This is a genomic window from Streptomyces sp. NPDC087901, from assembly GCF_044742205.1.
GTDB lineage: Bacteria > Actinomycetota > Actinomycetes > Streptomycetales > Streptomycetaceae > Streptomyces.
In genome coordinates this window covers 170,407-223,472 of sequence record NZ_JBIUUC010000010.1, presented here as the reverse complement: position 1 = coordinate 223,472, position 53,066 = coordinate 170,407, and the positions used below count along the sequence as shown (strand labels likewise).

Annotated in this window: 63 protein-coding genes and 3 pseudogenes (2 of these 66 only partly in view); 45 read left to right on the top strand and 21 right to left on the bottom strand. The window is 70.9% G+C overall.

Translation table 11 applies throughout. The features are described 5' to 3' along the window. Positions 1–155, bottom strand: the 5' end (the start) of a protein-coding gene (locus ACIOEW_RS28275) for an enoyl-CoA hydratase family protein (RefSeq protein ID WP_362547685.1). The gene continues 601 nt to the left of window position 1, outside the view; only the first 155 of its 756 coding nucleotides appear in the window; the start codon lies at positions 153–155; its stop codon lies beyond the left edge, outside the window. 199 nt (positions 156–354) lie between these two features. Between ACIOEW_RS28275 and ACIOEW_RS28270 the strand changes: the two genes are divergently transcribed. The 10 genes and pseudogenes from ACIOEW_RS28270 to ACIOEW_RS28225 all read left to right on the top strand — a co-directional run bounded on the left by ACIOEW_RS28270 (position 355) and on the right by ACIOEW_RS28225 (position 7,969). Beyond that, the gene (locus ACIOEW_RS28270; RefSeq protein ID WP_401966939.1) at positions 355–1,275 is read left to right on the top strand and encodes an SDR family oxidoreductase; all 921 of its coding nucleotides are present in this window, start codon (positions 355–357) and stop codon (positions 1,273–1,275) included. 19 nt (positions 1,276–1,294) lie between these two features. Beyond that, positions 1,295–1,435, top strand: a complete 141-nt coding sequence (locus tag ACIOEW_RS28265) for a hypothetical protein (protein ID WP_401966936.1) — start codon at positions 1,295–1,297, stop codon at positions 1,433–1,435. 6 nt (positions 1,436–1,441) lie between these two features. Further along, positions 1,442–1,674 (top strand): annotated as a pseudogene (locus tag ACIOEW_RS28260) (alcohol dehydrogenase catalytic domain-containing protein); the annotation flags it as partial. Between the two features lie 153 nt (positions 1,675–1,827). After that, complete coding sequence (locus ACIOEW_RS28255) at positions 1,828–2,679, top strand: HipA family kinase (protein WP_401966934.1); 852 nt, start codon at positions 1,828–1,830, stop codon at positions 2,677–2,679. Then, positions 2,676–3,059, top strand: a complete 384-nt coding sequence (locus ACIOEW_RS28250; RefSeq protein WP_362547699.1) for a DUF3037 domain-containing protein — start codon at positions 2,676–2,678, stop codon at positions 3,057–3,059. Before ACIOEW_RS28255 ends, ACIOEW_RS28250 begins: the two co-directional genes overlap by 4 nt. Before the next feature lie 216 nt (positions 3,060–3,275). Beyond that, the gene (gene fabG, locus ACIOEW_RS28245; RefSeq protein WP_266776196.1) at positions 3,276–4,037 is read left to right on the top strand and encodes a 3-oxoacyl-ACP reductase FabG; all 762 of its coding nucleotides are present in this window, start codon (positions 3,276–3,278) and stop codon (positions 4,035–4,037) included. 20 nt (positions 4,038–4,057) lie between these two features. Continuing rightward, positions 4,058–4,813, top strand: coding sequence for an SDR family oxidoreductase (locus tag ACIOEW_RS28240; RefSeq protein ID WP_266776194.1), 756 nt, complete (start codon positions 4,058–4,060; stop codon positions 4,811–4,813). Positions 4,814–4,931: 118 nt separating this feature from the next. Next, positions 4,932–6,512 carry an ABC transporter substrate-binding protein gene (locus ACIOEW_RS28235; RefSeq protein ID WP_362547702.1) on the top strand — a complete coding sequence of 527 codons (1,581 nt, stop codon included), beginning with the start codon at positions 4,932–4,934 and terminating at the stop codon, positions 6,510–6,512. Between the two features lie 123 nt (positions 6,513–6,635). Beyond that, positions 6,636–7,319, top strand: a complete 684-nt coding sequence (locus ACIOEW_RS28230; protein ID WP_385276954.1) for a uracil-DNA glycosylase — start codon at positions 6,636–6,638, stop codon at positions 7,317–7,319. Positions 7,320–7,483: 164 nt separating this feature from the next. Next, positions 7,484–7,969, top strand: a complete 486-nt coding sequence (locus ACIOEW_RS28225) for a hypothetical protein (protein WP_401966931.1) — start codon at positions 7,484–7,486, stop codon at positions 7,967–7,969. Between the two features lie 98 nt (positions 7,970–8,067). On the opposite strand, the gene ACIOEW_RS28220 is transcribed toward ACIOEW_RS28225, so the two are convergent. Both ACIOEW_RS28220 and ACIOEW_RS28215 read right to left on the bottom strand, forming a co-directional pair. Beyond that, positions 8,068–8,511, bottom strand: coding sequence for a hypothetical protein (locus ACIOEW_RS28220; protein WP_401966928.1), 444 nt, complete (start codon positions 8,509–8,511; stop codon positions 8,068–8,070). A 129-nt stretch (positions 8,512–8,640) separates the two neighbouring features. Further along, entirely contained in the window at positions 8,641–9,324 is a 684-nt protein-coding gene (locus tag ACIOEW_RS28215; RefSeq protein WP_362547710.1) for a TetR family transcriptional regulator, read from the bottom strand. A 106-nt stretch (positions 9,325–9,430) separates the two neighbouring features. Between ACIOEW_RS28215 and ACIOEW_RS28210 the strand changes: the two genes are divergently transcribed. The 3 genes from ACIOEW_RS28210 to ACIOEW_RS28200 all read left to right on the top strand — a co-directional run bounded on the left by ACIOEW_RS28210 (position 9,431) and on the right by ACIOEW_RS28200 (position 12,046). Next, complete coding sequence (locus ACIOEW_RS28210; protein WP_401966925.1) at positions 9,431–10,675, top strand: FAD-dependent monooxygenase; 1,245 nt, start codon at positions 9,431–9,433, stop codon at positions 10,673–10,675. A 19-nt stretch (positions 10,676–10,694) separates the two neighbouring features. Next, the gene (locus ACIOEW_RS28205) at positions 10,695–11,594 is read left to right on the top strand and encodes a Gfo/Idh/MocA family oxidoreductase (protein WP_362547716.1); all 900 of its coding nucleotides are present in this window, start codon (positions 10,695–10,697) and stop codon (positions 11,592–11,594) included. A 95-nt stretch (positions 11,595–11,689) separates the two neighbouring features. Further along, positions 11,690–12,046 (top strand): hypothetical protein, encoded by a 357-nt coding sequence (locus ACIOEW_RS28200; protein WP_401966922.1) that lies wholly within the window; start codon positions 11,690–11,692, stop codon positions 12,044–12,046. Positions 12,047–12,133: 87 nt separating this feature from the next. On the opposite strand, the gene lnt is transcribed toward ACIOEW_RS28200, so the two are convergent. From lnt to ACIOEW_RS28185, 3 genes are all read right to left on the bottom strand, one after another. Continuing rightward, a complete protein-coding gene (gene lnt, locus ACIOEW_RS28195; RefSeq protein ID WP_401966921.1) occupies positions 12,134–13,786 on the bottom strand; it encodes an apolipoprotein N-acyltransferase in 1,653 nt (550 codons plus the stop codon). 97 nt (positions 13,787–13,883) lie between these two features. Continuing rightward, positions 13,884–14,381: a nuclear transport factor 2 family protein gene (locus tag ACIOEW_RS28190; protein ID WP_401966919.1), complete on the bottom strand. Its 498-nt coding sequence runs from the start codon at positions 14,379–14,381 to the stop codon at positions 13,884–13,886. Between the two features lie 123 nt (positions 14,382–14,504). Then, positions 14,505–15,371 (bottom strand): universal stress protein, encoded by an 867-nt coding sequence (locus tag ACIOEW_RS28185; RefSeq protein ID WP_401966916.1) that lies wholly within the window; start codon positions 15,369–15,371, stop codon positions 14,505–14,507. A 220-nt stretch (positions 15,372–15,591) separates the two neighbouring features. On the opposite strand from ACIOEW_RS28185, the gene ACIOEW_RS28180 reads away from it, so the two are divergent. From ACIOEW_RS28180 to ACIOEW_RS28170, 3 genes are all read left to right on the top strand, one after another. Continuing rightward, on the top strand, positions 15,592–15,978 hold the full coding sequence (locus ACIOEW_RS28180) for a hypothetical protein (protein ID WP_362547731.1): 387 nt from the start codon (positions 15,592–15,594) through the stop codon (positions 15,976–15,978). Positions 15,979–16,012: 34 nt separating this feature from the next. Continuing rightward, entirely contained in the window at positions 16,013–16,633 is a 621-nt protein-coding gene (locus tag ACIOEW_RS28175; protein ID WP_362547734.1) for a flavin reductase family protein, read from the top strand. A 212-nt stretch (positions 16,634–16,845) separates the two neighbouring features. Beyond that, entirely contained in the window at positions 16,846–17,004 is a 159-nt protein-coding gene (locus ACIOEW_RS28170) for a hypothetical protein (protein ID WP_362547737.1), read from the top strand. Between the two features lie 257 nt (positions 17,005–17,261). Here the strand turns inward: ACIOEW_RS28170 and ACIOEW_RS28165 are convergent, their stop codons facing one another. Further along, positions 17,262–17,486: a hypothetical protein gene (locus ACIOEW_RS28165; RefSeq protein ID WP_326734886.1), complete on the bottom strand. Its 225-nt coding sequence runs from the start codon at positions 17,484–17,486 to the stop codon at positions 17,262–17,264. Between the two features lie 421 nt (positions 17,487–17,907). Here ACIOEW_RS28165 and ACIOEW_RS28160 point away from each other — a divergent pair, with 421 nt between their 5' ends. Next, positions 17,908–18,249, top strand: coding sequence for an immunity 53 family protein (locus tag ACIOEW_RS28160; RefSeq protein ID WP_362547740.1), 342 nt, complete (start codon positions 17,908–17,910; stop codon positions 18,247–18,249). A 55-nt stretch (positions 18,250–18,304) separates the two neighbouring features. Here ACIOEW_RS28160 and ACIOEW_RS28155 read toward each other — a convergent pair. Further along, positions 18,305–18,436: pseudogene (locus ACIOEW_RS28155) on the bottom strand (undecaprenyl-diphosphatase); the annotation flags it as partial. 17 nt (positions 18,437–18,453) lie between these two features. On the opposite strand from ACIOEW_RS28155, the gene ACIOEW_RS28150 reads away from it, so the two are divergent. The 8 genes from ACIOEW_RS28150 (at position 18,454) to ACIOEW_RS28115 (ending at position 22,327) form a co-directional block, all read left to right on the top strand. Beyond that, the gene (locus ACIOEW_RS28150) at positions 18,454–18,951 is read left to right on the top strand and encodes a hypothetical protein (RefSeq protein WP_401966913.1); all 498 of its coding nucleotides are present in this window, start codon (positions 18,454–18,456) and stop codon (positions 18,949–18,951) included. A gap of 33 nt (positions 18,952–18,984) precedes the next feature. Then, positions 18,985–19,329: a hypothetical protein gene (locus ACIOEW_RS28145; protein WP_401966911.1), complete on the top strand. Its 345-nt coding sequence runs from the start codon at positions 18,985–18,987 to the stop codon at positions 19,327–19,329. A 199-nt stretch (positions 19,330–19,528) separates the two neighbouring features. Continuing rightward, the gene (locus ACIOEW_RS28140; protein ID WP_401966909.1) at positions 19,529–20,011 is read left to right on the top strand and encodes a hypothetical protein; all 483 of its coding nucleotides are present in this window, start codon (positions 19,529–19,531) and stop codon (positions 20,009–20,011) included. A 7-nt stretch (positions 20,012–20,018) separates the two neighbouring features. Further along, a complete protein-coding gene (locus tag ACIOEW_RS28135; RefSeq protein WP_401966907.1) occupies positions 20,019–20,492 on the top strand; it encodes a hypothetical protein in 474 nt (157 codons plus the stop codon). Continuing rightward, entirely contained in the window at positions 20,474–20,719 is a 246-nt protein-coding gene (locus ACIOEW_RS28130) for a peptidoglycan-binding domain-containing protein (protein WP_401966905.1), read from the top strand. The genes ACIOEW_RS28135 and ACIOEW_RS28130 overlap by 19 nt, the downstream gene beginning before the upstream one ends. A 14-nt stretch (positions 20,720–20,733) precedes the next feature. Further along, positions 20,734–20,982, top strand: a complete 249-nt coding sequence (locus ACIOEW_RS28125) for a holin (protein WP_401966902.1) — start codon at positions 20,734–20,736, stop codon at positions 20,980–20,982. A 2-nt stretch (positions 20,983–20,984) separates the two neighbouring features. Continuing rightward, a complete protein-coding gene (locus ACIOEW_RS28120) occupies positions 20,985–21,365 on the top strand; it encodes a hypothetical protein (RefSeq protein WP_401966901.1) in 381 nt (126 codons plus the stop codon). A gap of 605 nt (positions 21,366–21,970) precedes the next feature. After that, positions 21,971–22,327, top strand: coding sequence for a hypothetical protein (locus ACIOEW_RS28115; protein ID WP_401966898.1), 357 nt, complete (start codon positions 21,971–21,973; stop codon positions 22,325–22,327). A 5-nt stretch (positions 22,328–22,332) separates the two neighbouring features. On the opposite strand, the gene ACIOEW_RS28110 is transcribed toward ACIOEW_RS28115, so the two are convergent. Together ACIOEW_RS28110 and ACIOEW_RS28105 are read right to left on the bottom strand one after the other, a co-directional pair. Then, positions 22,333–22,539, bottom strand: a complete 207-nt coding sequence (locus tag ACIOEW_RS28110) for a hypothetical protein (protein ID WP_401966897.1) — start codon at positions 22,537–22,539, stop codon at positions 22,333–22,335. Between the two features lie 41 nt (positions 22,540–22,580). After that, positions 22,581–23,114: a flavoprotein gene (locus ACIOEW_RS28105; RefSeq protein ID WP_401966894.1), complete on the bottom strand. Its 534-nt coding sequence runs from the start codon at positions 23,112–23,114 to the stop codon at positions 22,581–22,583. Between the two features lie 123 nt (positions 23,115–23,237). Between ACIOEW_RS28105 and ACIOEW_RS28100 the strand changes: the two genes are divergently transcribed. The 6 genes and pseudogenes from ACIOEW_RS28100 (at position 23,238) to ACIOEW_RS28075 (ending at position 27,709) form a co-directional block, all read left to right on the top strand. Continuing rightward, positions 23,238–24,419: a helix-turn-helix domain-containing protein gene (locus ACIOEW_RS28100; protein WP_401966892.1), complete on the top strand. Its 1,182-nt coding sequence runs from the start codon at positions 23,238–23,240 to the stop codon at positions 24,417–24,419. A 308-nt stretch (positions 24,420–24,727) separates the two neighbouring features. Further along, positions 24,728–24,991 carry a hypothetical protein gene (locus tag ACIOEW_RS28095; protein ID WP_401966890.1) on the top strand — a complete coding sequence of 88 codons (264 nt, stop codon included), beginning with the start codon at positions 24,728–24,730 and terminating at the stop codon, positions 24,989–24,991. Next, positions 24,988–25,161, top strand: coding sequence for a hypothetical protein (locus ACIOEW_RS28090; protein WP_401966888.1), 174 nt, complete (start codon positions 24,988–24,990; stop codon positions 25,159–25,161). The genes ACIOEW_RS28095 and ACIOEW_RS28090 overlap by 4 nt, the downstream gene beginning before the upstream one ends. A 127-nt stretch (positions 25,162–25,288) precedes the next feature. Beyond that, positions 25,289–25,498, top strand: a complete 210-nt coding sequence (locus ACIOEW_RS28085) for a hypothetical protein (RefSeq protein ID WP_401966886.1) — start codon at positions 25,289–25,291, stop codon at positions 25,496–25,498. 149 nt (positions 25,499–25,647) lie between these two features. Continuing rightward, positions 25,648–26,562: a radical SAM protein gene (locus ACIOEW_RS28080; protein WP_401966883.1), complete on the top strand. Its 915-nt coding sequence runs from the start codon at positions 25,648–25,650 to the stop codon at positions 26,560–26,562. A gap of 12 nt (positions 26,563–26,574) precedes the next feature. After that, positions 26,575–27,709, top strand: a pseudogene (locus ACIOEW_RS28075) (protein-L-isoaspartate(D-aspartate) O-methyltransferase). A 686-nt stretch (positions 27,710–28,395) separates the two neighbouring features. On the opposite strand, the gene ACIOEW_RS28070 reads toward ACIOEW_RS28075, so the two are convergent. Both ACIOEW_RS28070 and ACIOEW_RS28065 read right to left on the bottom strand, forming a co-directional pair. After that, complete coding sequence (locus tag ACIOEW_RS28070) at positions 28,396–29,268, bottom strand: undecaprenyl-diphosphate phosphatase (protein ID WP_401966882.1); 873 nt, start codon at positions 29,266–29,268, stop codon at positions 28,396–28,398. A gap of 181 nt (positions 29,269–29,449) precedes the next feature. After that, positions 29,450–30,163 (bottom strand): VTT domain-containing protein, encoded by a 714-nt coding sequence (locus tag ACIOEW_RS28065; protein WP_362547811.1) that lies wholly within the window; start codon positions 30,161–30,163, stop codon positions 29,450–29,452. Between the two features lie 49 nt (positions 30,164–30,212). Here ACIOEW_RS28065 and ACIOEW_RS28060 point away from each other — a divergent pair, with 49 nt between their 5' ends. The 4 genes from ACIOEW_RS28060 (at position 30,213) to ACIOEW_RS28045 (ending at position 34,212) form a co-directional block, all read left to right on the top strand. Further along, a complete protein-coding gene (locus ACIOEW_RS28060) occupies positions 30,213–30,950 on the top strand; it encodes a DNA alkylation repair protein (protein WP_401966880.1) in 738 nt (245 codons plus the stop codon). A gap of 303 nt (positions 30,951–31,253) precedes the next feature. Further along, entirely contained in the window at positions 31,254–32,423 is a 1,170-nt protein-coding gene (gene tuf / locus ACIOEW_RS28055) for an elongation factor Tu (protein ID WP_401966877.1), read from the top strand. Positions 32,424–32,498: 75 nt separating this feature from the next. Continuing rightward, positions 32,499–33,344, top strand: a complete 846-nt coding sequence (locus ACIOEW_RS28050; protein WP_362547820.1) for a patatin-like phospholipase family protein — start codon at positions 32,499–32,501, stop codon at positions 33,342–33,344. Positions 33,345–33,366: 22 nt separating this feature from the next. Continuing rightward, the gene (locus ACIOEW_RS28045) at positions 33,367–34,212 is read left to right on the top strand and encodes a spermidine synthase (protein ID WP_401966875.1); all 846 of its coding nucleotides are present in this window, start codon (positions 33,367–33,369) and stop codon (positions 34,210–34,212) included. On the opposite strand, the gene ACIOEW_RS28040 is transcribed toward ACIOEW_RS28045, so the two are convergent. Together ACIOEW_RS28040 and ACIOEW_RS28035 are read right to left on the bottom strand one after the other, a co-directional pair. Next, complete coding sequence (locus ACIOEW_RS28040) at positions 34,174–35,481, bottom strand: MFS transporter (protein ID WP_401966872.1); 1,308 nt, start codon at positions 35,479–35,481, stop codon at positions 34,174–34,176. The genes ACIOEW_RS28045 and ACIOEW_RS28040 overlap by 39 nt on opposite strands. Positions 35,482–35,533: 52 nt before the next feature. Continuing rightward, positions 35,534–36,643 carry a hypothetical protein gene (locus ACIOEW_RS28035; protein WP_362547829.1) on the bottom strand — a complete coding sequence of 370 codons (1,110 nt, stop codon included), beginning with the start codon at positions 36,641–36,643 and terminating at the stop codon, positions 35,534–35,536. Between the two features lie 154 nt (positions 36,644–36,797). Here ACIOEW_RS28035 and ACIOEW_RS28030 point away from each other — a divergent pair, with 154 nt between their 5' ends. Both ACIOEW_RS28030 and ACIOEW_RS28025 read left to right on the top strand, forming a co-directional pair. Continuing rightward, positions 36,798–37,235 (top strand): DUF4442 domain-containing protein, encoded by a 438-nt coding sequence (locus ACIOEW_RS28030; RefSeq protein WP_362548008.1) that lies wholly within the window; start codon positions 36,798–36,800, stop codon positions 37,233–37,235. A gap of 154 nt (positions 37,236–37,389) precedes the next feature. Continuing rightward, complete coding sequence (locus ACIOEW_RS28025) at positions 37,390–38,049, top strand: DedA family protein (protein ID WP_362547832.1); 660 nt, start codon at positions 37,390–37,392, stop codon at positions 38,047–38,049. Positions 38,050–38,080: 31 nt separating this feature from the next. Here the strand turns inward: ACIOEW_RS28025 and ACIOEW_RS28020 are convergent, their stop codons facing one another. Continuing rightward, positions 38,081–38,611: a gamma carbonic anhydrase family protein gene (locus ACIOEW_RS28020; RefSeq protein ID WP_362547835.1), complete on the bottom strand. Its 531-nt coding sequence runs from the start codon at positions 38,609–38,611 to the stop codon at positions 38,081–38,083. A gap of 169 nt (positions 38,612–38,780) precedes the next feature. Here ACIOEW_RS28020 and ACIOEW_RS28015 point away from each other — a divergent pair, with 169 nt between their 5' ends. The 3 genes from ACIOEW_RS28015 to ACIOEW_RS28005 all read left to right on the top strand — a co-directional run bounded on the left by ACIOEW_RS28015 (position 38,781) and on the right by ACIOEW_RS28005 (position 40,907). Next, positions 38,781–39,518, top strand: a complete 738-nt coding sequence (locus tag ACIOEW_RS28015; RefSeq protein ID WP_401966870.1) for an acyltransferase — start codon at positions 38,781–38,783, stop codon at positions 39,516–39,518. A 211-nt stretch (positions 39,519–39,729) separates the two neighbouring features. After that, positions 39,730–40,302, top strand: coding sequence for a helix-turn-helix domain-containing protein (locus ACIOEW_RS28010; RefSeq protein ID WP_401966867.1), 573 nt, complete (start codon positions 39,730–39,732; stop codon positions 40,300–40,302). A gap of 44 nt (positions 40,303–40,346) precedes the next feature. Next, entirely contained in the window at positions 40,347–40,907 is a 561-nt protein-coding gene (locus tag ACIOEW_RS28005; RefSeq protein ID WP_401966865.1) for a YbaK/EbsC family protein, read from the top strand. A 187-nt stretch (positions 40,908–41,094) separates the two neighbouring features. Here the strand turns inward: ACIOEW_RS28005 and ACIOEW_RS28000 are convergent, their stop codons facing one another. Next, a complete protein-coding gene (locus ACIOEW_RS28000; protein WP_401966863.1) occupies positions 41,095–41,976 on the bottom strand; it encodes an aminoglycoside N(3)-acetyltransferase in 882 nt (293 codons plus the stop codon). A gap of 113 nt (positions 41,977–42,089) precedes the next feature. After that, a complete protein-coding gene (locus ACIOEW_RS27995; RefSeq protein ID WP_401966860.1) occupies positions 42,090–42,500 on the bottom strand; it encodes a CoA-binding protein in 411 nt (136 codons plus the stop codon). 59 nt (positions 42,501–42,559) lie between these two features. Here ACIOEW_RS27995 and ACIOEW_RS27990 point away from each other — a divergent pair, with 59 nt between their 5' ends. From ACIOEW_RS27990 to ACIOEW_RS27980, 3 genes are all read left to right on the top strand, one after another. Next, positions 42,560–43,186 carry a YigZ family protein gene (locus ACIOEW_RS27990; protein WP_401966858.1) on the top strand — a complete coding sequence of 209 codons (627 nt, stop codon included), beginning with the start codon at positions 42,560–42,562 and terminating at the stop codon, positions 43,184–43,186. Positions 43,187–43,428: 242 nt separating this feature from the next. Continuing rightward, positions 43,429–44,595 carry an exonuclease SbcCD subunit D gene (locus ACIOEW_RS27985; protein WP_401966855.1) on the top strand — a complete coding sequence of 389 codons (1,167 nt, stop codon included), beginning with the start codon at positions 43,429–43,431 and terminating at the stop codon, positions 44,593–44,595. Next, the gene (locus tag ACIOEW_RS27980; RefSeq protein ID WP_401966852.1) at positions 44,592–47,654 is read left to right on the top strand and encodes an AAA family ATPase; all 3,063 of its coding nucleotides are present in this window, start codon (positions 44,592–44,594) and stop codon (positions 47,652–47,654) included. The genes ACIOEW_RS27985 and ACIOEW_RS27980 overlap by 4 nt, the downstream gene beginning before the upstream one ends. Here ACIOEW_RS27980 and ACIOEW_RS27975 read toward each other — a convergent pair. Next, on the bottom strand, positions 47,644–48,090 hold the full coding sequence (locus ACIOEW_RS27975) for an Lrp/AsnC family transcriptional regulator (RefSeq protein WP_362547859.1): 447 nt from the start codon (positions 48,088–48,090) through the stop codon (positions 47,644–47,646). The genes ACIOEW_RS27980 and ACIOEW_RS27975 overlap by 11 nt on opposite strands. 92 nt (positions 48,091–48,182) lie before the next feature. Here ACIOEW_RS27975 and ACIOEW_RS27970 point away from each other — a divergent pair, with 92 nt between their 5' ends. Next, the gene (locus tag ACIOEW_RS27970; protein WP_401966850.1) at positions 48,183–48,683 is read left to right on the top strand and encodes a rhodanese-like domain-containing protein; all 501 of its coding nucleotides are present in this window, start codon (positions 48,183–48,185) and stop codon (positions 48,681–48,683) included. A 53-nt stretch (positions 48,684–48,736) separates the two neighbouring features. Here ACIOEW_RS27970 and ACIOEW_RS27965 read toward each other — a convergent pair whose 3' ends face one another. Beyond that, entirely contained in the window at positions 48,737–50,422 is a 1,686-nt protein-coding gene (locus ACIOEW_RS27965) for a DUF885 domain-containing protein (protein WP_401966849.1), read from the bottom strand. 35 nt (positions 50,423–50,457) lie between these two features. Next, positions 50,458–50,979, bottom strand: a complete 522-nt coding sequence (locus ACIOEW_RS27960; RefSeq protein ID WP_362547868.1) for an Lrp/AsnC family transcriptional regulator — start codon at positions 50,977–50,979, stop codon at positions 50,458–50,460. Between the two features lie 59 nt (positions 50,980–51,038). On the opposite strand from ACIOEW_RS27960, the gene ACIOEW_RS27955 reads away from it, so the two are divergent. Then, positions 51,039–52,280: a PLP-dependent transferase gene (locus ACIOEW_RS27955; protein WP_362547871.1), complete on the top strand. Its 1,242-nt coding sequence runs from the start codon at positions 51,039–51,041 to the stop codon at positions 52,278–52,280. Here ACIOEW_RS27955 and ACIOEW_RS27950 read toward each other — a convergent pair. Continuing rightward, positions 52,216–53,066, bottom strand: partial view of a GNAT family N-acetyltransferase gene (locus ACIOEW_RS27950; RefSeq protein WP_401967077.1) — the 3' portion only. 547 nt of this gene lie beyond the right edge of the window; only the last 851 of its 1,398 coding nucleotides appear in the window; its start codon lies off the right edge, out of view — the gene reads right to left on this strand; it ends in the stop codon at positions 52,216–52,218. The genes ACIOEW_RS27955 and ACIOEW_RS27950 overlap by 65 nt on opposite strands.

Here is a 53,066-nt window from a genome sequence, read left to right as displayed (position 1 = left end):
GTGAGCACCACGCAGCGGATGTCCGGATCGGCCCCGGCGGCGCGTACCGCTGCGGCCAGGTCGTACCAGCCCTGTACGGGCAGGGCGTTGACCGGGGGGTAGTCCACGGTGACGACGGCGATGCCCTCGTGTGGGACGGAGGTGGAGACACCCATGAGCAGATCAGCTACCTTTCCACCAAACGTTTGTTAGGCCCAAAAGGTAGCAGCGATACGGACGCCGCGGGAGGGTGTCATGCCACTCAGCGGTACCCGGCGCCCCTGTTCCCCGCGCATCGCGCGTCGTATGCCGCACGTCGTATGCCGCACGTCGTACGTCGCCCATTGCCTCTCGCCCATCGAAAGGACACTCGTCATGACCTCACCGACCGCCCTGTGTGCCGGACGCGTCGCCGTCGTCACCGGCGCCGGCCGTGGACTCGGCCGCGCACATGCCCTGGCCCTCGCCGCCGAGGGTGCGAAAGTCGTCGTCAACGACCTGGGTGTGGGGCTCGACGGCTCCGGCTCGGGCGCCGGGCCGGCCCAGCAGGTCGTGAAGGAGATCTGCGCGGCCGGGGGCGAGGCCGTCGCCCACAACGGTGACATCGCCACCTCCGAGGGCGCGGCCTCACTCGTCGCCACCGCACTCGACTCCTTCGGCCGGCTCGACACCCTCGTCAACAACGCCGGATTCCTCCGCGACAGGATGCTCGTCAACCTGGACGAGGACGACTGGGACGCCGTGATGCGTGTCCACCTCAAGGGGCACTTCCTGCCGCTCAAACACGCGGCGGCGCACTGGCGTGCCGAGGCGAAGGCCGGCCGGACGCCCGAGGCCCGGGTCGTCAACACCAGCTCCGGGGCCGGGCTGCTGGGCAGCGTCGGACAGGGCAACTACGCGGCCGCCAAGGCCGGCATCGTCGGCCTGACCCTGGTGGCCGCCGCCGAGATGGGCCGCTACGGGGTCCAGGTCAACGCGATCGCCCCGGCCGCCCGGACCCGGATGACCGAGGCGACCTTCGCCGAGACGATGGCGGCCCCGGGCGAGGGAGCCTTCGACGCGATGGCCCCGGAGAACGTCTCGCCGCTCGTCGTCTGGCTGGGCTCCGCCGCATGCGCCGGGGTGAGCGGCCGGGTCTTCGAGACCGAGGCGGGACGGATCACCGTGATGGAGGGCTGGCGCCCCGGCCCCACCGCCGACAAGGGCGCCCGCTGGACCCCGGCCGAGGCAGGAGCGGCGGTCACCGGTCTGCTGGCTGCGGCCGAGACACCGCAGCCGGTGTACGGCGCATCCTGACACGCCGCGGCACGGGGTGGTGATCAGCTGTCACCACCCCGTGCGGGCCTACCGGGACGCCCACCTCCTGGAGGACGCCCGGCAGATCCGCGCCGCCGTGAAGCTGCCGATGATCCTGCTCGGCGGTCCAGGCAGGCGAGGCCGTGTGGCGGGTGAGTAGCGCGAGGGCGCCCCGATGGGCCATGAGTTCGTCGGAGTGGTGGAAGAGACCGGCTCCGAGGTCTCCACGGTGGCGAAGGGCGATCTGGTGATCGTGCCGTTCGTCTGGCCGGACGGCATGTGCGAGTTCTGCCGCGCGAGGGCCTGCAGACCTCCTGCGTGCACGGTGGCTTCTGGGCGGCGAACGGTATCGGCGGCGGTCGGGCCGAAGCGGTACGTGTGCCGCTGGCTGACGGAACGGCCCCGCCGATGTCCGCCGGGACACCGAGCCGGCCCAGCGGGGAGCGGGTCGCCGGCCGGAACTCCCCAGGGCTGACCGGGGTGATTCCCAGGCTCCACGGACCTGACTTCGGGCCGTGGATCTCAGGAATCCGAGCCGTATAGCCTGGCGAAATGCTGACAGAAGTCACCGCGACCCGCTATGTGACGCCCCTGCGTGAGGGCGGCTCGCTCCCCGGGATCGTCGAGGCCGACGACCTGGGTACGTACGTCATGAAATTCACCGGCGCCGGACAGGGCCGCAAGACGCTCGTCGCGGAGGTGATCTGCGGGCAGCTCGGGCGTCGGCTCGGCCTGCGTGTCCCCGATCTCGTGCAGATCCAGCTGGACCCGGTCATCGGTCTCGCCGAGCCCGACCAGGAAGTGCAGGAGCTCCTCAAGGCCAGCGGGGGGCTGAACCTCGGGATGGACTTTCTCCCCGGGTCCCTCGGCTTCGACTCGCTCGCCTACCAGGTGGACCCGCGGGAGGCCGGACGTGTTGTCTGGTTCGACGCGCTGATCAACAACGTCGACCGTTCCTGGCGCAATCCGAACATGCTCATCTGGCACGGCGACCTGTGGCTCATCGACCACGGCGCCACCATGATCTGGCACCACAACTGGCCGGGTGTCCAGACGTCCGTGGCCAAGCCGTACAACGCCTCCGACCACGCGCTGGCGCCGTTCGGGCCCGACATCGCGTCGGCTGCCGCCGAGCTCGCTCCGCTGGTCACCGAGGAACTGCTCACCGAGGTCGCGGCCGACGTCCCCGACGAGTGGCTGGTGGACGAACCGGGCTTCGAGTCGACGGACCGGCTGCGCCGCGCCTATGTGGAGGCGCTGCTGCCGCGCGCCGCCACCATTCACGAGCGGATCACCCTGGACGCGCCGACCGCGTCCAAGCCCTCCCAGGCTCCGGGCTGGCTCACCGAGCGCCTCGCCCCGCGCCATGACAACGAGAACAGCGACAAGGGCGGCCGGCCGTGAGCAAGCGCGATGTCTTCGAGTACGCACTCCTGCGCGTGGTGCCACGGGTCCAGCGCGGCGAGTTCTTCAATGCCGGGGTGGTGGTCTACTGCCGCGCCAAGGGGTTCGTCGCCGCCCGCACCGAACTCGACGAGGGCAAGCTCCGGGCCCTGGACCCCGGCGCCGACGTGACCGGGGTGCGGGCCGCCCTGTACGCCGTCGAAGGCGTCTGCCGCGGCGGTACGGACGCGGGCCAGGCGGCCGGTGACGATGCGGGGCGTCGCTTCCGCTGGCTCATCGCGCCGCGCTCGACCGTCATCCAGCCGAGCCCGGTGCACAGTGGCCTCACCACCGACCCCGCCGCCGAGGTCGAACGGCTGCTCGACCTGTTGGTCCGCTGACGGCATCCCCTTCCGGCGCCGCCCCGCACGGTTGGAGGCGGCGCCGTCCGGTGTGACATGCGCCGCTGCGTCCGTGGGCCGTTGACACCGGGTGCCAGGGCTTCTAGCGTCTCGTCTGCTGAAGGTACTAAGCGGTTGCTCAGTTATCGGGGGCGTTCTCGCGGGAATGCGCCTGACGTCCGCTGAGCCGCGATCCAAGGGCGAGGAGAGCCAAGCATGTCCACCACCGAGCAGCGCGTAGCCATCGTGACGGGAGCCGCACGGGGCATTGGTGCCGCCACCGCGGTACGTCTGGCGGCCGAGGGCCGCGCCGTCGCCGTACTCGACCTCGACGAGGCGGCCTGCAAGGACACCGTCGAGAAGATCACCGCCGCAGGCGGCAAGGCCCTCGCCGTCGGCTGCGACGTGTCGGACAGTGCCCAGGTGGAGGCCGCCGTCGCACGGGTCGCCGCCGAGCTCGGTGCCCCGACGATCCTCGTCAACAACGCGGGCGTACTCCGCGACAACCTGCTCTTCAAGATGAGCGAGTCCGACTGGGACATCGTGATGAACGTGCACCTCAAGGGCGCGTTCCTGATGGCCAAGGCCGTCCAGAAGCACATGGTGGACGCCAAGTTCGGCCGGATCGTCTCGCTGTCCTCCTCCTCGGCCCTCGGCAACCGCGGCCAGGCCAACTACGCCGCGGTCAAGGCGGGTCTGCAGGGCTTCACCAAGACCCTCGCCAAGGAGCTCGGCAAGTTCGGCATCACCGCCAACGCCGTCGCGCCCGGCTTCATCGTCACCGAGATGACCGCACAGACCGCGGAGCGCGTCGGCATGGGCTTCGAGGAGTTCCAGGCAGCCGCCGCCACCCAGATCCCGGTGCAGCGCGTCGGCTTCCCCGAGGACATCGCCAACGCCATCGCCTTCTTCTCGGGTGACGACGCGGGCTTCGTCTCCGGCCAGGTCATGTACGTCGCCGGCGGACCGCTCAACTGACCCGAAGGGTTACGGACATCATGACTGTGCAGGACAGTGGCAAGGTCGCGCTGATCACCGGCGCGAGCCGCGGCATCGGATACGGCATCGCGGAGGCACTCGTCGCCCGCGGCGACCGGGTGTGCATCACCGGACGCGGCGAGGACGCGCTGAAGGAGGCCGTCGAGGCGCTCGGTTCCGACCGGGTCATCGCCGTCGCGGGCAAGGCGCACGACGAGGCGCACCAGGCGGCGGCCGTCGAGCGCACGATGGAAGCGTTCGGCCGGGTCGACTTCCTGGTCAACAACGCCGGCACGAACCCGGTCTTCGGGCCGATCGCCGAGCTCGACCTCAACGTGGCCCGCAAGGTCTTCGAGACGAACGTGATCTCGGCGCTCGGCTTCGCCCAGCAGACCTGGAAGGCCTGGCAGAAGGAGAACGGCGGGGCGATCGTCAACATCGCCTCCGTCGCGGGTGTCTCCGCCTCGCCCTTCATCGGCGCGTACGGCATGAGCAAGGCGGCCATGGTCAACCTGACCCTGCAGCTGGCGCACGAGTTCGCGCCGGTCGTCCGGGTCAATTCGATCGCACCCGCGGTCGTGAAGACAAGGTTCGCGCAGGCGCTGTACGAGGGCCGTGAGGCGGAGGCGGCCGCCGCCTACCCGCTGGGCCGGCTCGGCGTTCCGGAGGACATCGGCGGGGCCGCTGCCTTCCTCACATCGAGCCAGTCCGACTGGATCACCGGGCAGACTCTGGTCGTCGACGGCGGGATTTTCCTTAATGCCGGCGTCGGCTGAGATCGGCCTGGGCCGGTTTGGCCCTGATTGACTCAAGTGCCCCGTCGGGCCAGCGGATTGACCCGGCGGGGCACTGCGGTATGGTCTGCCGACCCATGGCTGATCGAGGAGCGTGCACGTGTTCTACCGGGCCAGTCTGCAGGCCGCTGCAGCCCTTGCTTCCCTGTCGTTGCTGGCCGGCTGCGGTCTGCTCCCCGGCGGCGGTTCGGACGTGGAGCAGAAGCTGGCGGTCGGGACCACCAGCTCACCGTCCACACTCGACCCCGCCGCGGCATGGGACAGCTCCTGGGAGCTGATGCGCAACGTGTTCCAGACCCTGGTGAGTTTCCCCACCGGCAGTACGAGCCCCGAGCCCGATGCCGCGGACAACTGCAGGTTCACCGACAACACCAGCACCGCCTACCGCTGTGAGCTCCGCAAAGGGCTGAAGTTCTCCAACGGGGACGCGCTCGACGCCGAGGCCGTGAAGTACTCCATCGACCGGATCAGGTCCATCGCGGTCAAGGGCGGCCCGGTCGGAATGCTCGGCTCGCTCGACCGGGTGGAGACCAAGGGCGACGATGTCGTCATCTTCCATCTGACCAAGCCCGACGCCACCTTCCCGTTCGTGCTGGCAACCCCCGCCATGTCGCTGGTCGCGCCCAGCGCGTACTCGAAGCACAAGATCCGCGACGACGGCAAGGTGACCGGTTCCGGCCCCTACCTGCTGGACGCGTACAAGCCGGGGGACCGCTCCGAGCTGGTGAGGAACCCCGACTACAAGGGCTTCGCCGACCGCAAGAACGACGCGGTGACCATCCGGTACTTCAAGGAGTCCGCCGAGCTGGTGCCGGCCCTCAAGAAGGGCGAGATCGACGCCACCTACCGCGGGCTGTCCGCCGAGGAGGTCGTCGCCCTCGAGGACAACACGGACAAGAACAGCGACCTCCAGATCGTCGAGAACGTCGGCGCCGACATCCGCTTCCTGGTCTTCAATCCGAAGGACCCGGCCGCCGGGAAGCCGGCCGTCCGGCGCGCGATAGCGCAGCTCGTGGACCGTGATGCGCTGGTGGCCAAGGTCTACCAGGGCACGGCGGAGCCGCTCTACTCCATGGTCCCCAAGGGCATCGCGGCGCACACGACCAGCTTCTTCGACAGGTTCGGTGACCCGGACAGGAAGAAGGCGAAGAAGATCCTCACGGACGCGGGCATCACCAAGCCGGTCGCGATGACGTTCTGGTTCACGACCGACCGCTACGGATCGTCGACGGCACCCGAGTTCGCCGAGCTCAAGCGCCAGCTGGAGGCTTCCGGGCTGTTCAGGATCACTCTGAAGAGCAAGCCCTGGACGACCTTCCAGGAGGGCTTCACCAAGGGTGATTTCCCCGTCTTCGGCCGAGGCTGGTTCCCGGACTTCCCGGACCCGGACAACTTCATCGCCCCCTTCGTGGGCAAGGACAGCGTCACCGGCATGCCCTACGTGAAGGACGAGATCACGAAGGAGCTGCTGCCCCAGTCCCGCAAGGAGAGCGACCGCGGCGCGGTCAGCAAGCAGTTCGAACGGGCCCAGGAGATCCTGGTCGACGACGTCCGGGTGCTGCCGCTGTGGCAGGGCAAGCTCTATGTCGCGGCGGGCGAGGACATCGGGGGCGGCGAGCGCGCACTGGACCCGCAGACGGTCATGCAGATGTGGGAGCTTTACCGCAAGGCCAACTGGTAGCGGGCCCGCGGGGGGCCCGGCGGCCGGGCCGCCCGGCCCCCGGAAGGCTCCCCGGAGTCCGTTGTCAGTGGCTCCCGGTAGGTTCTGAGGTCAAGAACCAATTGCTTACCGGAGGTTGTTGACGTGACCGACACCTACCCGCTGCCCGAGTCCTGGCGCGGCGTCCTCGGCGAGGAGCTCGAGAGCCCCTACTTCAGGGAGCTCACCGAATTCGTCGAGAAGGAGCGGGCCGACGGTCCGGTCTATCCGCCCCGGGAGCAGGTGTTCGCGGCTCTGGAAGCGACTCCGTACGACAAGGTGAAGGTCCTGGTCCTCGGCCAGGACCCGTACCACGGCGAGGGCCAGGGGCACGGCCTGTGCTTCTCCGTGCGGCCGGGGGTGAAGACGCCGCCCTCCCTGCGCAACATCTACAAGGAGATGAAGGAGGAGCTCGGCCTTCCGGTCCCGGACAACGGGTATCTGATGCCGTGGGCCGAGCAGGGAGTGCTCCTTCTCAACGCGGTGCTGACGGTGCGCGCGGGCGAGGCCAACTCCCACAAGGGCAAGGGCTGGGAGAAGGTCACCGACGCCGTGATCCGCGCCGTCGCCGCACGGCCCGACCCGGCGGTCTTCGTGCTCTGGGGCAACTATGCGCAGAAGAAGCTTCCGCTGATCGACGAGGAGCGCCACGTGGTGGTGAAGGGTGCGCACCCCTCGCCGCTCTCGGCGAAGAAGTTCTTCGGCTCGCGCCCGTTCACCCAGATCAACGAGGCCGTCGCGGCGCAGGGGCACCGGCCCATCGACTGGCGCATCCCCGACCTGGGCTGAGGGCGCGCCCGAGCCTGAGTGCGAATGTCCGCCACGGCGACTAGCGTCGAACTGGCCGTAACCGGATAAATCTGACAGAAACAGCAAGAATCCGTCAGGAATCGTTCGGAGCAGTTCGAAAACGATCGGCCGGGCGTGGGTGGACAGGTGCGAGGGAGACCGCGGTGACGGAGCAGCAGGAGGCGTCGCAGGACGTCGTCATGACCAGAATCGGCCAGGCGATCATGTTGCTCCACGGCGGTGACCGTGAGGAGGCACGCAACCGCTTCGGCGCGCTCTGGGCTGAGATCGGCGAGAGCGGTGACGCGGTGCACCGGTGCACCCTCGCGCACTACATGGCCGACACCCAGGACGACCCCGGTGACGAACTGGCCTGGGACCTGCGCGCCCTCTCCGCCGCGCAGACGCTGACGGGGGAGCGCGCGGGGCAGCACCCGGACGCGCTCGCGGTGCGCGCCTTCTATCCCTCGCTGCACCTCAACCTCGCCGCGGACTATGTGAAGCTCCAGCGTCCCACCGCCGCCCGGATCCATCTGGACCGGGCCCGGGAGGCTTCGGGCGTCCTCGCGGACGACGGTATGGACGACGGGTACGGGGGAGGCGTCCGGGCAGCCATCGGCCGGCTGGAGCGACGGCTGCGGGAGTTCTGACCGCCATCCGTCAACGAGTGCTGCCTGCACGCGGGGGAGGCCGCGGTCCGGTGGTCCGCCCGGGCGGACCACCGGACTCCTCGTGCGGGTCCGCCGTATCAGCGGCCGTAGGTGCCGTCGCAGATCCGCGACTGAGGGCTGCCCGCGGGCCAGTGTCCGTACCCCCGGCCGAGCGCGCATACGTCAGCCCCGGTGACGGGTGCGGGCAATGCGGGGGCGGGCGGAGCGGCCCGGCGTGGCTCGGGACGGGCGGCCGGGCCGGGGCGGTGCTGCTGCGGGAGCCGCGGGCCTTCGAGCCGGGCCGGCGGGGGCGGCGCCGGGGCTGCCCGGTGGGAGGCCGAAGGTGAGAGCTTCGGGTCCGGCAGCGCTTCCAGCGTGTCGCGCGCCGGGGGCTGGGCGATCTGCGGGGCCAGGTCCTGCGCCGGCCGACTGCTCTCCGGGCGTGTCGGTGCGCTTGGCTGCGGTTGCACGGACACACACCCGGACAGGGCCGTGACGGCCACGCCGACCAGGAGTTTCACGGTGGTTCTGGTTCGATGCACCTGATCAACTCTGGGGTGCGAACCGGCCGTCGGGTGAGTCGGCAAGCCCGGATTGCCCCGCACGAGTGACCCGGTCAGCGTGGTGCTCCGCTTGCAGCCGATCGGTGGCGGCTCGCACGGCGGTGGGTGTCAGCGGCTGCCCAGCATCCCGCGCAACAGCTCGCCGAAACCGGTGCGCAGCTCCGCCTCGGTCGGGACGGAGCGGTGGTAGGCGCCCGCCGCGCACGAGAACATCAGCCCCTCGCACCAAGCCACCAGGGACAGGGCGTGCCGTTCCGGCTCCGGGGATCCGGCGGCCGTCATCAGGGCCTCCAGCGGTTCGCGGAACTGCCGGCCCGTCGCGTCGTAGAACGCACGAAGTTCCGGCCGGCGGGTGGCCTCCAGGGCGAGCTCGTACCGGCAGATGAGCAGGTCCGGATGGCGGGTCAGGTAGCGGTGGAGGGTCAGCGCGAGTCCGGCGACCAGGGCGTCGGGGCCGGGGAGCGCGGCCGGTCCGGACGAGTCGCCCGGGGCGGCGGGCCCGGAGACGGGCCCCGGTGCGGATCCCGCGGCCCCGCCCGGTCCCGCTCCCGGTGTCGGGAGCTCGCCCAGGGCGAGTACCCGTGCTTCGCGTTCGGCGAGCCTTCGCACCGTCGCCTCCAGCAGGGACTGCCGGGTGCGGGCGTAATTGGACGTCGACCCCTGCGAGAGGCCGGCGCGCTCGTCCACGGCGCGGTGGGTCAGCCCTCGCATGCCGCGTTCGGCGAGGAGTGCGAGTGCGGCGTCGGCGATGAGTGCGGCCCGGGAAGGACCGGCGGCGGTGCGTGTGGCCATGGGACCAACCTACCGGCGACACTACATCTGTAGTGCGACGGCACTACGGATGTAGTAACTTGCTTCTGTCACTACAGGTGTAGTTCCTGAGATGTGAGGAGGAGCCATGGACACTCCGCGCGCAGTCGTCATCGGCAGCGGAATCGGTGGTCTCACGGCAGCGGTGGCGCTGCACCGTTCCGGCTGGCAGGTCACGGTCCTGGAGCGGGCCCGTTCCCTGGAGCCCGTCGGTGCAGGCATCGGCCTCGCCCCCAACGCCCAGCGCGCGCTCGACGTCATCGGGCTCGGCGACGAGATCAGGTCCCTGGCGGCCTGGCAGGGCGAGGGCGGCATGCGCAGCCCGGACGGCCGCTGGCTCTCCCGGACTGACAGCGCCGCTGCCGTCGAGCGGTTCGGCGGCCCGCTCGTCCTGGTACACCGGGCCACCCTCATCGACCGCATCGCCGCCGGGCTGCCCGCATCAGCCATCCGCACCAACTGCCCCGCCTACCTCGTGGACCCGGGCGTAGCAGGAGGCAGGCGCGCCATGATCCGGACACCGGGCGGGACGATCGAGGCCGACCTCGTCGTCGGCGCCGACGGCATCCACTCCGCCGTACGTGCCGCCCTCTTCCCGGACCACACCGGACCGTCCTACGCCGGATTCACCACCTGGCGCGTCGTCGTCCCCGCCCCCTCCGAGCCCTTCGCCCCGCACGAGACATGGGGCCGCGGCGCCCTCTGGGGGACCCAGCCCCTCAAGGACGGCCGCATCTACGCATACGCCGCGGCCACTGCCCCGGCAGGGGAACGCGCCGATGACGAACGGGCGGAACTGCTGCGCCGTTTCGGTGGCTGGCACGCCCCTGTTCCGGAGATCATCGCCGCCGCCCGGCCCGAGGGCGTCCTGCGCAATGACGTGTACCAGATGACCGAACCGCTGCCCGCCTTCCACCGCGGCCGCACCGTCCTCCTGGGGGACTCCGCCCACGCGATGGCACCCACCCTGGGCCAGGGCGGCAACCAGGCCATCGAGGACGGGATCGTGCTCGCCCACCACATGGCACCGGGCGGGGACCTCGGTGCGGGACTGGCCGGGTACACCGCCGACCGGCTGCCGCGGACCACCGCGGTCGTCCGCAAGGCCGCACAGGTCACCCGGCTGATGCGGCTGACCTCCGCACCTGCCGTCGCCGTACGGGACTTCGTGATGTCCACGGTCTCCCGGTTCGGGCCAGGGCTCGTCCTGCGCACGTTCGACGGCATCGCCGACTGGCGGCCGCCGCAGCACACGTATGCTGCCCGGACGAAGGACGCGCCGGCCAGGCCGCGGTCGACCCCCACGGAGGAGGACCGCGACGTGCGGCGCTGAACAGCGAGAAGGAGACCCTGTGAAGGTCGGCTGTATCGGGCTCGGCGACATCGCGCAGAAGGCGTACCTGCCGGTACTCACCACCCTGCCGGGGGTCGAACTGCATCTGCAGACCCGCACCCCCGCCACCCTGGCCTCGGTCGCCGCCGCCCACCGCATCCCGGCCGGGCAGTGCCACACCGATCTCGAATCGCTGCTCGCCCAGGGCCTGGACGCGGCCTTCGTGCACGCCCCGACGGCCGTGCACCCGGAGATCACCCGCCGACTGCTCGAAGCGGGCGTCCCCACCTACGTCGACAAGCCGCTGGCCTACGAACTCGCCGAGTCCGAGCGCCTGGTGGAGCTCGCCGAGGCGCGCGGCGTCACCCTGGCGGTCGGCTTCAACCGACGGGTGGCGCCCGGCTACGCGCAGTGCGTCGAGCACCCCCGTGAGCTGATCCTCATGCAGAAGAACCGCGTAGGGCTGCCCGAGAAGCCGCGGACCATGGTTCTCGACGACTTCATCCACGTGGTCGACACGCTGCGCTTCCTGGTGCCCGGGCCCGTCGAGCACACCGTCGTCCGGGCCAGGATCCGTGACGGCCTGATGCATCACGTCGTGCTCCAGCTGGCCGGGGACGGCTTCACCGCCATCGGGGCGATGAACCGGCTCAGCGGCTCGACCGAGGAACGGCTGGAGGTCTCGGGCCAGGACTCCAAGCGGGAAGTGCTCAACCTTGCCGAGGTGATCGACCACAAGGGCCAGCCGAGCCTGCGACGGCGTGGCGACTGGGTGCCGGTGGCCCGTCAGCGCGGCATCGAACAGAGCGTCCTGTCGTTCCTGGACGCAGTCCGGGCCGGCAAGCTGCTGAGCGCCCGGGACGCCCTGGAGACGCACGAGCTGTGCGAGCGCGTCCTGCGGGACCTCGACTGCGCGTAGCGCCCGCCGCCGCTGCTGCCGACGGCTCCGGATGCGTGCGGAGCGGCCCCGATGCAGGCTGGGTGGATGGACCGCCCGCCCGTGGAGGTGACCTGGTGAAGCACCACCGCGAGTCATCGGGCTGGGGAGCGCTCCAGCCCCCTCCCGGCTACTACAGGGCGGACGGCCGTCCGCCCGACGCCACGCAGCGTGCCCTGATCCTGGACTGGGCGGTGAACCAGCGGATCGCGAGCGGCTGGCGCGTGGAGTCCCGCTCAGGGACCCAGGTCGTCATGGTCCGGGGCCAGCGGCCGAACCATGTGCTGCACGCCGTCCTGACGGCCTTCACCTGCTTCCTCTGGGGCGCGGTGTGGCTGGTTCTCGGCGTGACCAACAAGGTCGAACGGGTGGCGCTCACCGTCGACGCCATGGGTGACATCGTCACGGTGAACGGACCGGGTGGCGCTGTCTGAGATCCGGGCCCGCTTCCCGGACCGGGCGCCACTGCCTGAGATCCGTGCTGACTTGGCGGGCCGGGCTCCGTCGCGTGAGAGCCGGGTTCACTGCGGCGCGGACTCTGCAGGGGTCTCCTCGGTACTGCGGGCGGAGCCCAGCGCCCCCGAGCCGTCGGCCGGAACCACTGTGGCGACCGCCCCCACCGGCTCCCCCCGGTCACGCCTGCGCGCGGACCGTACGCCTTCGAAGGCGCAGAAGGCGGCCAGCACAGCCAGCGCGCCGTACAGCGGCCAGTCGCCCAGCCGCACGTACAGCGTCGTGCCCCTGGCCAGCGGCACGCTGTACACCGCCGTCCCGCTCGTGTCCGTACCGAGCGGAGCCCCGACGGGCTGTCCCTGCGGGCCGTACACCGCGCTGACGCCCGTCAGCGTGGCGTGCACCATCGGCCGGCCGTTCTCGGCGGCCCGCAGCGCGCCCAGCGAGGCGTGCTGGCCGGGCGCCCAGCCGTGCTGGAAGGAGGACGTGGACGACTGGGCGATCAGGAGCCGGGCGCCGTCACGGGTCAGCCGCCGGCTCATGTCGGGGAACGCGGATTCGAAGCAGACAAGCGGACCGATGCGCAGGCCGTGCGCGCCGGGCAGCGTCATGGTCACAGGACCCGTGCCGCGCAGGCGGTCCTCGCCCGCCGCCTTGCCCATCGAGGTGGCCCAGCCGAGCGCCGAGCGGGCCGGGACGTACTCACCGAAGGGGACCAGACGCATCTTGTCGTAGCGGTCCCCGGTCAGCCCCTGCGGACCCACCAGCACGGCGCTCTTGAAGATCCCGGTCCGGCCCGACGCGTCCGTCTGTCTGGCATCCACGTTCACCAGCACATCCGCGCCCACCAGCCGCGACAGCGCGGCGATCCGGGCGGCGACATCGGGCCGCCGGGCCGGATCGACGCCGACGCTGCTCTCACCCCACACGACCAGGTCGAGGTCCTGGCCCGCCAGCGAGCGCGTCAGCTCCTCGCTGCGCGCGAAGCGGCGCTGCACGCTGCCGGGCCCCTCGACGACACCTGGCTGCACGACGGCGATCCGGGCCGTCCCGGTCTGCTCGGGCCGAGGCGCCCACACCCACACCGATCCCACGGCGACGGCGGCCGCCACGAGCGTGACGACGGCCCCCACACGGGCGGCAGGTACCGTGAGCAGCAGGGCGAGCGCCGTGTTCACCGCGACCACCAGCAGGCTCACCAGCCAGACCCCGCCCACCGACGCCAGGCGGAGCGCCGGCGGCACCTGCCACTGGCTCGCACCGAGGAGCCCCCAGGGGCCGCCGAGCCCCTCCCAGGAGCGGACCGTCTCGATCATCAGCCAGCCGCACGGAACCACGACCACGGCCGCCACGACCCCGCTGCCGGAGGCGTGCCCGCGCAGGAGCCGGTTGACCAGCAGCCCCCACGGGGCCCACAGCAGACCGAGCAGGGCCGCCAGCACCACGATGAACACATGCAGGCTCGGCATCAGCCAGTGGTGCACCGCGAGCATGTAGCCCGTTCCGCCGAGCCATCCGTCGACGGCCGCCCTGCGTCCCGTGCCGGCGGACCGGATCAGCATCAGCAACGGGACCAGGGCGACGTACGCGAACCACCACAGTCCCGGCGCGGGGAACGCGAGCGCGGGCAGCGCACCGGCCAGGAGGGCGGCACCTCCGCGTCCCAGGGCCGAGCCGAGTATCCGTTCGCTCCGCTCGCGCCCCACGGCCCCGCTCGGCATGCGCGCCTCCTCGTCCTGCCGGTGGGCAGGCATCATCCGGAATCCGTTCCACCTGTTGTTCCCCCAGTGTGGGGCAGCGGAAGCGAGTCGGGGCGGATCACTTGGCGGTGAGGGAGTCCGACAGGCTCCGCCACTTCTCGTGGACCGTCACTCCCTGGATCCGCCAGCCGTCGTCGGTACGGAGCAGTTCGAAGGCGTACCGCCCGCCGGAGACGAAGTTCGGTGCGGTCGGACGGTCAGCGGAGCCTTCCTCCCCGTCCGGTCCGCTCACGAGCCGCATCGGGTTCATGTAGTCGGCCTGCACCCGGGCCCGGTCGCCCGGATAGCCGCCGAGGTCCTGAAGGTCCAGGCGGCGGTTGACGATCAGGTGCTGCCGTACGGGAAAGAGCAGCATGGCCTCGGAGAGCCACTCCGCCACCTCGGCGGCGGCACCCTCGATGCCGCCCGCGGTGCGGTAGTCGGCGCGTCCGTCCGCGGTGAACAGCGCCCGGTAGTCCGGCCACGCACCGTCGTCCACCGCCACCGCGTAGCCGGTGATCACTGCATCGATGGAGAGCCGGTCCATCACGGTCGAGAGATCCACGCGCTGCGTCATCGGGTCAGTGTGGGCCCACGGGCGTCCGGGGCCAAGTGCCGTGCACCCGCGACGGGCTGCGAACGGCGGAAACCGGCCGGACGGCCGCCGCCGAAGGCCCGGCGGAGGCACCCGCCAGGCAGCTCAGCAAGGCACCACGGCCACCGGCCCGAGCGCGTGCGTGAGCGTCGTCTGTGCCACCGGTGAGAGACCGAGCCCGAGGGCCTCACCGCCCTTGCGCCGGCCGATCACCGTCAGTGCAGCGGTCGCCGACGCGGTGACCAGGGTGCGCGACGCGGAGCCGTTGACCGGCTCCTTCATGACCTCGACCTGCGGATACTTCTCGCGCCGGCCCGCCGTCAGCTCGGCGAGCGACCGCTCGGCCGCGCCGGCCGCCGCGTCCCGGTCGAAGACGGGACCGCCGGAGAGCATCGACGAGAACATGGTCCAGCCGTGCACGATCCGCAGCCGTGCCCCGGGGCGGGACGCCGCCGTCTCGAAGGCGAACTCCAGCACCGCCTCACTGCTCTCGTCGGCGGCCACCCCGGCGACGACGTCCCGGAAGATCTCCTGGGCGCCCTCGCCCGGCTCCCCGTCCGGCTGCCCGCTGTGGATGACGACCACGGGGCACTTGGCCATCGAGGCGGTCGCCAGGCTGTTGGAGCCCAGCATCAGGGAGCGGAATCCGCCCAGTCCGCGTGAGCCGACCACCACCAGCGACGCGTCACGGCTGAGCGCGACCAGTGCGGCAGAAGGGAAGTCGAGCGGTGCCAGTGTCGTGGGGCTCAGCCCGGGAACGGTCTCGTTCACGCGACGCACGGACTGTGCGAGGAGTTCCTCCGCCTCGCGCTGCTGCGCCTCCTGGCCGGTACGCCGGGTCAGGAGGCGGACGTGCACGATCATCAGGGGCAGCCCCCGCCCGGCCGCCTCACGGGCCGCCCAGTCCAGCGCGTCGTAGCTGTGCGTGGACCCGTCGACCGCGGCGATCACGGGAAGCTCGGTACTGGTCATGCATGCCTCCTGAATGCGGTGGTGCGTGCCCCGGGCAGGTACGTACGCGTGGCGCGCGGCAACGCCCCCGGCGCCGGTCGGGCCCTGCCTCGTACGCTACGGCCGGTCGGCGCCCGCTGCAGGAGAGGCACGTCGGAAGCCGTCGCCCGGGGCCCGGCACGACGGACGACCGGCGTCCGTTGTCCTCGTCGGCCGGTGCGCCTGCACCTATGCTCGCGGGATGGAGCAGAGCGAAGTCGTGAAGCGTGTGATCGGCATCCTCACCGAAGCGGGCGAGATGCGTCGCCTCTTGGAGGAGAACCCGGGCGGTGACGACCCCAGCACCGATTCGACCGTGGTGACCGCGCTTCTCAACGAGACGATGCCACGGATCGCGATCCCCGAGGACGCCACGATCGAGGACGTGGTGGCCCTGGTCGGCCGGGAGGTCGGCGGCGCGGTGGAGCAACTCGTCGGTGCGTTCACCCTGGCGTTCGCGATGCTGGCGCAGGTGCACGACTCCGGACAGACGGACGTGTCGTCCGCCGACGTGCTCCAGGACCTGGCCCTGCGGGCCGAGCAGTTCGGTTCCGAGGGACCGGGAGGCCCGGGGGACACGGAGGCGTAGGAGGGCGGGAGGGCCGGACGCCATACTCGGCGTCATGCGCATCGACTTCGACCCCGGGGCCACCGACACCGGCACGTTCTACCGACTGCTCACCGCCGTGGTCGTCCCCCGGCCCATCGCGTGGGTCTCCACCGTCACCCCGGACGGCGAGACGGCCAATCTGGCCCCCCACTCCTTCTTCACGATCGCCTGTGTCAGCCCGCCCGTCGTGCAGTTCACCTCGGTGGGGCGCAAGGACACGCTGCTCAACATCGAGGCGACGGGCTCCTTCGTGGTGAACTTCGCCCCGGAGTCCCTGTTCGAGAAGATCAACGCAACTGCGACCGACTTCCCGCGCGGCATCAGCGAGTTCGAGGCCGTGGGCGTCGAGCAGGAACCCAGCCTGCGGGTGAGGCCGCCCCGCGTGGCGGGCTCGCCCGTCGCGCTGGAATGCGAGCTGCACAGCACGGTCCTGCTCGGCGACTCCACCGTCGTGTTCGGCCGCGTGGTGCACGCCGCGGTCGACGAGGACGTCATGACGGACGGCCACCCCGAAGTCACCGCGCTGCGCCCGCTGACCCGGCTCGGCAAGGACGAGTGGGGCACCTTCGGCGGCGTACGGGAGATCGCGCGCGTCCCGTACACCCGGTGGCAGGAGGACCGGCCGGCCCGCTGACGCGGCTGTGCAGGCGAATTGACGAGCGGACCGGGCGACGGTGGCGACCGCCGGAGCCGGGACAGCGGATACTCTCAGCATGCCTCGTCGGATACCGGTGCCCTGGTGGGTGTGGGACCGGGACGGTGCCACACCCCGTCGCCGCCGCGGTCCGAGGACCGGGTGGCGCCTCGGGGCCCTCAGAAGCAACTGCGAAATCACCAGGAGACCCGATGGCTGAAACCCCGCCCCGCCAGGTTCAGCGGCGCTCGGACGAGAACGCGGCGGGCTCGGCGTCCGAGGCCCCGGGCCGTGTCGAGGCCGTGCCGACACCGCGCTACCAGGGGCTGTTCGTCGAACCCGATCTTCCGCCTTTCGTCGAGACCGAGTGACACCACCCGCGTCGAGGCCCGCGCTGCCCCCGTACCCGCTCCGGCGGGGACGGGGGCAGCGCGGCGTCAGGCGTGCGCGCCACGGTCTGCGGCGGTACCCGGGCGGCCGGGAGACCCCGCAGTCGAGGCGGAACTCTTGCTGCTGAGGCGCAACGTGCTCGCCCGGCGGGACCGTACCGAAGCGTGCGCCGGGGCCGGACGGGCATCAAGAGGCGACCGGGCTGTCTGCCCGGAGGTGGTTGTCGTTCGGTTGCCGTTCAGGCCGCTGCGAAGTCGTGGGCGGCAGCCCCTTGCCACTCGACGAGGGACGGGGTGTCGAGGGCCCGTGCCGGGTCCGCCATGCCGGCGTCGGCGAGGAACACGATGACATCGTGGTCGCTGTGCGCGAGCCCGAGCCTCTCCTCGCGGCCGGCGAGGTGCACGGTGACGAGCCGTGCGCCGGACGGTGTGGGCCGGTGGATCACAATCGGGGGAGTAGCCATACATCCAGCGTGGCCCCATGTGTACGTGCCCGCATCCGGTTCGGATGTGGCGTGGTGCGAGGGCGGGGGAAACGGCCGGGACGCGACTGAGTACGGCTCCGGCCCGATAAGCCTTGGCAGCCGGCGGGCTGGCCTGCGAGGCAGCAGCGTCGCCCTGGTGCGAGTTCATAGGAGGCGGGTCGTCCGGAACGCCGTAGGGCAGACCGGCGGCGATGACGCCGACAGCAGTTGAGCCGGGCCGGCCGGGTGGCCATCAGCTCGCGCAGGCGCCGGCGGTAGCTGATCCGGTCCGCCGACCTGCTTACTCGTACCGGTTGCGCCACCGCTTCTCTCGTGCAGGACGGATTCTCTCGTGTTCTCTCGTGCAGGACGGACCGCTCGTGCCCGACTCCGGCGCGAAACCCGCTTAGCATCTCCTGCCATGAGCGATTCGGAGCCACTGCTCGACTGGCTGCAGAACTGGTACACGCGGCAGTGCGACGGCGACTGGGAGCACGAGCGGGGCGTGAAGATCGCCACGCTCGACAACCCCGGCTGGATCATCGAGATCGACGTGGAGGGGACGGACCTGGAAGGACGCGAGTACGCCCCCCAGGAAGTCCACCGCAGCACGCAGGACTGGATTCACGCCCGGGTCTCCTCGAGGGCCTTTCACGCCGCGTGCGGTCCCGCAAACCTCACTGAGGCCCTCGCCCTGTTCCGGACCTGGGCGACGACAACCGCCTCCCGAGCCGGTACAGAGCCGGAGACACCAGGCCGGTGAACTCTCCTGGGCACGGAGGAGCGCCCGCTGGACAGTGCTGGGCGCGGTCCCTCGGTCAGCCGGCGGATTCGCCCGCATGCGGGCTCAGCGATCCGGCACCGACCAGGATGAACAGCACGATGCCCAGAATGATCCGGTAGACCACGAACGGCATGAAGCTCTTGGTCGTGATGAACTTCATGAACCACTCTGTCGGGCGAGGTCATGAGCGGCTATGACCTGCTGTTTCCACCAGCCCTGAATATCAAATGGGAGACGAGCGGGAGACGGGATGACAAGATTCCCTCCCGCGCGGGCCATGAACTTGAGCCATCGCCTTTGCAGCGCGTTTGCGATTTGCTGTTCCATTGGCAGTGTCACGTGAGAGAACAGCCCTTCGACCCCTGCGACTTCGTGGCCCATCCGAGTTTCAACGGCGATCCGGCTGTGGCCGTCCTCGTCCAACCATTCCTTGCCGCCGTGCCGGAGGAGGTACAGCCGTTTGCCGGCGTACGAGGTCGCTGGCACCTTCGGGAGGGGGCGTCGGGAAGTGACCACCTGGGGTTGGCACAGACGAACCCGACCGAACTGTTCGCTGGCCGATCTCCCATCGGCGACTGGGCGCCAGTAGTGGTAGCTGAAGTTGGCGTTGGCCAGCAGGCCGCCGCTGATTGCAGGGAAGAAGTACTCGTGATCGTGCGTGTCGAGGAGTGCTGCGTGTAGCTCTGCCAGGAACTGCGGGAGTACGAGATTGCGGTGGGAGTCGTACTTCGGCGCTTCCCCGTCACCGTCCGCGCGGGCCGGGTCCGGCACGGTGACCGGGACGTCACCCGGCGCATCACCAGCGCGGGCAAGGAGGCTGCGGCCGTCTCCCGCGCTCTCGGCGTGCCGGTCGTCGCCATCGTCGCCATCGAGGGCGCCCGACTCCTCGGCCCTCACGGGCGACCGGCCACCGAACTGGCCCTCGGCCCCGTCCGCATCGTGCCGGCGTACCGCTTGCCCGCAGTCCTCCAGGCACAGGCGCACGTTCCCGGACAGCGGCGCGCGGCCGCCCTGGTGGCCACCGCCGAACGGGTCCGGCCGCACTACATGGGACGCTGACGCGCCCCATGCTTCAGCAGCCTCGGTTCCCGCGACCAGCCCGGTGCCGGCTACTCGGGATGCACGCCGGTCGACGGTCGAAGCGCGGTGAGCCCGCCAGCGTGCGCCCCGGTGAGCACGGGCGCACCCTGGACCTATGAGCAGCACGGCGGAAGCGGGCACGGCCCCAAAATCGGCGTAATGGGCAGAGGTGACCGTGGTGCCCCGAGACATCAAAGTCCTGGAAAAGGCTGTCGAAGACGGAATCCGGTACATGGAAGCTCAAGCAGACAACCTCGTCGAAATTCGCGGCCGTTCGATGCAGTTGCTGCAAGTCATTCTTGTGGCGGAATCAATCGCATTTAGCGTTGTGCTAGCCCGTGGCGTTACGGTCTCCGCTTGGGCGGTCGGGATGCTGCTCGGAGCCCTCGCGGCCACGCTTTGGGTCGCCGCGTACATCTCCCACCCGATCCCTGACTGGGAGATTCCCGGCGAGATGGACAGGGGCATCGCGGCGTACCGAGATCGGGTTGGTCACGAGGCTCACCTGGTGAATCTGGTCACAGCAATGGAACGGGGAAGCGAGCACAACAAGAATTGCCTCGCATGGCGCTTCAGGGCCTTCGAGTGGCTCCTCTACGCCTTGGTCGCCCTGTTCGTCGCTGCGGTCATTACGTTCTTTGTGACACGGACTGGCTCCTGAATCGGGCTTGCTGACCTCCGCCCCGAAGCCCGCACCACCGCGTCAGCGGACCGGTGCGGGCCCCTCCCGCATCCCCTGGACCCAACACCCGGCAGGAGGTTGCAGGTCTGGCCACGGGGACCTGCCCGTCCTGGCCGTATCGTTCTGCGCCCTCTCCGCCGACCAGGGGAAACAGACCACGACCCAGGCCACCTACCTGCGCACCGAGACGATCCCGCTCGCCCAGCTCCAGCCGTTCCCCGGCAATGCGAAGCGCGGCGACGTCGGGACGATCCTCACCAGCCTCTGCCACAACGGCCAATACCGCTCCCTCGTCGTCCGCGAGGTCGAGCCCGACAGGTACGTCACCCTCACCGGGAACCACACCACCCAGGCCATCGCAGCCCACGGCCCCGGCGACTGCGGAATGACCGTCAAGACCGGCGGTGAGGAACGCCCCTGCGGGATCTGCGGAACCCGGGCATGCCCGGGACCCCCGTGACGTACGCGGCGACGGCCACCGTGGAGGCCGCCCTCGTGGATGAAGGGCTGCTCACCAAGGGGTGCAGGGACGGCCACTACGGCACCACCACCGTCACCGCGATGAGCCAGTGGCAGGAGCGGTGCGGCTTCCGCGGCCGTGCGCCCGGTCAGCCGGCGGACGGCATCCCTGGCCGAACCACCCTGACGCGCCTCGGCGCCAAGCACGGTTTCACCGTCACCCACTGAGAAGGACTCACCTCATGGCCACGTACGCCCCTGTGGAGCGCAAGGTCAGCCTGGCTACGGCCGCGGCCTACCTCACATCAACCGGACTCCTCGGCATCCTCGCGGCCGTCGAGGACAACGCGCGTCTGCTGTCCTGGATGCCCGACGCAGTCAGCCCGCTCGTTCTGTCCCTGGTCCCTGGGCTCGTCACATTCGTAGCGGGATGGCAGGCCAAGCACACCCCGCGCGCGGAGACCCCGGAGACGGCGGGGGCTGGTGGGTGAGCGTGGACGCAACGGGGATCCCGGCCGTGGACGCGGTGCTGGTGTGGGGCGGGGCGGTGTCAGTGCTTACCGCCGTGGTGACTGTGCTGTGGCGGATCACGCGCGGCGTCGTTCACTTCGGTAAGCGGGTCGAGGAGTTCATGGACGACTGGTCCGGCGAGGAGGCGCGCCCCGGGGTGGCGGGCCGGGCCGGAGTCATGGAGCGGCTGGGCGGGTTCGAGGAGCGGCTGACCCGTGTGGAACACGAGCTGCACCCCAACTCCGGCGGGTCGTTGCGGGACGCGGTCGACCTCGCGAACGAACGGCTTGCGCTGCTGTGCACGGACCCTGACGAGGGAGCTCCGCCCTCGGTGGATCCACCGGATACCCCCATCGTCGCCTAGCCGGTGGGCGTGCGGGGCTTGCCCTGCCTTCGAGGAGGTGAGCCCCGCTATCGCCGGACGGGTGGATCAGGCGCCCCCGGGCTTCGGGGTGTTCAGCGAGTCGTGAGCCACGCCGTGAACGCCGACCCGGCACATGTCCCCAGGGCGGCCAAGAGCCGTGAGGGGATGCGCTGAAAGGTCATACGGAATCCGCCGATGCGGATGTCTAGTGCGGGGCTGGTCTGGCCGGTTTCCATGGATGGGTCCTCCATCACGCTCTCTGGGGGTGCCGCGAGGTGTGGTGGACCGTAGCGCTGGAGGTGGGGTGCGCGTCCACCTCATGCCATTGGTAGACCCTAGATCCTGGATCGTCGGGGCCAGTTCTGTCCGGATCTCACAGTCACCGTCGTGTTCGAGCCTGATCCTGCTTACTGGTCGTATCCATCCGTGGGGAAAGCGACTGGTTCCCCATGCCGGGGTCGGGTGGGGACTGCGCGCAGGTGAGGGGTGTCCTGGAGTGTCCGCATCGGGCGGTTGCGGAATTCCGATGCCGGCGTCCCCTCCGGCGTGGACCGCGTCGCGAGGGCGGGTGCTTCGGATGTGGGAGGTCGCTCTACTATCCCGGCATGAGTGACAGACCCGTACGCACCACCGTGATAGCCGCGATCTTTGGCGGCGTTGTTGGCTCGGCCCTCACCATCGGGGCTGCATTCGTCCTGATGCCGCCGGAAGGCCCTCGTGGCCCGGCTGGTCCCAGCGGTTCGGCTGGGTCCGCGGGGCCTCCCGGTACGGCGGCTGTTCAGTCCCTCACCGAGGCCGACGTGCGGGCGCTCACGCCCGATCTCTCAGGCGCCTACGTCATCGAGGGTCCGCTGGGATGTCCTCGCGGCACACTGCCGAGCCGCGAGGTGAAGATCCCCGGCGACGGCTTCGCCATCGGCGAGACCCTGACGCTGTGCTACTTCGGCCCCGGAAGCCGATAGCCGGGCTATCGGGGCGGCGGCCCGTCGGGGTATCGGACGGCCTTCTTCAGTGCCTGCTCGACCTGATCACGTGGCTGGTCGGTCGCCTCGGCGTGGGTGGTGACCGCAGCTTGCACACGAGCCGCGGTCTCCACCGTCCGCCGGTTCTCCTGCTGCTCGGCCCAGGCCGCGCGTTCCAGCTCGATCAGCTCATCACTCAGTTCGATTGCCACGGGCTGGATCGTACGACCGGCCACTGACAATTAGCCGCAGGTCACGCCGTGCGGCGTGCGACGGCATCGAGGGCGAGGTGCCACGGGTACCCCTCTGGCCTACGCTCGCCTGGCTGGTTCGGCTCGAAGCCACCCGGGCCGTAGAGCACGGTCACGCCAGCCCCGCGCAACGTGGCCACCGATGTGTCGAACTGCGGGTGTTGCACGTAGGCGGCGTTTACGCACGGCATCGTCACTGTCGGAATGCGCTTGCCAATGCCCTCCGCGACGACCCCGACGACGAACGTCGACGTGAGCCCGAGCGCCCACTGATTGATCGTGTTGAACGTGGCCGGCGCGAGCAGGATGACGTCCGCCTTGGGCCATACGTCCGGCTGCCCGGGGAGCTTGTACTCCGAGCGCACCGGGTGACCGGTCAGACGCTCCAGCGCGGGCACGTCGTTCTCCAGCCATCGTGCAGCTGACGGTGTCAGGCCGAGGCATACATCCCAGCCCCGTCCCTGCGCCTCCTCGATGACGCTGGCCACCTCGAAGACTGGCGGCGCGGCCGAGCCGAACAGATAGAGAGTCGTCATGCCGCCATCCGACCACACACATGCAACCGCCCCCGAACCGGATGGAATCGGGTGCGATGCAGGGTCCTGCGCACGGGTGCGCGGGTACCGTTCCAGATGACGAGTCAGGAACGAGGTACCAGTATGCCCACACCCGACGACAGCAGCACAGGCGATCGCATCAAGGAGCACCGGCGGCGCGCCCGCCTCAGTCAGCGCGAGCTGTCGGAGCGGATCCCGTACTCGTACAGCCTGCTGAATCAGGTGGAGTGCGGGGCACGGGTCGCGAGTGCTGCGTTCACTGCGGCCGTGGCTGCTGCGCTCGGGATCGACACCACTTTCCTCACAGGACCGTCGCACGTGACCGATACGCAGCATGGGCGTCTCGCCGCCCTGGTACGCCCGATCCGCGAGTCGCTCGCCCTCTACGATCTCGCCCCGGGCGAGCGCACACCTGCGCGCCCTGTGGCCGAGCTGGTGCTCGACGCGGACCGCCTCTGCCAGGAGGTACGGGCAACGCACCTCAGGGAGGCGGCTCGGGCTCTCCCGGACGTCATCGGAGACCTGACCCTCGCCGCCACCACGGCGCCGACGACCGAGACGTGGCGGGCCCTGGCCTCCACCTACCGCACTGCCCATGACCTCGCCGTGAAGTTGGGCTTCCCGGACCTCGCCGTCGTCGCCCTTGACCGCATGGGGTGGGCTGCCGACCGAGCCTCTGACCCCTGCCTGGCCGCGATCCGCCAGTACCGCAGGGCGCTCGGGCACGCCGAGGCTGAGCAGGGCCTCGGGCGGCGGCTGGTGGAGGCCGGCCAGGCACTCGTCGCCGACCAGACGACGCGGGAAGGGCTGGCAGTCGCCGGGCAGCTTCATCTCGGGGCGTCGGCCGTGGCCGCGCGGGCCGGGGATAGCGGCGCCGTAGAGCAGCACATCGCCGCGGCCCGCGAGTTGGCTGACCGTGTTGGCGGTGAGGCCCCCGAGGTGCATTGGCTCAGCTTTGGCCAGATGAACGTGACCTTGCACGAGATGGGTGCGGCCATCACCATGCGCCGGTACGACGACGCTCTTGGCCAGGCCCGCGCCGTGAAACTCCCGCCGGCAACGCTCACGTCACGACGATCCCGATACCTCGTGGACCGTGCGCTGGTGGAGATGGAGACCGGGCACTTGGACGCTTCGCTGCGCCACCTGGCCGCAGCACGACGGACCGCTCCGGAGCAGACCCGCTACCACCCTCGGACCCGCGAGACAGTGACCGGGCTGCTCCACACAAGCCGCCGGACGTCGGATGCCCTCGTCGGCATGGCCACCTGGATCGGCCTGTAGCCGCACTCACAACGCTCACATTTTTGTGAGCGTTGTGCCTGTCACGCGCTGGCACGCTCGTCTCACCAGATCAGCGACGAGTCGGGGACTGCCATGACAGTGAGGGATTTACCGCCAGTCAGAGACCTCACCGAGCATCAGCAGCGCGGGTGGTGCTGCGTCTGGTGTCGCCACCCAGTCACGGTTGGCGCGGACGTTGACCTTGGCGAGCAGCGCGCCAGGCCACAGACCGGGGCCGCGTATTCGTGGTTCCCGCGGGCCTGCCTCGACACTGACGCCTGCGCAACGCGTGAAGTGGCGGTGCGCTGATGGCTGTTCGATCTGTGATCCGGCACGCGGACTGGACGATCGGTGTCGACCGTGAGCCGGGTGCTTCGGGCCCGGTGTACGAGGTGGAGTGCACGACGTGCATGGATCGGTCCGACGCCCACGCCGAGCGGACGCCGCCCGAGGACTGGGCGCTGAGCCATGCTGGCCGCAACCCTGACCACCGCGGCTACCGGGCGGTCATCACGTCCTTTCTCCGTGTCGCCCCGGCCCCTGGCAACCCGTTGTACAGGGAGGCGCTGTGAAGGCCCCGCAGGTGGGAACGATTTCGGGCTACTGCTGGGACCGCAACCCGCGCAGCGCCGGCCGCTGCGTACTGAACGCCGGCCACAGGGGCGACCACTACGACTGGTACGCCCGCCGTTCATGGGACCGGCCCGGCGCCGAGTGGCCGAACCGCGTCAAGGCCAGCTGAGCTCCCGCCTGTACCCGAGGCCGGCAGTGGCCGGGGTGCGGGCGGGTCTACCCCCGTCCCGGTTGCGTGGCTCGCGCGCCTGCACAGCCGGGACGGGCCAATCCGTCATCGATCTGTGGGGCTACCCGTGACCGCTCCTTCGTCGGCACCCCTTGGGAGCAGTTGCTCGCGGCAGGCCGACACACCTGGCAGTGCGGGTGGCGCCCTGCCGGCGCTCGGCAGCGCCGCTCAGGAGCAGGGCTGCCTGTCCGTGCTGGCGTCGCCGAGCTGTTTCGGGTTCCTGCTGTTCGTCTGCCTCTGGATCGGCGTCGTCGCCTGGCACGACCTCGCCATATGAGAGCGGCGCGCGGCGCTGTCTCCCCTCCCGGACTCCCGCCCGTAGACGGATGACGCCGATCGTCTGCGGGCGGGGCTCAACCCACCACCGGCGTACGGAGCCGGCACCCGCCGACTCGAGGACCCTGTCCCGCACAGAGGAGAGACACCATGACGATCGCCCCCCATGCCCCCATACAGGCCGTGCCGGAGTTCCTTGAGCTGGAGGTTACCGACCGGTGCCAACTGGCCTGCACCCACTGCTATGCCGAGTCGGGCCCGACCCGGGACCACGGCAGCATGTCCGTCGAGGACTGGACGCGCATCATCACCGAGGCGGCCGCCGGCGGCGCGAGGACTGTGCAGCTGATCGGCGGAGAGCCCACGCTGCACCCTGAGTTCGCCGCCCTCCTCGGTCACGCCCTGGAGGTGGGGCTGCGCGTCCAGGTCTACAGCAACTTGTACCGGGTGAGGGCCGAGCACTGGGGCCTGTTCGCCCACCCGCTGGTGAGTCTGAGCACGTCGTACTACTCCGACGACGCCGACGAGCACGACGCGATCACCGGCCGGAAGGGGTCTCACGACTCCACCCGGGCCAACATCGTCGAGGCTGTCCGCCGTGGGATCCGGGTCAAGGTCGGCATCATCCACATGCGGGACGGGCAGCGGTCGCAGGAGGCCGCGGCGGAGATGCGATCGATCGGTGTGAACCAGGTGCGGGTGGACGGTGTGCGGGGCGTGGGCAACGCCGCGAAGCCCACGTTGCTGCCCTCGACGTCGGAGCTGTGCGGGCGGTGCGCGGACGGCAAGGCTGCGATCCTGCCGGACGGTACGGTCGCCCCGTGCGTTCTGGGGCGATTCCTGCTCGCCGGTGACGTCAAGTCCCGTTCCTTGGCTTCGGTGTTCACCGGTCCTGAGTGGGCGCGGGTCGCGGCGAGCATTCCGCGGACCTACCGGGCCGGTTGCCTCCCGGACGAGGATTCGTGCATGCCTGCGCCCGCGAAGAGGGTCACGGCCTGCAACCCCGACAGCGACGGTTCGGACTGCTCCCCGGCCGAGAGCGACGCCTGCGAGCCCGCCTACTAGGAGGAGATTCTGATGGGCTGGGAGACCCATGCCCGGCGCCTGGCCGACGCGGTGGTGCGGCCTGAGTCGCGCTGGTACGAACCGCTGGCCACCACACCCCGCCACGTGTTCGTACCTCGCTGGTGGCGCAGCGGGGAAGGGGGTTGGCAGCTGCGCGACGGGGTGGCCGACGCCGAGGCGTGGATGGCGGCCGCGTACTCGGACCGCACCTTGGTCACCCGGGTCAGTGCCCTGCATGCGGACGATGCCGACCCGGGGGCTGTGGTGGGGCCGGGCGGGTTTTCCCACGTCGTCGTCCACGCTGCCGGGGCTGGTGGTGATGATGCACCGGCACGCGATGGTCACCGATGACACCCGCCTGTTGGTGACGACCGGCAGCGGGTACGGCACAGCGCTGATGTGCCGCCGTCTCGGCGCCGGCCAGGTGACGAGTGTGGACGTCGACCCGCACCTGGTGGGGACCGCGCGCGAACGCCTCGACTCCATCGGGCTGCGCCCGCATCTGGCCGTCGCCGACATCACCGGGCCCCTGCTGGGTGAGTACGACCGGATCGTTTCCACCGTGTCCGTACGGCCGATCCCGACCTCGTGGCTGGAGGCGCTGCACCCCGGCGGGCGGCTCGTAACGACCATCGCCGGGACAGGGCTGATCCTCACCGCTGACAAGACGGCGGACGGCGGAGCAATCGGCCGGGTCGAGCCCGACCCGGCCGGCTTCATGCGGACCCGGCACGGCGCGGACTACGACGCCCCCGCGAACGGGGTGTGGGCCGTGGCCGAGCGCGGGGACGGGGAGGAGGTGACGACGTGCCGGTATCCGCTGCTGTATCCCGCCGATGCCTGGGACGTCATGTCGATGCTCGCCCTCGCGGTTCCCGACGTTGAGTACCGGAGCCACGAGGACGGGGATAGCCGCACCGTGTGGCTGCTGCACGCTGACGGCTCCTGGGCCCGTGCCACCTCGACCGGGTACCTCGACTCGCCCACCGTCCACCAGGGCGGGCCCCGGCGTCTGTGGCGGGAACTCCAGCGGGTGAGGAACCGGCTCAACCGGGCGGGCACACTTCCCGTCTACGGCGCCCGGGTCACCATCACGCCGGACGGTGCAGCGACCCTGTCGCGAGGCGGGTGGACTGCCACCCGCTGACTGTCGTGTCCCGAGCACGGTGGCCCTTCATCGATACGGAGGAGGGCCGCCGGGCTGTCGCGGAGGCTGGCGAGACGCGGCGACGGGGAAGGATTCAGCCACTCGGGCCTTTCGTTCGAATCGCCACAAACAGTCCGTGCGCCCACGGGTGCACCGATGCGTGACGGAACGGGAATGGACGGAAGGAACGGGAAAGGGCGGGGGCTGCAGCCCAGGTCAGACGGGAAGTGCCTGGTCAGGGACTTGCGCGGGTCCGGTTCGAGTCCGGTTCCGAGCCGTCGGTGAGCTCATGGAGCGTGGGACCGCAGTCTTTGCGTGGAGGGGCTTTTCGTGCCATCGCTGGCGAGCTCCGTGTCAACCCGTGTGTGGGCGACGGTAGGTCGCGACAGGCCCTTGAGTGGGATGAGTCGCATTTGCTTGTTCTTGTGAACAGCCACGGCGCGGCGCATCTCGGGTGCCTCCGGCGCCAGCGGGGCCGGTCAGCTTGGGCTGGCTCAGAGTCACAGAGAAGGGCCCTGTGTGGGCCCTTCTCTGTATCCGCGACTTTGCGTTTGCATCCCGTTCAGTTGCGTGTCTTCCGGTCTCCTTGTCGGGAGATGAGTGGGAGAAAAGTGGGAGATGATCATGGTGCGCAGATGCGTGGAGGTGCCTGAAAGTGCTAGATGCTGCTAGGTATGGGCGCTTGATTAGCCTGCCGATTCACCCGCGTGCGGGCTCAGGGATCCCGCGCCAACCAGGATGAACAGCACGATGCCCAGAATGATCCGGTAGATCACGAACGGCATGAAGCTCTTGGTCGTGATGAACTTCATGAACCAGGCGATGACCACGTACCCCACACCGAACGCGATGAACGTCGCGAAGATCGTCGGGCCCCACGAGACATGGCCCTCGCCCGCGTCCTTGAGCTCGAACACGCCGGAGGCGAGCACCGCCGGGATGGCGAGCAGGAACGAGTAACGCGCCGCTGCCTCACGGGTGTACCCCATCAGCAGACCACCGCTGATCGTCGCGCCCGACCGGGAGACGCCCGGGATCAGGGCCATCGCCTGGCAGAAGCCGAAGATCAGGCCGTCTTTGACGCCGAGCTCCTTGAGCGACTTGCGCTCCTTGACGGCCCGGTGCTTGCCGCCGGTCTCGTCGCGTGCCGCAAGGCGGTCGGCGATGCCGAGGACGATGCCCATGACGATCAGCGTGGTGGCGATCAGGCGCAGATCGCGGAACGGGCCCTCGATCTGGTCCTTGAACGTCACACCGAGCACGCCGATGGGAATCGAGCCGACGATGACGAGCCAGCCCATCTGCGCATCATGGTCGCCGCGCATCGAACGGTCCGTCAGCGACTTGAACCACGCCGAGACGATGCGGACGATGTCCTTGCGGAAGTAGATGAGGACTGCGGCCTCCGTGCCGATCTGGGTGATCGCGGTGAACGCCGCGCCAGGATCGTGCCAGCCGGCGAACGCCGCGGTGAGCCGCAGATGCGCGCTGGAGGAGATCGGAAGGAACTCGGTCAGTCCTTGAACGAGGCCGAGGACGAACGATTCGAACCAGCTCATGGGGCTTGGGCCATCCCGGAGTGATCATGCATCGGCCGACGGCTTCGAGCCGTCGGCAACGTGCGGATTGCGGTCGTGTGATGACAGGGCCGCACCGGGCCCGGAGATCGTCATTCGGTCGCGGGCAGCGTATCGCCCCCGGATGAACACTTTGACGACTACCCCCGCGCAGCCCGCCGCATCACTCCGCGCCCAGCCGGTGGCGCCGGCGCCAGGCCACCCAGGCCCCGCCCGCACCCGTCAGCACGATGAAACCCATCGCGGCAAGAAAGGCGGGCGAGGTCGGCGAGGAGGCCGAGCTCCCCGCCACCACGTACGCGGCGGTGTTCGGGATCGACCCGAGGCCGGTCGCGACGAGGAACGGGGGATACCCCATGCGTGAGACGGCGGCGCAGTAGTTGGCGGCGGCGAACGGCACCCCGGGGAAGAGCCGCAGCGCAAGCATCGAACGGAAACCGTGCCTGCTCAGCTGCCCGTCCGCCGCCCGCATCCAGCGCCCGCGCAACAGCGTACGCAGCGCCTCCTGCCCGAGGACCCGGCCGAGCATGAACGAGACGCCCGCCCCCAGCACCGTGCCCGCCAGGGCCGCCGCCAGCCCGGCCTGCGTGCCGAACAGCGCACCGGCGGCGAGATTGAGCAGGGGTCTCGGCACGAAGGCCACCGTGCAGACGCCGTACGCGAGGCCGAAGAGCGCGACCGCGGCGGCCCCGCCGCTCAGCTGGGCCGGCCAGCCGGAGGCGAGCAGCCGCTGGGGTTCCAGGAGCAGCATCGTCGTCGCGGCGGCCATGAGCACCGCTACGAGCAGGGAGAGCCGGGACCAGGGCGACAGCAGCACCCGCGTGCAGCGCACGGCGAGGCCACCTGCGGGCCGGGTGGCGGGGACGGGGTCGAGCATTCGGGGAGACTAACCGACACCCATGGGTGATCGCCGTAATGTGACCGTTATGAGCGGTGGAGCCGAACAGGTCGGGGAGAGCGCCGCGCCAGGCCCCGCCCCGCCCCGCAGCGTCCTCGCCGATACGCTGCTGGAGCGGCTGGCCCAGCTGTACCCCACGGCCGCCGACCCTGTGCGTGCCCGCTCCGCCGCCGCGTACATGAAGCACGTCGCACCCTTCCTCGGCATCCCCACCCCCCGTCGCCGGGCGCTGTCCCGCACCGTCCTCGAAGGCACCGCACGCCCCACGGAGAAGGACTGCGCGGCGATCGCGCTGCGCTGCTGGGCACTGCCCGAACGCGAGTACCACTACTTCGCCGCCGACTACCTGCGCCGCCACGTCGCACGCTGCTCGTCCGGATTCGTGCCGGTGCTGCGCCACCTGGTCACCACGGTGTCCTGGTGGGACACCGTCGACATCCTGGCCGCCCATGTCGCGGGACCGCTGGTGGCCGCCGACCCGGAGCTCCGGCGGACCATGGACGAGTGGATCGAGGACGACGACCTCTGGATCGTTCGTACCGCGCTGCTGCACCAGCTCCGCTTCAAGGACGCCACCGACACCCGGCGGCTCTTCGCCTACTCCCTGCGCCGGGCGGAGCACCCCGACTTCTTCATCCGCAAGGCGATCGGCTGGTGCCTGCGCGAGTACTCCAAAACGGACCCGCAGGCCGTGCGGGACTTCGTCGACGGCGCCCGGGACCGGCTGGCGCCGCTGTCCGTACGAGAGGCCACCAAGCACCTCTGAGGAGCGCCGGACCCAACCCCCTTACCGCCTGCAGAAATTCGCTCGACGGGCCGACAGCCGTCGGACATGATCGAGACATGTTCCGGTACGCCTTCCTCGCAGCGCAGTCCGCAGTCGCGGACACGCCGAAGGCTGCCGTGAACCCCCTCGCAGCAGTTGTCGCAGCAGCGTTCACCGCTGCCGCAGCGCCCATCGGCGGCGCCCGAAGCTGACCCTCCTCCGACTGTCCGGCGGACCCCGCAAGGGGAGGGTCGGCCGGGCCCCGGGGTCCCCTCTCCAGCTTCGCATCCCAAGGAATTCACCATGCCCAAGACGGCATACGTGCGCACCAAGCCGCACCTCAACATCGGCACCATGGGCCACGTCGACCACGGCAAGACCACCCTGACCGCCGCCATCACCAAGGTCCTCAGCGACCGCGGTACCGGCACGTTCGTCCCCTTCGACCGCATCGACCGGGCGCCCGAGGAGGCGCAGCGCGGCATCACCATCAACATCGCGCACGTCGAGTACGAGACCGGCACCCGGCACTACGCGCATGTCGACATGCCCGGACACGCCGACTACATCAAGAACATGGTCACCGGCGCCGCCCAGCTCGACGGGGCGATCCTCGTCGTCTCCGCGCTGGACGGGATCATGCCGCAGACCGCGGAGCACGTGCTGCTCGCCCGTCAGGTGGGTGTCGACCACATCGTCGTCGCTCTCAACAAGGCGGACGCGGGTGACCCCGAGCTGACCGACCTGGTCGAGCTGGAGGTGCGCGAGCTGCTGTCCGCGCACGGCTACGGCGGCGACACCGTGCCTGTCGTGCGGGTGTCGGGTCTGCGGGCACTGGAGGGCGACCCACGCTGGACCGCGGCGGTCGAGGCGTTGCTCGACGCGGTCGACACGTATGTGCCGATTCCGGTCCGCTACACCGACGCGCCGTTCCTGCTGTCGGTGGAGAACGTCCTGACCATCACCGGCCGGGGCACGGTCGTCACCGGCGCCGTGGAGCGCGGCACCGTGCGTGTCGGCGACCGGGTGTCGGTGCTCGGTGCGGACATCGAGACGGTCGTCACCGGCCTGGAGACCTTCGGTAAGCCGATGGAGTCCGCCGAGGCCGGCGACAACGTCGCGCTGCTCCTGCGCGGGGTCGAGCGCGACCGGGTGCGCCGCGGGCACGTCGTCGCGGCGCCCGGCAGCGTCACCCCGAGCCGGCGCTTCACCGCGCAGGTGTACGTCCTGTCGGGGCGCGAGGGCGGCCGCACCACTCCGGTCGCCACCGGCTACCGGCCGCAGTTCTACATCCGCACCGCCGACGTCGTCGGCGACGTGGACCTCGGCGCGGCGGCGGTCGCGCGGCCGGGCGAGACGGTCACCATGACCGTCGAACTGGGCCGGGACGTACCGCTGGAGTCCGGCCTCGGTTTCGCCATCCGTGAGGGCGGCCGCACCGTCGGCGCGGGCACCGTGACCGGACTGCTCTGAGCCGTACGGCCGTTCCGGGTCCGTCTCCCGCACCCCAGGGGAGGCGGACCCGGTGCCGTGCGCAAGACTGACGGCATGGCAGACACAGCATTGGTGCTCGGCTCCGGCGGCGTCACCGGGAGCGCCTGGGAGACCGGAATCCTGCACGGGCTCGCGAAGGCGGGACTGGACCTGTCCACCGTCGACATGATCATCGGCAGTTCGGCCGGTGCGATCGTGGGCGCACAGCTCGCCTCCGGAATGATCGGACTGCCGCAGCTGTACGAACTCCAGCTCGCCGAAGCCGCCGGCGAGCGGGGCGGCAGACTCGGCCCGGCCACTGTCCTGCGCTACGCACGGGCCGTGCTGACCTCGCGCACACCGCAGGCGTACGCGCAGAAGCTGGCCCGCATCGCCCGTGAGGCGCGTGTGGACCTGTCGCCGGAGGAGCGGCGGGCGGTCATCGCGAGCAGGCTGCCCTCGCCGGCGTGGCCGGAGCGTCCGCTCCGCGTCACCGCGGTCGACGCGGTCACCGGTGAGCTGCACACGTTCGACAAGGACGGCGACGTGTCCCTGGCGGACGCCGTCACCGCGAGCTGCGCCGTCCCCGCCGTCTGGCCCGTCGCCTCCTTCGGGGGGCGGTCGTGGATCGACGGGGGAGTGCACTCCCCGGCCAACGCCCATCTGGCCGCCGGATACGAGCGCGTCGTCGTCATCGCGCCGACGGCCGCCGGTAACAAGGCCATCGCCTCGCCCCGCTCCCAGGCGGAGGAACTCGCCGCGCAGGGGGCCCGGACCGTTGTCATCACCCCGGACGCCGCGGCGAAGAAGGCCTTCGGCCGAAACCCTCTCGACCCCAGCAGCCGGGCCGCCGCAGCCCGTGCCGGACTCGCCCAGTCGGCAGCGCACACCGAAGCCGTCGCCGCGGTCAGGAACAGCTGATCCCACGCCGCACAATGGGGGCGTGAACGAGTCGATACCCGTCATCCGCGACGTGGACCACGGCACCGCCAGACTGCTCCCCGATGTGGACCGGGAGCGGGCCTGGCTGCTCACGGTCGACGGCGCACCCCAGTCGTATGTCGACCTGGACGCGCCGGAACACCTGGAATTCGAGTACGCGCGACGGCTGGCCCACGTCGTGGACTGCGCGGCCGGAGCGGGCGCGCCGCTGGACGTCCTGCACCTCGGCGGCGGCGCCCTCACCCTGCCCCGCTACGTCGCCGCGACCCGGCCCGGCTCCCGTCAGGACGTCGCCGAGGCGGACCGCGCGCTGCTCGGCCTCGTCACGGAACACCTGCCGCTGCCCGAGCGCAGCGGAATCACCGTGCACGCAGCGGACGCCCGCAAGCAGCTGGAGGAGACGGCCCCCGGCTCGGTGGATCTGGTGATCGCGGACGTCTTCGGCGGCTCACGGGTGCCGGCCCACCTGACGTCCGTGCCCTACGCCCAGGCCGCGGCACGGGCCCTGCGCGCGGACGGGATCTACGCGGCCAACCTGGCCGACGGGGCGCCCTTCGGCTTCGTGCGCTCGCAACTGGCGACCTTCGCGACCGTTTTCGGGGAGCTGGCCGTGATCGCCGAGCCCGCCGTGCTGCGCGGGAGGCGCTTCGGCAACATGGTCCTCGTCGCGTCACGGGAGCCCTTCGACACGGCCGCGCTCACCCGACGCTGCGCCGCCGACGCGTTTCCGGCCCGGGTCGAGTACGGCGACGCGGTGGCCGCGTTCCTCAAGGGCGCCCGGCCCGTGGGCGACGACGAGGCGGTCGCCTCACCCGAGCCGCCCGACGGGGCTTTCAGCATCGGCTGACGCCGCCGGGACCTTGGCGAGCACCTCGGTGGACGTGGTCCGGCGGGTCAGGTTGCGTACGTCCGGTACGAACAGCACCGCGCCGGTGACCAGGACGACCAGGCCCGCACAGCCCCACAGCGCCTGGCTGCGGCCGATCAGCGACTCCACCGGGCCGGCGAGGGCGGTGGCGAGCGGCACCATGGCGACCGAGCCGAACCAGTCGTACGCCGCGACGCGGGACAGCTTCTCCTCCGGGATCTCCTGGTGCATGGCCGTCATCCAGGAGACGCCGAACACCTCGATGGCCGCCCCGCTGACGAACATCACCAGACAGAGCCCCTCCACCGGCAGCGGGACGGCGAGCCCGGCCGAGGGCAGGGCGAGCGGGAAGACGCAGAGCGTTCCGGCGAGCAGCAGCCGCCGCGGCTTCCACCGAACCATGAGCAGCCCCCCGGCCACGGTGCCGACGCCGAAAGCGGCGAGCGCGAAGCCCCAGGGACGGGCGCCCCCGAGCTCGTCCCTGGCGACCAGTGGCCCGTAGACCGCCTCCGCGGCCCCGACCGCGGCGACGACCACGGAGAACTGCGCGACGACGGCCCAGAGCCAGGGGCGCCCGATGAACTCCTGCCAGCCGTCACGCAGATCGGCGATGAGGCCACCACCCGGTGCCCGGGCAGGGATGTGGCTGACGTCGAGGAAGGCGCGCAGGGCACCCGCCAGGGCGAAGGCGGCGGCATCGACGGCCAGCACCCAGCCCGGATCCATCGCGGCGATCATGGCCCCGCCGAGCGCCGCGCCGCCGATGGCCGCGCCCTGCATGGCCATCCTGAACAGGGCGAAGGCGCGGCTAGCCTGTTCACCGCTGACGCTGGACATCAGCATGCCCTCGGCCGCGGGGCTGAAGAAGGCCTGTCCGGTCCCGCACAGCGCGGTCAGCAGCATCATCTGCCAGAGCTGCGGGTCACCGGCCAGGACCACCCAGGCGAAGGCACCCTGTGAGACGAAGTTGAGGGCGTTGGCCGCGACCATGACGCGGTGACGCGGCAGGCGGTCCGCTATCGCCCCGCCGATCAGCAGGAAGAGCACCAGAGGGGCGGTCCTGGCGGCGGCCACCAGACCGACGTCACCGCCGTCGCCGCCCGCCTGCAGGACCGCGAAAGCCGCCGCGATCAGCGCGCCATGGGTGCCCAGGCCCGTGATGATCGCGGCGGCGGTCAGCAGCCGGTAGTTGCGGCCCGCCGGGGTGGGGCGGTCCGAGCGGGGTGCGGGGTCGGCTGCGTCAGTCACTCAGGGACTATCGCGGCAGTGACCCCGTTGTGCCAAATGCATTCCGGCCGGGTCAGGACTCGGTGATCTTCACCAGCCGCACCGTGCTCAGGATCTTCTGGATCGTCGCGTCCGGCAGCTCGCCTTCGACGCCTGTCGCGCCGTACAGCACCCAGGAGGAGAACGCACCGCTGCTGTTCTTGAAGGTGAAGGCGATGGTCTTGCCGTCGCTGTCGCACTTCGTCTTCTTGGTGACGTTCGGGGCGGTGGCGGTGACCAGGCTGCCCGTCAGTCCCGACTTGGTGGTGTACTGCTTGGCCTTGCTGATCTTGATGGTCTTCTTCGGCATGTGCTGCGCGTACGCGCCCCACGCCCAGGTGCCCGCCTCGTTACGGGCGTTCAGAGCGGCGTCCGTGGCGCCCTCCGCGCCGCGGGTGCCGGTGCCGGCCAGGCTGTAGTTCTCCTTGGTGCCGTCCTTGTCCTCGTCGTCGACACACCACTTCTTCTTGTAGTCCGCCGGCGCGGAGAAGCCGATGAGCGGCGGCTTGTCCTCCTTCGATTCGTCCTCGAAGTACGAGAAAATGCCGGGGGCCGCGACCTCCCAGTCGCCGGGCACGTCGAACTGGGTGCCCCACTTGGGGTTGGTCACGACCTTCCAGCCCGCGATGAGCGGCTTGGCGTCCCCGTCGGCGCCGCGCGGGTTCGCCTCGGGTGAGGACGCGGCGTCGGAGGGCTTGGCGGGCGCGGACGACTTCTTGTCGTCGGCGACGTTCTTGCCGTCCTTGTCGTCGTCCTTGTTCAGCACGACGACACCGGTGACCGCCGCGGCCACCACGACCGCGGTCGCCGCGACGATGGCGACGACGGTCGTCTTCTTCTTGTCGTTGCCGGGCTGGGGCCCGCCGGGCGGGCCGGGCACCGCGTACTGCGGAACGGTCGGCTGCTGATACGGGTTGGGCTGCGGGTTTCCCGGCTGACCCTGCTGCGGATAGCCGTACCCGGGCTGCTGCCCGGGCTGACCCTGCTGCGGGTAGCCGTACCCGGGCTGCTGCTCGGGACCAGGCTGCTGGTACCCCGGCTGCTGATAGGGGTTCGGCTGCTGGTACCCCGGCTGCTGGTACGGGTTCTGGTTCTGGTCCTGCGGGTTTTGCTCGCCCCCGGGCGGCTGCTGTCCTGGCCACATGGCGAGTAACGATAGAGGTGCGCCGCCCCGGCGGCTACGGCCGCCCCCGTGAGCGGACGGTGAAGGATGCGACGGGGCCGCAGGCGCATGTCTGCGAGACCATGGCCAAACACCACTACTCGTGAGTAACATCTGGCCCATGAGCGCTGAACAGATGACCGCGGGCGAGATGGTCGCCGCGTCGGTTCCTATGGTCCGGACCCTCAACCTCGAATTCCTGGAGTCCACCGCCGAACGCGCGGTGGTCCGCATGCCGGACCAGGCCGACTTCCACAACCACGTCGGCGGACCGCACGCCGGCGCCATGTTCACGCTGGCGGAGTCGGCGAGCGGGGCCATCGTCATGGCCGCGTTCGCCGACCAGCTGACGCGGGCCGTCCCGCTCGCGGTGAACGCCGAGATCGCCTACAAGAAGCTGGCCATGGGCGAGGTCACCGCGACCGCCACGCTCGGCCGTCCGGTGGCCGACGTCGTCGCCGAGCTCGACGAGGGCAAGCGCCCCGAGTTCCCGGTGGCCATCCGGATCCAGCGCGCCGACGGTGGCGTGACCGGTGAGATGACCGTGCTCTGGACGCTGCGCCCGAACTCCTGACTTCGGCTGTCCCCTCCCGGGGCCGCCACGCACCCGGGAGGGAGCGGGCGGCCCTTCGTGCTGTCCGGGGCGACAGGGCGACCGGTAGGCTTCCCGCCGTGCGCCGAGGAGTTGTCCGGCGGGCGATGAGGACATCACTACGGAGGAACCGGCGTTGCACATCCAGGAATGGCTGGAGACCGTCCCCGCGATCAGCGTGTACGTCCTGGTGGGCGTCGTCATCGGGCTGGAGAGCCTGGGCATTCCGCTGCCCGGTGAGATCGTCCTGATCAGCGCGGCGCTACTGGCCGCCGGACACGACGGGATCAACCCCTGGATCCTGGGCGCCTGCGCCACGGCCGGGGCGGTGATCGGCGACTCGATCGGCTACGCCATCGGCCGCAAGGGCGGACGCCCGCTGCTCGCCTGGCTCGGAGGGAAGTTCCCCCGGCACTTCGGTGAGAGCCAGATCGCCCTGGCGGAGCGGTCGTTCCAGAAGTGGGGCATGTGGGCGGTCTTCTTCGGCCGCTTCGTCGCACTGCTGCGCATCTTCGCCGGACCGCTCGCGGGTGTCCTGCACATGCCGTACTGGAAGTTCCTGACCGCCAACGTGCTCGGCGGAATCGCCTGGGCGGGCGGCACCACGGCAGTCATCTACTCCGTGGGTGTCGTCGCCGAGGCGTGGCTCAAGCGGTTCTCGTACCTGGGACTGGCACTCGCGGTCCTGATCGGGCTCGCCTCGATGCTGATCCTCAAGAACCGGGCGAAGAAGGCGGCCGCGCAGTCCACGGCCGAGTCCGCACCGGAGCCGGGGTCCGTACCGGTCGCCGACTGACGAGAGCCGGGACCGGCCCGGGCCCGCGCGCTCAGTCCTCGTACGCCTGTCGGTGGGCCTTGGCCAGCTCCACGTACCCGACCGCGTTGAACTTGATGCCTTCGAGCTCCTCCTCGGTCAGCTGCCGCTTGACCTTGGCGGGCACGCCCGCGACGAGCGAGCCCGGCGGAACGCGCATCCCCTGCGGGACGAGGGCCTGGGCGGCGATCAGCGAACCGGCACCGATGTGGGCGCCGTTGAGCACAGTGGCACCCATGCCGACGAGGACGTCGTCCTCGATGGTGCAGCCGTGCAGTACGGCGTTGTGTCCGACCGAGACGCGCTCGCCGACCGTGACGGGGAAACCGGGGTCGACGTGGACGCTGCAGTTGTCCTGGATGTTCGATGCGGCGCCGATGACGATCGGGCCGCAGTCCGCCCGCAGCACCGCGTGGTACCAGAGGCTGGAACCCGCGGCCATCGTGATCTCGCCGATCGCGACCGACGTCGGTGCGGTGAAGGCATCCGCGTGGATGACCGGCTCCTTGCCGCCCATGGCCTTGATCAACGCCTGCTCTGCCATCGCGCGTCCTTCCGTGCTCCGGTGATGTGGGCCGCGGTCCTCCGGTCGCCGCCGGACGGTCCCGCCCGGGAAACGGTATGCGACGCGTGCGCGGCCCCGTGGTCCGGTGGGGTGAAGATCACAGGGCGGCGCGGCGGCCGCCCGCGGGCCCGCCGACTACCGTGTGCGAGTGCCGAAGAACAGAAACACGTTCTCCTCCCTGACCGCCTGGCGGCGGCGCGCCCTGTCCGGGGCCGTCCACGGCTGCTGGCGCTGGGTACAGAAGACGGGTGCGATCACGGCGGCACACCCCGGCGGGCTGCGGTTCGGCCGCATCGGCGAGGGCACCCGGCTGGCCTTCCCGCAGGGCACGGTGTTCGGGGAGCCGTGGATCGAGCTGGGCGCCCACTGCGTCATCGGTGAGCAGGTCACTCTGACGGCGGGGCTCATGCCTGATCTGGATCTGGGACCCGATCCGATCCTGACGCTCGGGGACGGCGTGGTGCTGGGCCGCGGGAGCCATGTCGTCGCCGACACCACGGTGACCATCGGCTCGGACACGTACTGCGGCCCGTACGTCTACATCACCTCGACCAACCACAGCTACGACGACCCGCAGGAACCGGTCGGCAAGCAGTGGCCGCGGATGGAGCCGGTGGCCATCGGCCCCGGCTGCTGGATCGGCACCGGAGCGGTGATCCTCCCGGGCGCCAGACTCGGCCGCAACGTGGTGGTGGCGGCGGGCGCGGTGGTACGCGGCGAGGTGCCCGACCACGCGGTGGTGGCCGGGGCACCGGCCCGCGTCGTACGGAGCTGGGACGCCGAGAAGGGGTGGCAGCCGCCCCTGCGGACGCCTGCCCCGGTACCGATCCCCGAAGGCGTGACCCCGGAGCAGCTCCTTGCGGTGGCGGAGCTCGACGAGAGCTGAGGCCCTCACGATCGCGTCTGCCCTGGCGAGAACCGGCTACGGTCACGGGTGCCCGTGCTGAGCGGCGATCGGGCTGCTGTCGTCGGCCGCGAGCGCCGGGGCGGACGGCGCTGGCATGAGCGGGCCTCGCAGTACAGTGCGATGAACGGTTGGGTGCACCGCACCGTAGTGCAGTATTTCCGACCCGGTCATCCATGACTTTGGACGGAATGTGACTGATCTCGACCAGCTGACCCAGTCCCTCGCGCGGAACCTCAAGCGCTGGCGGGGTGAGCGTGGCTTCACCCTGGACGCACTCGCCGCGCGTGCCGGGGTCAGCCGCGGAATGATCATCCAGATCGAACAGGCCCGCACCAACCCCAGCGTCGGCACCACGGTGAAACTCGCCGACGCGCTCGGGATCAGCATCACCACGCTGCTCGACCACGAACAGAGCGCACCGGTCCGGCTGGTCCCCGAGAGTCAGGCCGTCCTCATGTGGTCCACGGAGGCGGGAAGTTCCACCACCCTGCTGGTCGGAACCGAGGCCCGGGGCCCGCTGGAGCTCTGGTCCTGGCAGCTGATGCCCGGCGAAGGCAGCGCGTCCGACCCGCACCCCGAAGGAACCGTGGAACTTCTCCACGTCACCGCCGGCACCCTCACCCTGGTCGTCGACGACACCACGTACGCCGTACCCGCCGGCACCTCCGCCACCTTCGAGGCGCACCACGCGCACGCCTACCGCAACGAGGGCTCCGATCCGGTCGGAATCACCATGGCCGTATCGATCCCGCCCGTCAGGTGAGACACACAACCGGGAAGGGGCGAGGGGTTGTTAGCGTTGCGCGCATGCGCGCACCCATCGGCTCCTTCGAGGACGCCCAACCCGCTGCCGACCGTCTGGAAGTCCTGACCGCCCCGGTGGCACGAGCGGTACGCGAAGGCTGGGGCGGCGTTCCCGCCGAGCAGATCATCCACGTCGACACGGACCCGGAGATCGCCGACACGGCGGCCTTCGTCGAGCACCACGGAGCCGACCTGCTGAACCGGTCGGCCAACTGCGTCGTGGTGGCGGGCAAGCGTGGCGGCGAGGTCACCCTGGCCGCTTGTCTCGTCCTCTCCCGCTGCCGAATCGACGTGAACGGCGCCCTCCGCAAGCAACTCGGTGCCCGCAAGGTCAGGTTCGCCCCGATGGACACGGCGGTCGGCGAGACGGGGATGGAGTACGGCGGCATCACGCCCGTCGGACTCCCCGACAGCTGGCCCCTGTTGATCGACTCCGCTGTGGTGGACGAGGAGTGGGTCCTCATCGGCAGCGGCACCCGCCGGGGCAAGCTGATCATGCCGGGCAAGGCGCTGGCGGCGCTGCCGGGCGCTGTTGTGGTCGAAGGCCTGGGAATCGTCGGCTGAGGCTGCCGGCCACCGGGTCGGCACGGTGGAGCGTCGGGGTGACGGGGCGTTCGGTCCCCAGCAACTTGCAGAGCGACTGCTGCAGGAGCCAGTAGCAATCTTGAGAACAGTCCGTTCCTGCGGGCCACCCGCTGCGCAGTTTCCACGGCCCCCTCCACGCCTCGGCGCCCGTGAAGAATCCAGAGCCTTATGCCGACGGGTAATAGGGGGCCTGGTCCCGGGCGTTCGGCGGATGCTCCGGCACACCACCGCGGTGCGCCGTCAGCCATTGCGTGGCAAACGCGACCGCAGCCGGGAACCGGAACAGGCGGCCCGTCGCGGAGCCCACCGGGGCGGTCCGGGCAGCCGTGCCGTGGTCGGACCGCTCGAAGTCCGCGCCCAGCGCCGCGAAGTCGCTGTCGTCCAGCGCCACGTCCTCGTACTCCCACCACCGGCGCCCTTCGCGGTCCCGCACCACGCATCGGTAGGTGCGGCGAGGCGGGAACGGGACGCGGTACTCGGCCAGGTGGAACGCCGTGCAGGAGGCGAAACCGGTGCCGAGCAGCAGAATCTGGGCCCTCAGTTCATGGAGGCGGGCCAGCGGTGAGTCCTCGCCCAGGTGGCAGTCGAGGTGATGGTCCGCCACCACGTGGCCGGCCAGCGGGCCGAGCGCGGCGAAGGAGGTCTGCGGGTGGGCGCTGCGGGCGGAGCCGGGGGCGAGGCGCACCGCTTCGGAGAGCCGGCCCATCGACGGGGCCGCCGTGGTGGACGGATCGAACGCGGGCATCGCCGCCCGTACGGCTTCCCGATCCTGCTCGCCGAGGCCGCGGACCCGGGCGCGGTACTGCGGGGAGGTGTCGGAGTTCTCCGGGGTGAAGGCCGGGACCACCAGCGTGCCCTCGGGGCCCAGTGCGTCCCGCAGGGCGGCCGCGACCGTATCCACGCCGCCGTCCGCCGCCCCAAGGGCGCGCAGTGACGCGTGCACCATCAGCACGCCGCCTCGCTCGACGCCGAGCGAGGACAGCTGCCCGGCCAGACGGGCCCTGCTGTGCGGAACGGTCGGCACCCTCGGGGTGTGGGCAGCACTCACAGCAGGTCAGTGTCCCAGTCCGGAGCGGGGTGTGACACCCCGCACATGTGACCGGGCGCCCACGGCGGCCTTCGGCGGTCCGGTGCGGGGTGTCCGGGACGCCTGCGGCGGCCCTACCGGTCCAGCGCGGGTATCTCGATGGCGGGGCAGCGGTCCATGACCATGTCGAGCCCGGCAGTCCTCGTGCGCCCGTACGCCTGCTCGTCGATCACGCCGAGCTGGAACCAGACCGCCGAGGCGCCGATCGCCACCGCCTCCTCCGCCACCGCACCGGCCAGCTCACTGTTGACGAAGACGTCCACCACATCGACCGGGAAAGGGATGTCCGCCAGCGAGGCGTAGCCCTCCTCGCCGTGCACCGGCTCCGCCTTGGGATGGACGGGTACCACCCGCTTGCCGAAGCGCTGGAGCACCTCGGCCACCCCGTAGGCCGCGCGCGAGCGGTTGTTGGACAGCCCCACCACCGCCCAGGTGTCGCCGGTGTCCTTGAGAATCCTGCGGATCGTCTCCGTGTCTGCGTACATGATCCGCACAACGGACGGCCGCTCCGGACCATTCCCGCAGCTGCGCATAGGGTGGCCGGATGCAGGAGCAGTACCGGACAGTCGCCCGCGCGGGTGTGCACGAGACCGAGATCAACCGATCGCGCTTCATCTGCGCGCTCGCCCCCGCCGCCACCGAGCAGGACGCGCAGGACTTCGTCGCACGCGTCCGCCGGGAACACCCGACCGCCACGCACAACTGCTTCGCGTACGTGATCGGCGCCGACGCCTCCGTGCAGAAAGCCAGTGACGACGGCGAGCCGGGGGGTACCGCCGGCGTCCCCATGCTGCAGATGCTGACGCGTCGCGAGATGCGGTACGTCGTCGCCGTCGTCACCCGCTACTACGGCGGGGTGAAACTCGGCGCCGGCGGACTGATCCGGGCGTACGGCGGAGCGGTCGGCGAGGCCCTGGACACCATCGGCACGCTCACCCGCCGGCGGTTCCGGGTCGTGACGGTCACCGTCGGCCATCAGCGCGCCGGGAGGCTGGAGAACGAGCTGCGGGCCACCGGGCGCACCGTTCGCGAGGTCCGGTACGCGGAGGCGGTGACCATCGAGATCGGGTTGCCCGACGCCGAGGTGGAGGAGTTCCGGCGCTGGCTGGCCGATGCCACGGCGGGCGAGGCGGAACTGGCGCTGGGCGAAGAGGCGTACGGGGACGCCTGAGCGGTCGCTCGTTCCCGCCGGCCAGGTGCCGCCCCCGGCCGCGGGGCGCAGCTGCCCGGAGCCGACTTCCCCGCAGCCGCCCCGGCGGCGTCCCCGGTGGTGGGAGACTGTGGTGCGTGAGGGAACAGGGGCAGGGGCGCGCAGTGTGGTGGGCGCCGTCTCCGGGCCCCTGAGCCGGCACCGTGCGCGGCCGGGCCGGACCCGGGGACGAGGAAACGAAACATGCAGGTCGGAGCCGGCTCTTGAGGATTTTGCACACATCGGACTGGCACCTGGGCCGGTCGTTCCACCGCGTCTCGTTGCACGAGGCGCAGGCCGCCTACCTGGACCACCTGGTGGCCACCGTGCGCGAGCAGGAGGTGGACGTCGTGCTCGTCGCGGGTGATGTGTACGACAGGGCCGTGCCGCCACTCTCCGCCGTGGAGCTCTTCGACGACGCGCTGCACCGGCTCGCCGCTGCCGGGGTACCCACCGTGATGATCTCGGGGAACCACGACTCCGCCCGGCGGCTCGGCGTCGGCGCCGGACTCATGGGACGGGCCGGCATCCATCTGCGCACCGAGCCCGCCCAATGCGCCACCCCCGTCGTCATCCCGGACGCGCACGGCGACGTGGCGTTCTACGGCCTCCCCTATCTCGAACCCGCTCTCGTCAAGGACGTGTTCAGGGCCGAGCGGGCGGGGCACGAGGCCGTGCTGACAGCCGCCATGGACCGGGTCCGCGCCGATCTCGCCGGGCGGCCGGACGCCACCCGGTCCGTGGTCCTCGCCCACGCCTTCGTCGCGGGCGGCGAGCCGAGCGACAGCGAACGCGACATCACCGTCGGCGGAGTGGCGGCCGTCCCCGCCGGGGTCTTCGACGGGGTCGACTACGTGGCCCTCGGGCATCTGCACGGCTGCCAGACGGTCGCCGAGCGCGTCCGGTACTCCGGTTCCCCGCTCGCGTACTCGTTCTCGGAGGCCGCCCACCGCAAGACGATGTGGCTGATCGACCTCGACGCCACGGGCGCGATCGCCGCGGAGCGGATCGACTGCCCGGTGCCCCGCACCCTCGCCCGGCTCCGGGGCCGGCTCGATGACCTCCTGGACGACCCCGCCCTCGACCGGCACGAACACTCCTGGGTCGAGGCCACCGTCACCGACCCGGTCCGCCCGGCCGAGCCGATGGCCCGTCTCGTCGAGCGCTTCCCGCACACGCTCAGCCTCGTCCTCGAACCGGACCGCGCACCCGACGACCCGCACACCTCCTACGCCCAGCGGCTGCGGGGACGCGACGACCAGAGCATCGCGGAGGACTTCGTGGCCCATGTCCGCGGCGGATACGGCATCGACGAGCACGAGCGGACGGTGCTGCGCAGCGCCTTCGACCACGTACGGGTCGACGACGGCGTGCGCGAGGTGAACCGATGAGGCTCCACCGGCTCGACATCACGGCCTTCGGCCCGTTCGGTACCACCCAGGAGATCGACTTCGACGCGCTCTCCGCGGCCGGGCTCTTTCTGCTGCACGGACCGACCGGCGCCGGCAAGACCTCGGTCCTCGACGCCGTCTGCTACGCCCTGTACGGGGCCGTGCCCGGCGCCCGGCAGAGCCCCGGCACCTCGCTCCGCAGCGACCACGCCCCGGCGGACCTGCCCACCGAGGTCCGGCTCGAACTCACCGTCGGCGGGCGTCGCCTGGAGATCACCCGGCGCCCCGCCCAGCCCCGCCCCAAGAAGCGGGGCGGCGGCCACACCACGGAGAAGGCGCAGAGCCTCCTGCGTGCGTACGACGCCGAGCACGGCTGGCAGCCGCTGAGCCGCTCGCACCAGGAGATCGGTGAGGAGATCACGCAGCTCGTCGGGATGAGCCGGGAACAGTTCTGCCAGGTGGTGCTCCTGCCGCAGGGCGACTTCGCCCGCTTCCTGCGGGCCGACGCGGAGGCCCGGGGCAAGCTGCTCGGCAGGCTCTTCGACACCCGCCGCTTCGCGGCCGTCGAGGAGCGCCTCGCCGATCTCCGCCGGGCCGCCGAGAACCAGGTCAGGGCCGGGGACGAACAGACCCTCGCGCTCGCCCAGCGGATCGCCCAGGCCGCAGGACCGGCCGGGCGCGAATGCCCGATGCCGGAGGTCCAGCCGGGCGAACCGGGACTCGCGGACGCCGTACTGGCCTGGGCCGCGACGGCCCGCAGCAGCGCCCGGGAGCGGCTCGATATCGCCGCCGAGGTGCTGTCCGCGGCCGACAGCCGCCATGCGGCCGCCAGGTCGGCTCTGGACGCAGAACGGGAGCTTGCCGCGCTTCAGCAGCGGTACGCCGAGACCAGGCGTCGCGCCGCAGCGTCGGAGGCGGGCCGGTCCGGGCACGACGACGCCACGGAACAGCTGAGCCGGGCCCGCAAGGCGGACCGCGTCGCCCCGGCACTGGAACTGCGCGACGAAGCCGAGCGGACGTACCGAGGCGCGAGCACGGCCCGCGACCGCTCGCGGTCCCGGCTGCCGGGCAGCCTGGCCGACGCCGGCGCCGAGCAGCTCGCTGCCCTGGAACGCAGACTGCGCGAGGAGCTCGGCGGACTGGACGCAGCCCGCCGCGCCGAGCGGCGCAGCGCGGAGATCGACAGCGAACGCACCGCGCTGGAGCGGCAGGCGCGGGCCGATGACGAACTGATCCGTGACGCCGAGGGCTGGCTCGCCGACTGGGAGACCACCCGCAGCGGGCTGCACGCCCGTATCGAAGCGGCGCAGGAGGCCGCGACCCGCGCCGAACTGCTGGCCGGCCGGCTGGATCCGGCCCGGCGACGCCTGGACGCGGCCCGCCGCCGGGACGCGCTGGCGGCCGAGTCGTCCACTGCCGAGGACCGGCTCGCCGGGACCCGTGAGCGCGCCCTGGGCACCCGTGAGCACTGGCTCGACCTGCGCGAGCGGCGGCTCCGCGACATCGCGGCCGAACTCGCGCGGGAACTCGTCGAGGGCGAGGCCTGCACCGTCTGCGGCTCCGCCGACCATCCGAAGCCGGCCCGCGCCGGTGACGGGCATGTCGACCAGGCGACGGAGGACGCCGCGGAGGCCGCCCACCGGCGTGCCGAGCAGGCACGCACCGAGGCGGAGCACGCGCTCGGAGCCGTACGGGAACGCTATGCGGCAGCGCGTGCGGAGGCCGTGGAGGGCGTGGAAGCGGCCGGTGCCGACAGTGCGGCGGGCGCGGGCGCGGCGGCGGACCCGACGGCCGACGCACTTGCCGCGCTCGTGGACACACTGACCCGTGAGCACGCGCAGGCGTACCGGACCGCCGCCGGGATGCACGCCGCGCGCGAGGCGCTCGCGGCCGCCGAACGAGAGCAGGCGCAGCGGGCCGAGGACCGGCAGCAGGCCGAACGCCGGGCTGCGGCCCGCACCTCCCGGCGCGAGGGCCTCGACGGTGAACAGGCCGCGCTGGAAGAGGTGCTGGCGCAGGCACGGGGCGAGTCGGGCAGCGTCACCGAACACGCGGCCCTCCTGCAGAACCGGGTCACTCTGCTCATCGAGGCGGCCACGACGGTGCGCGAGGAAGAGAGCGCGGCAGCGCGGCTCAAGGAGGCCGACGGCCGGCTCGCGGACGCCGCGTTCCGGGCCGGCTTCGAGACGCCGCAGGCCGCGGCGGACACCCTGCTCGCCGAGTCCGGACAGCGTGCGCTTCAGCACCGCATCGACGCCTGGCAGGCCGAGGCGGCCGCGGTGGCCGACCGGCTGGCCGAGACCGAGGCCCGTGCGGCCGCCGACCGCGCCCCGGCCGCTCCGGAGGCCGCGCGCACGGTGTACGACGCGGCCGAACGCCTGCTGCGGGACGCGTCGGCAGCCCTCGCGTCGGCACGGGAACGCTGCGCCGAGCTCGGCCGGCTCTCCCGCCGCGCGGCCGACGAGGTGCGTGGCCTGGGGCCGGTGCGCGAGGAGTACGAACGGGTCGCACGGCTCGCCGGGCTCACCGCAGGCACGTCCGCGGACAACGAACGCAAGATGCGGCTGGAGTCGTACGTGCTCGCCGCCCGTCTCGAACAGGTGGCGGCGGCCGCCACCGCCCGGCTCCGGCGAATGTCGTCGGGCCGCTATCAGCTGGTCCACTCCGATGCCCGTACGGGAGGCCGCAGGGCCGGTCTCGGCCTGCACGTCATCGACGCCTGGACGGGGCGCGAACGCGACACGGCCACGCTTTCCGGCGGCGAGACGTTCTTCGCCTCGCTCGCCCTGGCGCTCGGTCTCGCCGACGTGGTGACCGACGAGGCGGGCGGCGTACGGCTGGACACCCTGTTCATCGACGAGGGTTTCGGCAGCCTGGACGAGCAGACCCTCGACGAGGTGCTCGACGTGCTGGACTCCCTGCGCGAACGGGACCGCAGCGTGGGGATCGTCAGCCATGTCGGCGATCTCCGCCGCCGTATCCCCGCCCAGCTCGAAGTGGTGAAGGAACGGCACGGATCAGCCGTGCGGCACCGGGCCGGGGACGGAGTCAGCGGCTGACCGCCCGCCTCGGAAGCGGCGAGGAGTAGACGACGCTGGTGGTGACGGAGCCGAGGGAACCGATCTTCCCGGAGACTGCCTCCAGATGCTTCATGGAGCGGGCTGTCACCTTCAGCACGAAGCAGTCGTCGCCGGTGACGTGATGGGCCTCCACGATCTCCGGCGTCGTGTCGAGGAGGTCGTGGAACGGCTTGTAGTTGCCGTTCGGATACCGCAGCCGCACCAGGGCGAGAATCGGCAGACCGAGGCGCTCCGGGTCGACCACCGCCGCGTACCCGCTGATGATCCCGGCCTCCTCGAGCCGGCGCACCCGCTCCGTCACGGCGCTCGACGACATGGCGACTGCCCGCGCGAGCTCGGCGAACGTCGCGCGTCCCTCGCGCTGAAGCACGTCGAGAATGCGCCAGTCGGTGGCGTCCGGGGAATAGTCGGTCATGCGCAAAGGAAACAGGGAATTCCCCGGCGGGACAAGAGGTGTGCCGGGGATCTCATCTTCCGGCGAACGGTCACCGGTCATAGATTTTCACCATGACTTCGCAGCTCACCGCTACCGCCATCGACACTGCCTCGAACCCGGTGCTTCGCGTCCCGCCCGCAGCTCCGGCCGTGGCCGCCGCCTACTTCGGAGCCTCGCTCGCCTTCCACGCCGATGTCTCGGACGTCGCCGCGGCGCTGGCGGCCGATGGCGACCCCGGCTTCGTACTCCTCGACTCCCGCTCCACCGCGTCCTGGGACCAGGGGCACGTCCCAGGGGCGCTGCACCTGCCGACGGCGCTCATCGCCGAGCAGGCACGGGACCTGCTCGACCCCGCCGTGCCCGTGGTCACCTACTGCTGGGGACCCGGTTGCAACGGCGCCACCCGCGCCGCGCTCGCCCTCGCCGAACTCGGCTATCAGGTCAAGGAGATGCTCGGGGGTTTCGAGTACTGGGCGCGAGAGGGCTTCGAGTTCGAGACCTGGCAGGGGCGTGCGCGGCGTACGGCGGACCCGCTCACCGCACCGGACGAATCCGACGACTGCGGGTGCTGACCCCGTCCGGCCGGTCCCCGGACAACATGTCCGGGGAACGGCCGGTACTCCTGTCAGAGCTTCGACAGCTCGTCGACCAGATCGTCCAGACCCAGCGGCCCCTGGGACAGGGCTGCCATGTGCCAGGACTTGAGGTCGAAGTCGTCGCCGTGTGCCGCGCGGGCGTTCTCCCGGCCGAGCAGCCAGGCGCGCTCGCCCAGCTTGTAACCGATGGCCTGACCCGGCATCGAGAGATAGCGGGTCAGCTCGCTCTCCACGAAATCGGCGGGCCGGCCGCTGTGGTTGCCGAAGAACTCCTGGGCCAGCTCCGGTGTCCACTGCTCACCGGGGTGGAACGGCGAGTCGGCGGGGATCTCCAGCTCCGCGTGCATGCCGATGTCCACGATCACCCGGCAGGCCCGCATCATCTGAGCGTCGAGATAGCCCAGCCGGCGCTCGGCGTCCGGTAGGAAGCCCAGCTCGTCCATCAGACGCTCCGCGTACAGCGCCCAGCCCTCGGCGTTCGCGCTGACGATGCCGATGGACGCCTGGTAGCGCGAGAGGCTCTCGGCGACATGGACCCACTGGGCGAGCTGGAGGTGATGGCCGGGAACGCCCTCGTGGTACCAGGTGGAGACCAGGTCGTACACCGGGAACCGGGTCTCACCCATCGTCGGCAGCCACGTGCGTCCGGGGCGCGAGAAGTCCTCGGACGGACCCGTGTAGTACGGTGCCGCGGCGCCGCCGGGGGGAGCGATGCGGGACTCCACCTTGCGGACCCGCTCGGCCAGTTCGAAGTGCGTGCCGTCCAGGGCCTCGATCGCCTCGTCCATCAGGCCCTGCAGCCACGCCTGGACCTCGTCGACCCCTTCGATGTGCTTGCCGTGCACATCGAGATGGGCCAGCGCCTCCCAGGGACCCGCGCCCGGCAGCACCTTCTCGGCCTCGGTCCGCATCTCGGCGAGCAGCCTGTGGTACTCCGACCAGCCGTACGCGTACGCCTCGTCGAGGTCCAGGTCGGTGCCGTTGAAGTAGCGCGACCAACGGGCGTACCGCTCACGGCCCACGGTGTCCGGCGCACCCTCGATCGCGGGGGCGTACACGTCCCGGACCCAGTCCCGCAGCTCCTCCAGCGACCGGGTGGCCCGCGCGGCGGCGGCGACCAGCTCGGTGCGCAGCGTGTCCGGGCCGGCGGCGGCGAAGTCCTGGAAGAACCCCGTCGTGCCGTCGCCGGTCCACTCGTCGAGCTGGCCGATGAAGGTGGCGGTGGCGCGCGGACCGCCGTACAGCTTCCGCTCCAGGCCGAGCGCGAGGGACTCGCGGTAGCCGGACAGTGCGGCCGGAACCGCCTTGAGGCGCTCGACGACGGCCGCCCAGTCCTCGTCCGTGTCGGTGGGCGTGACCGTGAACACCTCACGGATCGAGTGGGCCGGAGAATGCAGGTTGGAAACGGCCCGCAGCGGCTCATCGGCTTCGTGGACGGCGAGTTCGGCCGTCAGGCGCTCGCGGAGGAGACGGCCGCAGCGACGCTCGGCATCATCGGCGGCGCCGGGGAGCTGCTCCGCGCGGTCGAGCCGCGCGAGCGTGGTGCGGGCCAGCTCGGCCAGTGCTTCCTGGCCGGCGGGGGAGAAGTCGGGAAGGCGGCGCGAGCTCTCCGCGACACCCAGATAGGTGCCGGAGATCGGATCGAGTTCGATGAATGCGTCGACGTAGGTGTCGGCTACCTGGCGAGGCAGCGCGCTGCTCGGAGTGTCTGACATATGGACATCCTCGTACGGGGAGGGCCTCCGCGTCACTACCGATCGGCACCATGGGCCTGACCCGGACCCCCCTCGGCCGCCCGGGGAGCGGGCGGCAGCAGCGGACCGCATTCCCACTGCTGGAAAATCAGACGCGTCTCCACGCGGGCCACTTCACGCCGCGAGGTGAACTCGTCCAGAACCAGACGCTGAAGATCGGCGGTGTCGGTCACTGCCACATGGACCAGATAGTCGTCGGGGCCGGTCAGATGGAAGAGCGCACGGGACTCGGGCAGCGTCCTGATCCGGTCGACGAACGGGCCGATGAGCTCCCGGCGGTGCGGCCGGACCTGCACATGGAGAAAGGCCTCAAGACCGCGGCCCATCCTCGCCGGGTCCAGTCGCAGCTGATGGCCGAGGATGACGCCCGTGCGGCGCAGCCTGGTGACCCGGTCTAGACAGGTCGAGGGAGCGACCCCGACCTCGGCCGCGAGCTCGCGGTACGTGGTCCGGGCATCGTTCTGAAGCAGCCGCAGAATGTGCAGATCCACCGTGTCGAGAGCGACGGAATCGGTCATTCACCGAACGTAGCACGGGGTATTGCACGACAGGCCCGGTGGCTGTTCAGAGTGGGCACATGGACATCCAATCCTCGATGGCGCCCTCGACGACACCCCCGTACCGGGCACAGGCCACCGAAGCCGTGCACGCCGGACGCGAAGACCTCGCAGCCCTCGGCCTGCACGCCCCGCCGATCGACCTGTCCACCACCTACCCCTCGTACGACTCCAGGGGCGAGGCGGAACGGATCGACTCCTTCGCCGCCACCGGCGCCCGGCTCGACGGGCCGCCCGTCTACGCGCGGCTCGACAATCCGACCACCGCCCGTTTCGAAACGGCCCTGGCCCGCCTCGAAGGGACCGCGAGCGCCGTGGCGTTCGCCAGCGGAATGGCCGCGCTCACCGCCGTCCTGCTGGCACGCGCGAGCATGGGACTGCGCCATGTGGTGGCGGTGCGTCCGCTCTACGGCTGCAGTGACCATCTTCTGGGTGCCGGGCTCCTCGGCACGGAGGTGACCTGGACGGATCCCGCGGGCATCGCCGAGGCGATCCGCCCCGACACGGGGCTGGTGATCGTCGAGACGCCCGCCAACCCGACCCTGGCGGAAGTGGACATCAGGGCGGTCGCGCACTCCTGCGGATCGGTACCGCTGTTGGTCGACAACACCTTCGCCACTCCGGTTCTCCAGCGGCCCGTCGAGCACGGGGCGCGGATCGTGCTGCACAGCGCGACGAAGTACCTGGGCGGCCACGGCGACGTGATGGGCGGAGTCGTCGCCTGCGACGAGGAGTTCGCGGCCCGGCTGCGCCAAGTGCGCTTCGCCACCGGCGGGGTGCTCCACCCGATGGCGGGATACCTGCTGCTGCGGGGTCTCGCCACGTTGCCGGTGCGCGTCCGGGCCGCGTCAGCGAACGCCGCGGAACTCGCCCGCCGGCTCTCCTCCGACCCGAGGATCGCCCGTGTGCACTACCCGGAACTGGGCGGCGCGATGGTGTCCTTCGAGGTCTACGGGGACCCGCACCGGGTGATCGCCGCGGTACGGCTGATCACGCCCGCCGTCAGTCTCGGCAGTGTGGACACCTTGATCCAGCACCCGGCCTCCATCAGCCACCGCATCGTGGATGAAGGAGACCGCCAGTCCTCGGGGGTCGGCGACCGGCTGCTGCGCATGTCGGTCGGGCTGGAGGACGTGGAAGACCTCTGGGCCGATCTGTGCCAGGCGCTGAGCGGCGAGGAGCCCGTACGTCAGGCGGTCAGCGCTCCGCCTGCTCGTACGGAGGCAGGGGCCGTACCGGCGTCGCGCCCAGTCGCGCGGTGATCACGAGCGTTCCCTCCTCGATCTGATAGTCGAGCGGCAGCGAGAGCGCGCGCATGGCGGCGACCATCCCGGTGTTCGATGCCTGGGTGACGGCGTAGACGCTCTCGCAGCCCGCCTCGACGGCGAGCGCCACCAGGCGGCCCAGCAGCTCGGAGCCGATGCCGCGGCGCTGCCAGTCGTCCTCGACGAGCAGCGCGACCTCGGTCTCGTCCCCGTCCCAGAGGAGATGGCCGAGGGCCACCGTCCGGCCGGAGGCCGTCTGCACGGCGAGCGTGCGGCCGAAGCGGGGGCTCAGCAGGTGGTCGAGGTAGCGGTCGGCGTCCCGGACCGGTCCGTGGTAGCGCAGTCGCAGGGTCTGTTCCGAGCAGCGGTCGTGCATGGCCCTGGCCGCTTCGAGGTCGCTGCGGTCTGCCCGGCGCACGGTGATCGCGTTGCCCTCGGGCAGGGTGAGTACGTGCTCGCTGCGCGGGACGCGGGGGCCGAGCCGGGCGTCGAGCTCGACCAGGGCGCGTGCCCTGGCGAACTCCGTCGGCGTGAAGGGGAGATAGGGACGCTCGACGGTGATGACGCCGCCCGACGGATCGCGCAGCCGCATCACCGTCTCCTCCAGCACTCCCTCCACGGGGGCCGTTTCACCGGTGGCGCGTCCGGTGATCGAAACGGCGGGGAGCGAGTGGATGGTGCACCGGCCGAGCAGTTGACGCAGGGCCAGGGGGAGTTCCGCGGCGTCGAGGGCCGTGCGGGTGGCGAGGCTGAGCACCCGGGTCGGGGTGTCCACCAGATCGT

Bases quoted from the DNA above. Each gene is read 5' to 3' on its own strand.
- ACIOEW_RS28185 (WP_401966916.1), bottom strand. From the start codon at position 15,371: ATGACCAGTACCGAGCTTCCCGTGATCGCCGCGGTCGACGGGTCCACG.
- ACIOEW_RS28130 (WP_401966905.1), top strand. From the start codon at position 20,474: ATGCCCGGGACCCCCGTGACGTACGCGGCGACGGCCACCGTGGAGGCC.
- ACIOEW_RS27960 (WP_362547868.1), bottom strand. From the start codon at position 50,979: ATGACCGATTCCGTCGCTCTCGACACGGTGGATCTGCACATTCTGCGG.
- ACIOEW_RS28030 (WP_362548008.1), top strand. From the start codon at position 36,798: ATGACCGCGGGCGAGATGGTCGCCGCGTCGGTTCCTATGGTCCGGACC.
- ACIOEW_RS27975 (WP_362547859.1), bottom strand. From the start codon at position 48,090: ATGACCGACTATTCCCCGGACGCCACCGACTGGCGCATTCTCGACGTG.
- ACIOEW_RS28150 (WP_401966913.1), top strand. From the start codon at position 18,454: ATGAGCGGCTATGACCTGCTGTTTCCACCAGCCCTGAATATCAAATGG.
- ACIOEW_RS28270 (WP_401966939.1), top strand. From the start codon at position 355: ATGACCTCACCGACCGCCCTGTGTGCCGGACGCGTCGCCGTCGTCACC.
- ACIOEW_RS28100 (WP_401966892.1), top strand. From the start codon at position 23,238: ATGCCCACACCCGACGACAGCAGCACAGGCGATCGCATCAAGGAGCAC.
- lnt (WP_401966921.1), bottom strand. From the start codon at position 13,786: ATGCCGAGCGGGGCCGTGGGGCGCGAGCGGAGCGAACGGATACTCGGC.
- ACIOEW_RS27980 (WP_401966852.1), top strand. From the start codon at position 44,592: ATGAGGCTCCACCGGCTCGACATCACGGCCTTCGGCCCGTTCGGTACC.
- ACIOEW_RS28190 (WP_401966919.1), bottom strand. From the start codon at position 14,381: ATGACGCAGCGCGTGGATCTCTCGACCGTGATGGACCGGCTCTCCATC.
- fabG (WP_266776196.1), top strand. From the start codon at position 3,276: ATGTCCACCACCGAGCAGCGCGTAGCCATCGTGACGGGAGCCGCACGG.
- ACIOEW_RS27970 (WP_401966850.1), top strand. From the start codon at position 48,183: ATGACTTCGCAGCTCACCGCTACCGCCATCGACACTGCCTCGAACCCG.
- ACIOEW_RS27995 (WP_401966860.1), bottom strand. From the start codon at position 42,500: ATGTACGCAGACACGGAGACGATCCGCAGGATTCTCAAGGACACCGGC.
- ACIOEW_RS28115 (WP_401966898.1), top strand. From the start codon at position 21,971: ATGAGTGACAGACCCGTACGCACCACCGTGATAGCCGCGATCTTTGGC.
- ACIOEW_RS27990 (WP_401966858.1), top strand. From the start codon at position 42,560: ATGCAGGAGCAGTACCGGACAGTCGCCCGCGCGGGTGTGCACGAGACC.
- ACIOEW_RS28125 (WP_401966902.1), top strand. From the start codon at position 20,734: ATGGCCACGTACGCCCCTGTGGAGCGCAAGGTCAGCCTGGCTACGGCC.
- ACIOEW_RS28035 (WP_362547829.1), bottom strand. From the start codon at position 36,643: ATGTGGCCAGGACAGCAGCCGCCCGGGGGCGAGCAAAACCCGCAGGAC.
- ACIOEW_RS28050 (WP_362547820.1), top strand. From the start codon at position 32,499: ATGGCAGACACAGCATTGGTGCTCGGCTCCGGCGGCGTCACCGGGAGC.
- ACIOEW_RS28175 (WP_362547734.1), top strand. From the start codon at position 16,013: ATGCGCATCGACTTCGACCCCGGGGCCACCGACACCGGCACGTTCTAC.
- tuf (WP_401966877.1), top strand. From the start codon at position 31,254: ATGCCCAAGACGGCATACGTGCGCACCAAGCCGCACCTCAACATCGGC.
- ACIOEW_RS28060 (WP_401966880.1), top strand. From the start codon at position 30,213: ATGAGCGGTGGAGCCGAACAGGTCGGGGAGAGCGCCGCGCCAGGCCCC.
- ACIOEW_RS28020 (WP_362547835.1), bottom strand. From the start codon at position 38,611: ATGGCAGAGCAGGCGTTGATCAAGGCCATGGGCGGCAAGGAGCCGGTC.
- ACIOEW_RS28160 (WP_362547740.1), top strand. From the start codon at position 17,908: ATGAGCGATTCGGAGCCACTGCTCGACTGGCTGCAGAACTGGTACACG.
- ACIOEW_RS28080 (WP_401966883.1), top strand. From the start codon at position 25,648: ATGACGATCGCCCCCCATGCCCCCATACAGGCCGTGCCGGAGTTCCTT.
- ACIOEW_RS28180 (WP_362547731.1), top strand. From the start codon at position 15,592: ATGGAGCAGAGCGAAGTCGTGAAGCGTGTGATCGGCATCCTCACCGAA.
- ACIOEW_RS28065 (WP_362547811.1), bottom strand. From the start codon at position 30,163: ATGCTCGACCCCGTCCCCGCCACCCGGCCCGCAGGTGGCCTCGCCGTG.
- ACIOEW_RS28240 (WP_266776194.1), top strand. From the start codon at position 4,058: ATGACTGTGCAGGACAGTGGCAAGGTCGCGCTGATCACCGGCGCGAGC.
- ACIOEW_RS28170 (WP_362547737.1), top strand. From the start codon at position 16,846: ATGGCTGAAACCCCGCCCCGCCAGGTTCAGCGGCGCTCGGACGAGAAC.
- ACIOEW_RS28165 (WP_326734886.1), bottom strand. From the start codon at position 17,486: ATGGCTACTCCCCCGATTGTGATCCACCGGCCCACACCGTCCGGCGCA.
- ACIOEW_RS28095 (WP_401966890.1), top strand. From the start codon at position 24,728: ATGGCTGTTCGATCTGTGATCCGGCACGCGGACTGGACGATCGGTGTC.
- ACIOEW_RS28255 (WP_401966934.1), top strand. From the start codon at position 1,828: ATGCTGACAGAAGTCACCGCGACCCGCTATGTGACGCCCCTGCGTGAG.
- ACIOEW_RS28070 (WP_401966882.1), bottom strand. From the start codon at position 29,268: ATGAGCTGGTTCGAATCGTTCGTCCTCGGCCTCGTTCAAGGACTGACC.
- ACIOEW_RS28215 (WP_362547710.1), bottom strand. From the start codon at position 9,324: ATGGCCACACGCACCGCCGCCGGTCCTTCCCGGGCCGCACTCATCGCC.
- ACIOEW_RS27965 (WP_401966849.1), bottom strand. From the start codon at position 50,422: ATGTCAGACACTCCGAGCAGCGCGCTGCCTCGCCAGGTAGCCGACACC.
- ACIOEW_RS28105 (WP_401966894.1), bottom strand. From the start codon at position 23,114: ATGACGACTCTCTATCTGTTCGGCTCGGCCGCGCCGCCAGTCTTCGAG.
- ACIOEW_RS27955 (WP_362547871.1), top strand. From the start codon at position 51,039: ATGGACATCCAATCCTCGATGGCGCCCTCGACGACACCCCCGTACCGG.
- ACIOEW_RS28005 (WP_401966865.1), top strand. From the start codon at position 40,347: ATGCGCGCACCCATCGGCTCCTTCGAGGACGCCCAACCCGCTGCCGAC.
- ACIOEW_RS28210 (WP_401966925.1), top strand. From the start codon at position 9,431: ATGGACACTCCGCGCGCAGTCGTCATCGGCAGCGGAATCGGTGGTCTC.